The sequence below is a fragment of the Pseudarthrobacter leeuwenhoeki genome (genome assembly GCF_055412885.1).
The window spans coordinates 13,369-68,757 of the sequence record NZ_JBVAYY010000003.1 but is presented as its reverse complement, the minus strand read 5'-3'; the positions used below and the strand labels follow the sequence as shown (position 1 = coordinate 68,757).

The window sequence follows — 55,389 nt, the reverse complement described above, 5'->3', positions numbered from 1 at the left end:
CTTCGGACGGCGCGCCGAGTTCGGGCAGCGGCTTGGCGAGGGGCGGCGGTACGGGGCGTCCAGGAGTCATGCCTCGACGCTACCCCCGGGTTACCGGACTTATCCAATCAGGACGGCAAGGGCCTGGGGCAGGCTCGACGCCGGGCATGCCCACTGCCTGATCATCAGCAAAAAAGGACAACGCGGGGTCACCTCCGGCCCATCGGGCGTGGGATTATGGGCGCTAGGTGACCCCGCGTTGCAGTGGTGGGGGCAGCGGGGCAGTGCTTCACCTCCGCGTCCCCGCGTTGCTTCAAGGGGCGTCCCTGCGGTGGCAACCGGACGGGCAACTTGTGCAGGTGCCTGCGGCGGATCGATCGGGTTCTTCTGTCGTAGGTGCTCGATAGTGTGTTTTCATGGACGGCAATCAGAGGCCCGACGTGGCTCAGCCAGAATAAATGAAGGTCACCGATGTGGCCCGGTCCCTGGCTGCTGTCCGGCCGTCCGGTGGGAGTGCCGGGCTGATCGGCCAGCTCCGTGACCTCGAGGACCTGAAATCCGCTGCGGCCGCACTGCAGGCCCGGATCACGGTCGCCTTCGATGTCCTCCAGCGCCGCGAACAGCGGGATCTTGGGGTGCCGACGGCGGAACTCGGGACCGGGGTCGCCGCGCAGATCGCCCTGGCCCGGCGCGAATCCCCGGCCAAAGGCAATCGGCTCCTGGGCCTCGCGAAGGCCCTGTCCACCGAAATGCCCCACACCCTCGCCGCCCTGGAATCCGGCCAGCTCAACGAATGGCGCGCGACCTTGCTCGTGAAGGAAACCGCCTGCCTCTCCGCGGAGGAACGGGCGGCCGTGGACGAGGAGCTCGCCCCCGACACCGGAGCCTTCGACGGCGCCGGGGACCGATCCATCATCGCCGCCGCCCGGGCCGCCGCGTACCGGCGGGATCCCCGTTCGGTCACCCAGCGCGCCTGCCACGCCGCAGCCGAACGGCACGTCAGCTTCCGCCCGGCCCCGGACACCATGTGCTACCTCACCGCCCTGCTCCCCGTCGCTGCCGGTGTTTCCGTGTACGCCGGCCTGACCCGGCACGCCGACACCCTCCGCGGGTCCGGGGATCCCCGGACCCGCGGGCAGCTCATGGCCGACGCCCTGGTCGAACGCACCACGGGAAAGGCCGGCGGGATCACCGGGATCGAGATCCAGCTCGTGATGACCGACCGCACCCTCTTTCAGGGCGACAGCGAACCGGCCCGCCTCCCCGGCTACGGCATCGTCCCCGCCGGCTGGGCCCGCGAGATGCTCACCAACGCCGGCGGCACCGGCGCGGGATCAGAGGCAGGTACGGAGGGAACGGTCACGGGAGCCGCCAGCACTGCTGGCGGCTCTGCCGGTGACACCGCCGTGAATGTCTGGCTGCGCCGGCTCTACACCGCCCCCGGCGCCGGTGACCTGACGGCGATGGACTCCCGCGCCCGGCTCTTCCCGCCAGGTCTCCGGCGCTTCCTCACCGCCCGCGACGACACCTGCCGCACCCCGTACTGCGACGCCCCCATCAGACACTTTGACCACATCATCCCCTGGCATCACAACGGCACCACGACCCACAGCAACGGCGCCGGGCTCTGCGAGGCCTGCAACCACACCAAAGAAACCCCCGGCTGGTCCTCCCGACCCCGCCCCGGACCCAGGCACACCCTCGACGTCACCACCCCCACCAGCCACACCTACCACTCCACCGCACCGCCTCTTCCGGGGACCCTCGTCCCTCAAGCGGAACCGGAACTGGCCGCGGCACAGAGCCCAAGCCACCGCCACAAACGCCGCCGCAGAGCCAACGACCTCCACCGCGCCCGAAGGCAAAGCCAGCCGTCGGCCTGAACGAACACCCGCACCCCGGACACGCAACCGTGGAACACCCCCGCCCCTTCGGGATGGTGCCGCCGCCGGGCTCCGCCTAGTCCGCGGCGGTGCCGTCGGCGTAGGGCGCATCGCCGGTCACAACCGGGTGCGCGGCGTTGCTGGACCATTCCGAGAATGACCCGGGATAGAGCGCCGCCGGAAATCCGGCGATTTCGAGGGCCACAATTTCGTGGGCCGCCGTGACGCCGGAGCCGCAATAGACAGCGGTGGGGACGTCGGCGCGCACTCCCAGACCGGTGAAGCGCTCCCGCAAAGCCGCCGGGGACAGGAACCTGCCGTCTGCACCGAGGTTGCCGGCCGTGGGGGCGCTCACGGCTCCCGGGATGTGGCCGGCGCGCGGGTCCACCGGCTCGAAGTCCCCCCGGTACCGCTCCCCTGCCCGGGCGTCCAGCAGAAGGCCCCGCCGGCCCCAGGAGGCCACCTCCCCGGCGTCGATCACGGGCATGGCACCGCCCGGCAGCACGACGTCCCCCGGCACCGGCTGCCGTTCGCCACTTTCGACGTCGAAGCCCGCGCCGCGCCAGGCGGCCAGGCCGCCGTCGAGCAGGTAAACGTCGCGAAGGCCGGCGTTGCGCATCAGCCACCAGAGCCGGGCCGCAGCCAGGTTGCCGCTGTCGTCATAGGCCACCACGACGTCACCCCTGCGGACACCCCAGGAGCGGACGGATGCCTGGAACTGCGCCAGGGGCGGCAGCGGGTGCCGGCCGCGGCTCGGATCCGCGGGTCCGGCCAGTTCAGTGGCAAGGTCCACAAAAACGGCGCCGGGGAGGTGTCCGGCGAGGTAGTGTCCCCGGCCGTGCGGGTCACCGAGCGCCCAGCGCACATCCAGCACGACAGTCCGCCGGCCGGTGTGGGCGTCGCCGTCCAGCCGGTCCTTAAGGGTGGCTACATCCATGAGGGTCTCCATCCGCCAACTCTATCCGTGGGAATCTGCCCCCGCGGGTAGGCTGGTGCGGTGATCAGTGCGCGACAGCAGGACAGGGCGTGGGCCGCCGAGGCCACCCGCAGAATCAACGCAGAGAACAACCGGTCCGCCGACACCCACTTGTACTCCGTGCCGCTTCCCGGGCAATGGGGCGTCCAGCTGTACCTCAAGGACGAGTCGACGCACCGGACCGGCAGCCTCAAGCACCGTCTGGCCCGCTCGCTGTTCCTGTTCGGCCTGGTCAACGGCTGGATCTCGGAAGGCACCACCATCGTTGAGGCCTCCAGCGGGAGCACGGCGGTGTCGGAAGCCTATTTCGCCCAGTTGCTGGGGCTGCCGTTCATTGCGGTGATGGCCCGGACCACCAGCCGGGAAAAAATCGCACTGATCGAGCAGTTCGGCGGCTCCTGCCTGCTCGTGGACCACGCGTCGGAAGTCTATGACGCCGCAGCGGAACTCGCCCGGCGCACCAATGGCCACTATATGGACCAGTTCACCTACGCGGAGCGTGCCACGGACTGGCGGGGCAACAACAACATCGCCGAGTCCATCTTCGACCAGCTTGCCCTCGAGGAGCACCCCATCCCCCGCTGGATCGTGGTGGGCGCCGGCACCGGCGGCACCAGCGCCACCATCGGCCGTTACCTCCGGTACCACCGCCACGACACGGAACTCGCCGTCGTCGATCCGGAGAACTCCGCGTTCTACCCCGGCTGGCTGGCATGCCGCCAAGCCGCCGGCGGCGGACTCCCCGCCGATACGCCGGGGCCCGCCGGCACGGCCCCGGCAGGCCAGCCCTCGCGGATCGAGGGGATCGGCCGGGCACGGCTGGAGCCGAGCTTTGTTCCGGCGGTCATCGACCAGATGATCCAGGTCCCGGACGCGGCCTCGGTGGCCGCGATGCGCCACCTGCTCGACCATGCCGGCCTGCACGCCGGACCGTCCACCGGCACCAACCTGTGGGGCGTCTGGCAGCTCATCGCGGAGATGGTCGCCCAGGGCTGCCGCGGCAGTGTCGTATCGCTGATGTGCGACGGCGGAGACCGCTACGCCGGAAACTACTACAACCCGGAGTGGCTGCAGTCCCAGGGCCTGGACCCCGAACCGCACGAAGCGACGATCCGGGAATTCTTCGCCACCGGGGCCTGGCCGCAGTAGGGATCCTGGCTTCCTAGACCTCGACGCTGTCCCCGCTGGAGAGGTGCCGGTATTCGGTGCCGTACTTGGCGCCGAACCGGGTCACGTGCCCTTCCACGATTCCGCGCCCGTTGTCGTTGAGCAGGGCGTCGTGGATCGGGAAGGCTGTCGGGGCGCGGACTCCGATCACGAAGTCGACCACCTCCCCCACCTTGCTCCAGGGTGCGTGGATCGGTACGAGCAGCGTCCGGACGTCCACGCCGTCGGGCACGATGAACGAATCGCCGGGGTGATAGACGTTGGAGTCCACGACATAGCCGATATTGGCCACCACCGGAATCTGCGGATGGATCAGCGCATGCTGCCCGCCAAAACACCGGACAGAGAACCCTGCCGTCTCGAAATCCTCGCCCGCAACCACCGAATGGATCCGCGGCCCGGCGCCGGGCGCCTTGTCGCGCAGCTGTGCCGCGACCCCGGCCGGTGCATACAGCTGCAGGGAAGCGCCGGCCACCAGGGCGGCAGCGACGGCGTCCATGTCGAGGTGGTCGGCATGTTCATGGGTGACCAGCACGGCATCAGCGCCGGCGAGGGCCTGGTCCGCTTCGGAGAAGTTCCCCGGATCGAATACCAGCACCTTGCCATGCTTCTCGAGCCGGACACAGGCATGCGTGAACTTCGTCAGCAACATCCGGCCAGCCTAGGGTCCCGCCCCGGCGGTGTCCACGCCCGGCTGGTAATCTGGGACCTTGCCACCACCCCGTATCGAGACCACCAGCGAAGCGAGTCCCACGATGTCCCACGGCGCCACAACCGACGGCAGCCGGGCCGCGGCACCGGCCCCTGCCGCGGCGAAGGAGCAGCGTGTCACCAAGCAGCGCCTCGCGGTCAGCGCCGTCCTCGACGAGCTGACGGACTTCGTCAGCACCCAGGAGCTGCACCGCATTCTGCAGGACCGCGGCACCTCGGTGTCCCTCGCCACCTCCTACCGGATTCTGCAGTCCCTCGCGGACGAGGGCCTGGTGGACGTCCTCCGCAACGCCGACGGCGAGGCCGTGTACCGGCGTTGCGCCGTCACCGGCCACCACCACCATCTGCTGTGCCGCAGTTGCGGCAAGGCCGTCGAGGTCGAGGCGCCCGCAGTCGAGGCCTGGGCCGCGCGGACGGCCATTGAGCACGGCTTCACTTCGGTGGAGCACACGGTCGAGATCTTCGGGCTGTGCCCGGACTGCACGGCCCGGGCTGCCGGCTAGCTCCTGGCCCTGCCAGCCGGAACAGCGCTGCCGCGGAGCCCGTCAGGCGGCCGGCTCCGCGACGCTGTGCAGCACCCGGCCGTTCAGGCCGCGCTTGGCCCGGATTCCGCCGATCACCCGGCAGAGAACATAGATCAGGAAGGACAGCGTGGTCACGTACGGGCTGATGGGGATCCGGCCGCCGAGGGCCAGCAGGATGCCGCCGACGGTTGCCGTCATAGCGAACACCACGCTGAGGATCACCACCATCCGGGGTGAAGATGTCACCCGCATGGCCGCCGCCGCGGGAGTGATCAGCAGCGCCAGCACCAGCAGGGCGCCCACAATCTGAATGGAGAGCGCCACGCTGACGCCGAGCAGCAGCATGAACCCGATGGCAAGGGCCCGCACGGGCACACCGCGGGCCGAGGCGACGTCGGGGTCCACGCTGGCGAAGGTCAGCGGACGCCAGATCGCCACCAGGGCAATCATCACGACGACGGCGGCGATGGCCAGGACCTGAAGCTGGACGGTTCCGACGGAAACAATCTGGCCGGTGAGCAGGCCGAACTTGTTGGCGGCGCGCCCCTCGTACAGGGAGAGGAAGAGGATCCCCAGGCCCAACCCGAACGGCATGATGACGCCGATGATCGAGTTCTTGTCCCGGGCGCGGACGCCCAGCAGGCCCAGCAGCAGCGCCGCCACGACGGATCCCACCAGGGAGCCCAGGACGATGTCCACCCCGATGAGCAGGGCAAAGGCCGCACCGGCAAAGGATAGTTCGGAGATCCCATGGACGGCGAAGGCCAGGTCACGCTTCATCACGAAGGTTCCGATCAGCCCGCCGAGCAGTCCCAGCACCGCGCCCGCCCAGAGGGAGTTCTGCACCAGCGCGACCAGTTCGCCGTAGTTTTCGAAGTTGAAGATTGAATTGAGCAGGCTGTCCAGGTCCATCTAGCTCACATCCCCCGCCACCGTATGGGCGTCCTCGTGGTGGTGCGTCGTGGCATCCGGCAGCCCGACGACGACCAGCCGTCCGTTGGCGTTGATCACTTCGACGTGGCTGCCATACAGATCGGACAGCACTTCCGTGGTCATGACCTCCTCCGGCGGACCCACCCGGAACCGTCCGTGGGCCAGGTACAGCACCCGGTCCACATAGTCCATGATCGGGTTAATCTCGTGCGTTACGAACACCACGGCGCTGTTCTGGTCGTGGCATTGTTTGTTGATCAGGGCGCTCACGGCCTGCTGGTGCTGCAGGTCCAGGGACAGCAGCGGTTCGTCGCACAGCAGTACCTTGGGATCTGCGGCAAGAGCCTGCGCCACCCGCAACCGCTGCTGCTCGCCGCCGGAGAGCTGACCGACGGGGACCTTGGCGTAATCGGCGGCTCCGACCAGATCGAGCAGCTCGTCGATTCTGCGGTTCGCCTTCGCTATGCCGAGCCGGAGACCCCAGCGGTGACCGTCGACGCCGAGCCCCACGAGGTCGCGGGCGCGCAGCGGCGTGTCAGGGTCGAAGGACTTCTGCTGCGGAACGTAGCCGATCCCCCGGCTTCCCCGCTCCACGGGCCGGCCCGCGAGCATGGCCGAGCCGGCGCTCAGCTCCTGCAGTCCGAGCAGCACCTTGAGGAAGGACGTTTTGCCGCTGCCGTTAGGGCCGAGGACAGCGAAGAATTCACCCGGGTTGATGTCCAGATCCAGGCCCTCCCACAACGTGCGTTTACCGAACGCAAGGGAGGCTCCACGGAGGCTCACTACGGGTGTCAACTTGGCTTTCCTCGAATTCTGCACAAGCCTCCGGCTCACGCTCTGCACCACGGGTGGCTGCCTGGACTTGCTGGACTTGCTGGCTGGGCTGTCTGGCTACGCAGTCAGGTCACTCTTTCCAGCTAATCTTAGGCCAGCGCCTTGCCGATGTTCTCGACGTTGTCCGTCATCCACTGCAGGTAGGGTTTGCCCTCCGGCAGGGTCTCGCTGAAGTCCACCACCGGGACACCGGCAGCTGCTGCCGCGTCCTTGACGGCAACCGTTTGCGGGCCTTCGGTCTGCTGGTTGTAGGCCAGCAGCCTGATGTTGCCCGCGCCCATAAGGTCAGTGGTCGCCTTGAGCACGGCGGGCGGCACATCGGTGTCTTCTTCGATCGCGGCGGTGTACTCATCCGGGGTCTGGTTTTCCAGGCCCGCGGCTTCGAGCAGGTAGAGCGGCACCGGTTCCGTCACGGCGACGGGCGCCGCACCGGCGGACGCCTTGATTCCCGCCAGCCTGGCGTCGAGGCCCCCGAGCGACTCCTTGAAGGCTGCGGCGTTGCTGCGGAAAGTCTCTGCGGAGGACGGTTCAAGCTCGCCGAGCTTGGCCGCGACGGCGTCCGCGAGCCGCGCCATGGCCGGCGGGCTGTACCAGACATGCTCGTTGAAGCCGGCAGGTGTACTGCCGTGGCCGTCGGCGGCGGCGGTGGCGGCGTTGGCGGCGTTGGCGGTGGCGGACGGGCCGGCAGTCTCTTCCGGAGCCAGCCCGGACAGCTCTACGGCGTTCAGGACGTTGCCGCGGTCGAGTCCCGTGTCGCCCGCGAGTTTGTGGATGAAGTCGTCATAGCCGCCGCCGTTTTCGATAACCAGCTCGGCTTTGGACACCGCCAGCTTGTCCTGCGTGGTGGCCTCGTAGGAGTGCGGGTCCTGGCTGGTGCGCGTGATGATCGAGGTGACCCGCACCTTGTCTGCGCCGATGCTGCTGACGATGTCCCCGTACACGCTGGTGGAGGCAACCACCTCGACGATCCCGTCGCCGGCACCGGCGGAGTTCCCCGATCCGGAATTTCCCGACGTCGGGGCGCAGGCCGTCAGCAGCAGGGTGGCGCCGGCCAAGGCGGCAACGATGGCACGGGCAGCGGGACGGTGCACGGGAAACCTCGGATCTGTTATTGAGAATCAGGAGCAATAGCAACTGCTCCGAGTCTATCCCTAAATAGGAATGATTCCTATTTAGGGATGAACCGGCCGCTACTGGTCCTCGCCGAGCCTGCGGTAGCCGGTGGCCTGGGTGGCATCCCGGATCTCGCCGACGAGCTGCTCGATCACGTCCTCCAGGAACAGGATGCCCTGGGTGAGGCCGTCCGGGCCGATCACGCGGGCCAGGTGCGAGCCGGTCCGCTGCATGACGGACATGGCCGTCTCGATTTCGTCGTCCATCGCCAGGTTCGCCAGGGACCGGATGTGGCTCTCCGCGATCGGCTGGTGGTACGCCGTGTCGGGGATGGAGAGCACGTCCTTGATGTGCAGGTAGCCGGAGAGCATCCCGTCGTCGTCGAGCATCGGGAAACGGGAGAACCCGGTGCGGCTCACGGCCTTCTCGAACTCCACCGGGGTGGTGTTCGATTTCATCATGACCAGCTTGTCGAGCGGGACCATCACGTCGGACGCGGTGTGTTCCGAGAACTCCAACACACCGGTGATGAGTCCGGCGTCGTCGTCCACGAGCCCGTGACGGGTGGATTCCTGCACGATCGACTGGACTTCCTCGAGCGTGAAGGAGGAGGTGACTTCATCCTTCGGCTCTATCCGCATCAGTTTCAGGATGTGGTTAGCGGCCCAGTTGAGCGCCACGATCACCGGCTTCACCAGCCGGGCGATGAACATCAGCGGCGGTGCCAGCATCAGGGCTGCCTTGTCCGCCACGGACACGGAAATGTTCTTCGGGACCATCTCGCCGATGGTGACGTGCAGGAAGGTGACCAGCAGCAGGGCAACGGCGAAGGCCACAATGTCGGCGATTTCCACCGGGATGCCGACAGCTTCCAGGGGCACGGCCATCAGGTGGTGGATCGCCGGTTCGGCCACCTGCAGGATCAGCAGCGAGCAGACGGTGATCCCGAGCTGCGCGCAGGCGAGCATCAACGAGACGTTTTCCATCGCCCGCAGAGTGGTCTGCGCCCGCTTGGATCCCGCCTCGGCGAGCGGTTCGATCTGACTTCGGCGGGCGGACATGACCGCGAATTCGGCACCAACAAAGAAGGCGTTGCCGAGCAGCAGCACAACAAGCCAGAGGATTCCTGCCCAGTCGCTCATGCGGCACCGACCTGGCCATTGGAGTGCTCCCCGTGGTGCACCCGGACCGGTTTGAAGCAGATCCGGTCAATCCTGCGCCCGTCCATGCGGGTGACGGCCAGAGTGCCGCCGTCGACGTCGACCGTGTCTCCCACCGCTGCGATCCGGCCCAACTTGCTCATGACGTAGCCTCCCACCGTTTCGTAGGCAGACTCGTCGGGCACGGTCAGGCCCGGAATCTGTTCGGAAAGTTCATCGGGGCGAAGCAGACCCGGGAAGTACCAGTCCCCCGAAGCGCTCTGCAGCAGTCCCGGACGCACCTTGTCGTGTTCGTCGGCCACTTCCCCGACGATTTCCTCGACAAGATCCTCCAGGGTGGCGATGCCGGCGGTGCCGCCGTACTCGTCCAGGACCACGGCCAGCTGCAGATTGCCTTCGCGCAGTTCGGCCAGCAGGGCGTCGAGGTGAATGGTTTCCGGGACCCGGAGCACATCGGTCATGATGGCACCGGCCTCCAGCCTGGCGCGCCGGCCCGAGGGTACGGCGATGGCTTTCTTGATGTGCACCACGCCGCGGATGTCGTCCGAGGATTCCCCGATGACCGGGAAGCGCGAATAACCGGTGCGGCGTGCGGCCTCCACAATGTCCGAGACCGGCTGGTCGCCGTCGATGGTCTCGACCCGGATGCGGGGCGTCATGACGTCCGCCGCCGTCCGGCCCGAGAATTTAAGGGTCCGGGCGATGAAGTTGGCGGTCCCGGCGTCGAGGGTTCCCATCGCCGCCGAGCGGCGCACGAGGGAGGCCAGCTCGGCCGGAGTCCGCGCGCCCGAAATCTCTTCCTTGGCCTCAAGGCCAAAGATGTTGAGCACCTTGTTGGAGAAGCCGTTGAGCACCACAATGGCGGGTCTGAAGATGGCCGTGAAGATCAGTTGCGGACGGGCCAGGGCTTTGCCGACCTGGAACGAGAGCGCAATGGCCATGTTCTTGGGGACCAGCTCACCGATCAGCATGGACAGGAGGGTCGCGAAGGCCAGCGCCATGATCAGGGACGCGGAGGAAACTGCGGCTTCCGGCAGGCCCAGGGCAGCCAGCGGGCCTTGGAGGAGTTTGCCCACGGATGGCTCCATGACGTAGCCGGTGAGCAGGGTGGTGATGGTGATGCCCAGCTGGCAGCTGGAGAGTTGCGTGGACAGGGACTTGAGGCATTTGAGCAGGGGCGCGGCAGCAGTGTCGCCGTTGTCCACGGCCCGCTGGACGGTGGCCTGGTCCAGGGCAACGAGGGAAAACTCAACGGCTACGAAGAAGCCGGTTCCGAGGACGAGCAGCAGGCCTGCTCCGAGAAGAAGCCACTCCATTTAACGGCCTGCTTCCGGGGCGGCGCGGCGTGGCGCCCGGCTGCCCGGGTGTCGGGTAGCTGGGTGCCGGGACGGGGTGCCCGGCAGAGGATGGTCGGCCGCGGCCGGCCCTGTTTCCTGGCGGGTCCCTGTTGTCTGAAAGGTACTTGGCTGGCGTGGCGCCGGAGATTGGTGGGCGCGTGAACGGGGTTTGCCGGCTCTTCGGGTGGACTGCGCGGGAACGGTTTCCATTCCCCGCCGACAGCCCCCAGGCCGGCACCTGGATTTACTGTCCATAAGAGTTGCAGTCTACAGGAGCAGCAGGCGCCGGCCGCCGTCGTGACACCGTGGGTGATGCCCGACGGCGGCCGCTGCCGCCAGCGCTGCAGCTCACCAGCTCTGCGGGACCGGACGGCCTTCCTCATACCCGGCCGCGGACTGGATCCCCGCCACGGCGCGTTCCCGGAACTGCGCCAGGTCCGCAGCGCCGGCGTAGCTCATCGAACTGCGGAGCCCGGCCGTGATCAGGTCCAGCAGGTCCTCCACGCCGGGCCGCGCCGGATCGATGAACATCCGGGAGGTGGAGATGCCTTCCTCGAAGAGGGCTTTGCGGTCCTTTTCGAAGGCGTCCTCGCGCTGGTTGCGGTTCTGCACGGCGCGTGCGGACGCCATGCCGAAGCTTTCCTTGAACTGCCGCCCGGCGGCATCCTGCTGCAGGTCCCCGGGGCTTTCATGCGTGCCGGCAAACCAGGACCCGATCATCACCTGGCTGGCGCCGGCCGCCAGGGCCAGCGCCACATCGCGCGGGTGGCGGACTCCGCCGTCGGCCCAGACGCGCCCGCCGGCGGCCCGGGCGGCCGCCGAGCATTCGAGCACGGCGGAGAACTGCGGCCGGCCCACGGCCGTCATCATCCGTGTCGTGCACATCGCCCCGGGGCCAACGCCGACCTTGACGATGTCCGCGCCGGCCTGGATGAGTTCGCGGGTTGCCTCCGCTGTGACCACGTTCCCGGCCACCACGGGCACCCCGGGGTTGAGGCCCTTCACCGCGGCCAGGGCATCAAACATCTTCTGCTGGTGGCCGTGTGCGGTGTCGAGGACCAGCACGTTGACCCCGGCGGCCAGGAGTTCCGCGGCACGCCCGGCGACATCGCCGTTGATCCCGACGGCGGCGGCCACCTTGAGCCGGCCGGCAGGGTCCAGCGAGGGCCGGTACAGCGTGGAGCGCAGGGCGCCCTTCCGGGTGAGAACGCCGGCCAGGACGCCGTCCCGCTGCACGGGCACAAAGTCGGTCCCGGCGGCGTCCATCGCGTCGAAGGCACGGCGCAGGCCGGCGCTTGATCCCCCGGCGCCCCCGGCACCTGAGCCGCCGCCGGGGCCGTCTTCCAGCAGTGCCGCGTCCAGTACCAGCGGCTGGTGGCGCATCACCGAGGCGAGCGAGGCGAACCGGTCCTGGCCCTCGCAGTCGGCGGCCCGGACGATGCCGGTGACGGCACCGGAGTTCTCCACGACCATGACCGCCCCGTGCGGACGCTTGCCCATCAGGTGCAGGGCATCAATGACGGTGTCGGACGGCGACAGCGTGACCGGGGTTTCCAGGACGGGGTGGCGGGTCTTGATCCAGGCCGTGACGTCGCTGATCACGTCGAGCGGCACGTCCTGCGGCAGGACCGCCAGCCCGCCGCGCCGGGCCATGGTCTCGGCCATGCGCTTGCCCGTCACCGCCGTCATGTTGGCCGCGACGAGGGGAATCGCGGAGCCGGTCCCGTCGTCCGCGGCCAGGTCCACGTCCAGCCGGGAGGTGACGTCCGAACGGGACGGTACAAGGAAGAGGTCTGAATAGGTCAGGTCGGTGGCGGGCTCGGTCAAAAAACGCACGGCTGCTCCTTAAATAGGCATTCCGGTGCTCAACGGGTTCTCCGTGTGATTCTAGCGAGGCTTTCCCCGGGCCCCGGCACCTGCGCGGGCAGCCGCTCCGGGCGGCTCCGGACGGCAGGAGGGGATGCTGTGACGGCTCGTTGAGGCGACTTGATGATTTGGGTCACCCTTATTGGCGGTTTGGCAAGAATCGTCACTAGACTGGCAGGGGTCTGGGTTCACTGGACGCGGAGACTGGTTCAATTTTCGTGCTGAGGCACCGTGAAACCAGTGGGAATCGAACTCATGGAAGAGGCGTTATTCAAGTGCCAGAGCAGCCTAGCCACCGTCTACCAGAGGAATTTGGCGGAAACGAGTGGCTCGTTGACGAACTGTACGAGCGGTATCAGCAGGACAAGAACACGGTGGACGCCAAGTGGTGGCCCTTGTTCGAATCCTTCGACGCCGGAGACAGCTCGTCCACCAACGGAGCCTCAGGCGCAGCGACAGTTGCGCACCCCGCCACCCGCGAACTTCCCGTAGTAGCCCCGGCTGCCGCGACGGCAACGAAGCCGCCCGCGTCCGTCCCTGCCCCCGCCGCACCGGCCCCCGTCCCGGCGAAGAAGGCCCCGGCCACCGTTGCCCGCGACGGCTCCAAGACCTCGGACGCCGGCCCCGGCACACAGCCGATCCCGGCCCAGCTGCCCAAGAACATCAAGGCCCCGACCGCCCCTGAGGAAGACGTTGTTTCCGTCCTCCGCGGACCGGCCAAGGCCATCGCCACCAACATGATGACCAGCCTGGAGGTTCCGACCGCGACCAGCGTGCGGGCGATCCCGGCGAAGCTGCTGATCGACAACCGCGTGGTCATCAACTCCAACCTGGCCCGTGCCCGCGGCGGCAAGGTTTCCTTCACGCACCTGATCGGCTACGCCGTCATCCGTGCCCTGGCCCAGTTCCCGTCGATGAATGTCTACTACGACGAGGTCGACGGCAAGCCTGTCGCGGTCCAGCCGGCGCACGTGAACTTCGGCATCGCCATCGACATGCCGAAGCCCGACGGCTCCCGCCTGCTGATGGTGCCCAACATCAAGAAGGCGGAGACCCTTGACTTCTCCGAGTTCTGGCACACCTACGAGGACCTGATCAAGCGGGCCCGCGCCGGCAAGCTGACCGCCGACGACCACTCCGGCACCACTGTCTCGCTGACCAACCCCGGCGGCATCGGAACCGTGCACTCGGTGCCGCGCCTGTCCAAGGGCCAGGCCGCCATCATCGGCGTCGGCGCATTGGACTACCCGGCAGAGTTCCAGGGTGCCAGCGCGAAGATCATCGCGCACAACGCCATCAGCAAGGTCCTCACGCTGACCTCCACCTATGACCACCGCGTCATCCAGGGTGCCGGCAGTGGAGAGTTCCTGAAGCTCGTGCACCAGCTCCTGCTGGGCGCGCAGAACTTCTACGATGAGATCTTCGAGTCCCTGCGCATCCCTTACGAGCCCGTGCGCTGGAGCCCGGACCTGCAGGTGGACCCGGCCGACGAAATCAACAAGGTCGCACGGATCCAGCAGCTCATCCACGCCTACCGCGTGCGCGGCCACCTTATGGCGGACACCGATCCGCTCGAATACGTGCAGCGCAAGCACCCGGACCTGGACGTCCTCACCTACGGCCTTACGCTGTGGGACCTGGACCGCGAGTGGCCCACCGGCGGCTTCGGCGGCAAGCCGATGCTCAACTTCCGCGACATCCTTGGCGTGCTCCGCGACGCCTACTGCCGCACCACGGGCATCGAATACATGCATATCCAGGACCCGGGCGAACGCAAGTGGTTCCAGGACCAGATCGAGCACCCGTACTCCAAGCCGAGCCGGGACGAGCAGCTGCGCATCGTCTCCAGGCTTAACGCGGCCGAGGCCTTCGAGACCTTCCTGCAGACGAAGTTCGTCGGCCAGAAGCGCTTCTCTCTTGAGGGCGGCGAGTCCCTGATCCCGCTGCTGGACGCCATCATCTCCAATGCGGCCGACGACGAACTCGACGAAGTGGCGATCGGCATGGCCCACCGCGGCCGGCTCAACGTGCTCACGAACATTGCCGGCAAGACCTACGCCCAGGTCTTCCGCGAATTTGAAGGCACCCAGGACCCGCGCTCCGTGCAGGGCTCCGGCGACGTCAAGTACCACCTCGGCACCGAGGGCACCTTCACCTCGGACAACGGCAAGAAGACCAAGGTCTACCTCGCTGCCAACCCGTCCCACCTCGAGGCCGTGGACTCCGTCCTCGAAGGCATCGTCCGCGCCAAGCAGGACCGCCTCGACCAGGGCGAAACCTTCCCGGTGCTGCCGATCATGGTGCACGGCGACGCGGCCTTCGCAGGCCAGGGCGTCGTGGCGGAAACGCTCAACCTCTCCCAGCTGCGCGGCTACCGCACCGGCGGCACCATCCACATCGTGGTCAACAACCAGGTCGGTTTCACCACCGCCCCGTCCTCGTCGCGTTCCTCCACCTACTCCACGGACGTCGCCAAGATGATCCAGGCACCGGTGTTCCACGTGAACGGCGATGACCCGGAGGCCGTGGTCCGCATCGGGCAGCTCGCCTACGAGTTCCGCCAGCGGTTCCACAAGGACGTTGTCATCGACATGGTCTGCTACCGCCGCCGCGGCCACAACGAGGGCGATGACCCCTCGATGACCCAGCCGCTGATGTACAACCTGATCGAAGCCAAGCGGTCGGTCCGCAAGCTGTACACCGAATCCCTGATCGGCCGCGGCGACATCACCGAGGCAGAAGCCGAACAGCTGCTGCGCGACTACCAGGAACGGCTGGAGCGTGTCTTCGCCGAAACCCACGCTGCGCAGACCTCCCCGATGCCGATCATCAAGGCGGATTCCGCCGCGGTGTCCGATCTGGAGCGCCCGATGTCCCAGCAGTCCGATTCCGGCATCAGCGCCCCGGCGTCGACGGCGATTTCCGCCGAGACCCTGGCGCGCATCGGCAAGGCCCACGTCGAAATCCCCGCAGGCTTCACGGTCCACACCAAGCTCAAGCAGCTGCTGGACAAACGTGAAGTGATGTCCCGTGAAGGCGGCATCGACTGGGGCTTCGGCGAGCTGGCCGCCTTCGGGTCGCTCATCATGGAAGGGGTCCCCGTCCGGCTCGCCGGCCAGGACTCGCGCCGCGGCACTTTCGTGCAGCGTCACGCCGTCTTCCACGACCGCGCCAACGGCGACGAGTGGCTGCCCCTGGCCCACCTCTCCGACGACCAGGCGAAGCTGGGGATCTACGATTCACTCCTGTCGGAGTACGCGGCGATGGGCTTCGAGTACGGCTACTCGGTGGAACGCCCGGATGCCCTGGTGCTCTGGGAAGCGCAGTTCGGTGACTTCGTCAACGGCGCGCAGACCATCATCGACGAGTTCATCTCCTCGGCTGAGCAGAAGTGGGGCCAGCGGTCCTCGCTCGTGCTGATGCTCCCGCACGGCTACGAGGGCCAGGGACCGGACCACTCGTCCGCCCGGATCGAGCGCTTCCTGCTGATGTGCGCCGAAGAGAACATGGTCGTGGCCAACCCCACGACCTCGGCGTCGCACTTCCACCTGCTGCGCCGCCAGGCGTACAGCCGGCCGCGCAAGCCGCTGATCATCTTCACGCCGAAGCAGCTGCTCCGTCTCAAGGCCGCTGCGTCGTCGGTGGAAGACTTCACCACCGGCACCTTCCAGACGGTCATCCCCGAGCACGAGCCGCTCCAGGGTGACGCCGTCGAGCGTGTCCTGCTGGTGTCCGGCCGGCTGTACTACGATCTTCTGTCCACCCGGCAGAAGACCGGTGACAAGACGACGGCGATCGTCCGGGTCGAGCAGCTTTACCCGCTGCCGGCCGCCGAGATTGCCGCCGAGCTTGCCAAGTACCCGAACGCCGAGGTTGTCTGGGCACAGGACGAGCCCGCAAACCAGGGTCCGTGGCCGTTCATCGGCCTGAACCTTCCGGACGCCCTGGACCGCCGGGTCCGCCTCGTTTCCCGCCCCGCCTCGGCTTCCACCGCGGCAGGATCGATGAAACGCCACGCGGCCGAGCAGGACGCGCTGCTCAAGCAGGCTTTCGCACGTAAGTAAGGTCAGCGCTGCCCGGCCGGAGATGGAAACACGCAACTCCGGCCGGGCACCGTTGTTTAACCGGCTTTGTCCCCTCCATCGTGGATGGTGGGGACGGCTTAATGGACGCTTTGGAGTGAAGAGGTAGTCGTGGAAGATCGAAAGCTGCGGATCGCAGCCGTGGGCGATGAAATGCTGGCCGGGGTTGGTGATCCCCGTGCGCTGGGCTGGCTGGGGCGGGTGCTGGCGCGCACCCCGCAGGACCGGCTATCCCTGGAGTGCTATTCGCTCCCCTGCCCGCAGGAAGGCACGGAAGGCCTGGCCGCCCGCTGGCTCCCGGAAGCCGGCCGGCGCTTCAACAACCACCACGAGAACCGTCTGGTCATCGGGCTCTCCGGACGCGACGTCGAATTCGGGCTCTCCACGGCCCGCAGCCGGCTCAACCTCGCCAACATCCTCGACACCGCGTCGCAGAACAAAATTGAGGTCTTCGTCGTCGGCCCGCCGCCGACCCTGGACCCGACCCAGAACCGCAGGCTCGGCGAGCTCAACACAGCCTTCGCCGACGTCACCACGCGGCGCAAACACCTCTACGTCGACACCTTCTCCCCCCTGCTGAACCACGAGCAGTGGCGCCAGGACCTCGCTGCCAACGGAGGTACCCCCGGGCAGGCCGGCTACGGGCTGATGGCCTGGCTCGTGCTGCACCGCGGCTGGTTCCAGTGGCTGCGCATCGACGCCCCGGAGTAGCCTTCCCGGCTCCCCGGCTCCGGGAGTTTCGCGATATATCTTGACCGTGCCGATCATGCGATATATCGTGACTTTATTGTCACGATATATCGCAACGATTGGCATGAAATGTCGCACGCCGGAGGAACCATGACAGAGAACAACTGGACCATCACCGGTCCGCAGACCATCGACGTCGACGGCGTCAGCTCGCTCAAGCTTGGCATCGTCCGGGGCCGCTTCGACATCGTCGCCCATGACGGGCCGGTCACCCGGATCGAGGTGTCCGACGTCCACGGGGACCCGCTGGCGGTCAGCCTTGTCAACGGCCGCCTCGAGGTCCGGCATCAGCTGGACGGGCCGCAGGGGTGGTTCAAGAACCTCATGGGAACCGTCAATAACAGCAGCAGCAACTCGGTGGTCATCAGCATCGCCCTGCCCGCCGGCGTCGAGGTTGAAGCCGGCACCGTCAGTGGCGACGGCATGGTCTCCGGGACCAGCGGGCGCACCCGGCTGAACACTGTTTCCGGTTCCGTCCTGGCCGACGGAACCTCCGGGAACCTGGCCGTCAACACCGTCAGCGGCGACGTGATCGCCCGCAACCACCACGGTGTACTGACGGCCAAAAGCGTCTCCGGCGAGGTCACGGCCTCCGGCGATTTCAGCCACATCCGCGCCAACACCGTCAGCGGTGACCTGAGCTTCGACCTGCTCGGCTTCACCGAGGACTTCGGCTCCAATGCCGTGTCCGGTGATGTCACCATCCGCCTCCCGCACGACGTCGGCGTGGACATTATCGCCAAGTCCGCCAGCGGCGCCATCGTGATTGATGACCTGAAATACAGCCAGCCCAGCGGAACCGTGCAGACCATTGCCGGGCCCGACGCCCAGCTCATGCTGGTCCGCACCAACTCCGTCTCGGGCAGGACGTCGATCTTCCACGGCCAGCCGACTGCGGATCCCACAAAGGGACCCTGATGCCTCCGGTCTTCGCCCACGGGGCGCTGCGCCTGTACCTGCTCGCTCTGCTGGAGCCGGGTCCGAGGCACGGCTACGAACTCATCAAGGCGCTCAGCGAACGCTTCGGCGGCACCTACTCCCCCAGCGCCGGAACCATCTACCCGCGGCTCGGCAAGCTCGAGGAGGAGGGTCTCGTGGCGACCCACACCGAGGGACGCCGGACCTACTACAGCATCACACCGGACGGGCTGGTGGAGCTGAACAGCCGCCGGGACGAACTCGCCGTCGTGGAAAACGACATCTCCGCATCGGTCCGGCGGCTCGCGGACAACCTCCGGCAGGACATCAAAGCCAACATGCGGGGGCTCCGGGCCGATCTGGCCGCCACGGCCGAGGCAGCGCGTTCGTCGGCCCGTGCGGCCGGATCCACGGTCGCCTCGCTGGCGGGCCAGCGCTTCTCGCCGGAGGGTGACAGCCGGCTGCGTGAAGCGGAGATGCTGGTGCAGGCCTTCCGCGATGACATCCGCGTGGAACTGCGCCGGCACGGCGGCCGGCATCCGATCACTCCCGTGACGCTGGAGACGGTCAGGACTGTGCTGGACCAGGCACGGATCTCCATCCGCAATTCCCTGGACTGATTACTCCGCTGTGATTGACCCCTGTGCTTGTCGCAGCGATTGTCCCTGTGATTGACCCCTGTGCTTGTCGCAGCGATTGTCCCTGTGATTGTCGCAGCAATTGTCCCTGTCGTTGTCCCTATGGGATGCTTCCCGCCCCCGCCGGTTCGCGGCGGGTGCCCTGATGTGGGAGACTTGAGGGCAGCTCTTTTGAGTACCAAAAATTAAGGAGGCCAGCTATGAGCAAGCGTGCACGTAAACGTCGTGACCGTAAGCGTGGCGGCGCGAACCACGGCAAGCGCCCCAACGCCTAAGCAAAAGCTTGGAATGACAGCTTTGAACAAATGACCCCGGAAACCTCACGGTTTCCGGGGTCATTCGTTTTCGCTGGCGGTACGTCGGGATGTCCCCGCTGGGTCAGGCCTCGACCGGGTTGCTGGAGTGAATCCGGTCCAGGATCGAGTTCTTGAGGTTCTCCGGGGCAGCCTCAGTGCAGGAACGCTTCACCATGACGCGGATGACACATTCGAGGTCGTACTGCTCAAAGCACTCCGGGCACCCGTCCAGGTGGTCCTTGATCTCGGCGATGTCATCGTGAGTGAGGGCACCATCCAGATACTCGTAGATGCGTTGCATCCGGGCGTCGTCGCAATCGCCCAGTCCCTGGCAGTCGCTCATTTCCTGTTCTCCTGTTTGTTGCTTCCGGCCGCCACAGTGGCATCGCCAGCCTTGAATCCCCGCTCGGCGGCGTAGTCGGCGAGCATGTCCCGCAACATCTTCCTGCCCCGGTGCAGGCGGGACATCACGGTCCCAATCGGGGTGTTCATGATCTCTGAAATTTCCTTGTACGCGAATCCCTCGACGTCGGCGAAATAGACCGCCAGCCGGAATTCCTCCGGGATGGCCTGCAGGGCGCGCTTCACGTCCGAGTCCGGCAGGTGGTCCAGCGCCTCCGCTTCCGCCGACCGGAGTCCGGAGGAGGTGTGGGACTCGGCACGGGCGAGCTGCCAGTCCTCGATGGTGTCCGAGTTCGACTGCAGCGGCTCGCGTTGGCGCTTGCGGTAGAGGTTGATGTACGTGTTCGTCAGGATGCGATACAGCCAGGCCTTCAGGTTGGTGCCCGGCTTGTACTGGTGGAACGCGGAAAACGCCTTCGTGTACGCCTCCTGGACCAGGTCCTCGGCATCAGCGGGATTCCTGGCCATCCGCATGGCCGCGGAATACAGCTGGTCCACGTACTGCATGGCGTCGCGCTCGAACCGTACCCGGCGTTCTTCCGTGGTCTCGGTCGCCACGTCCAGGGCCTGCCCGTCCACGATCGTCTCCCGGGCGGCAGCATCCTGCACGGCGTCAGGGGCAGGTTCAGGGAGTGCGACGGCGGGGCCGGCAGCAGGTGACTTCACGGGCGTGGCGCCGCTTGCGGCGCCCTCGTGCATGGCCGCAACGGCCGGATCCATGGTGCTCATTGCGTCCCAGTCTACTGTCACCTTGCGGCGGGCGCCCGGAACTGCCGAACGTGGTCGAACCTGCAGGGCCATGGTCCACAACTCCGCAGGATCCGCCGCCAGTTGCGCGTCCTTCACCATCATCAAATCTCTGCCTCCCTGCTCATCATCAGCTCGTTGTCAGCTCGTCGCCCAGCCGCAAACCGGCGGCCGGGACCTGTCATTCACAACCCCGCCCGACGGGCAAATATTCCGCAAAAGTGCAAGACTAGAACCGGTTATCCCGCATCGATTCCGCGGTTCGTCCATCCAGGAGGAAATTCATGTCGTTTGTCCGCTTTCTCGCCCGGCCCATGCTCGCCTCCAGTTTCGTCCTTGCAGGCATGGACAAGCTTAAGAACGCGGATGACACGGCCACGCAGCTGTCACCCCTGCTGCGCCGCGCGGCCGAATCCCTGCCCTTCCAGACCAACGAAAAGGTCCTGGCCCGCGTTATCGGCGGCACCCAGGTCGGAGCGGGCGTGCTCTTTGCGCTCGGCAAGTCGGCACGCCTCGCAGCCACCCTCCTGGCCGTCATCTCCGCGCTCAACGGCTACGTTGAATGGCGCAGCGCCGACATCACCTCCAAAGAGGGCCGCGACGCCCGCCGCAAGCAGCTGCTCAAGAACGTCTCACTGACCGGCGGGGTGCTGCTGGCCGCCGTCGACACAAACGGCCGGCCCAGCCTCGCCTGGCGCGCCGAGCACCTCGCTTCGGACGTGAAGAAGTCCACCGGCCACCTCGCCGCGGACGTCAAGAAGACCACCGGCCACCTCACCGCGGACGTCAAGAAGACCACCGGCAGGCAGCTGAAGAAAGCCGACAAAGCCGTACGCAAAGCTGTAGACCACACCGTCGGAGCCTAAAACAGCAATGACAGGCACCACCCCCACCGCAGCTGCCCGCTCCCTGACGGCCGCAGGCGCGCCGCACTGGCGGGCGCCGTTCGCCGGACAGCCGCTCGACGCAACGGTCACCGTTCCGGGATCCAAGTCCCTGACGAACCGGTACCTGGTGCTGGCCGCCCTCGCCGACGGACCCTCGCGGTTGCGTGCCCCGCTGCATTCCCGTGACTCCGTGCTCATGATCGAGGCGCTGCGGCAGCTCGGGGCCACCATCACGGAAGTTCCGGGGGACGGCGATTTCGGTCCCGACCTGGCCATCACGCCCATCAGCCCGGACGCCGCCGGGGCCCGGACCGGCATCGACTGCGGACTGGCCGGGACGGTCATGCGGTTCGTTCCGCCCGTGGCGGCCCTGCGCCGGGGAGTGACACTGTTCGACGGCGACCCGCACGCGCGCAATCGCCCCATGGGGCCGATCATCGAGGCGCTCACCGGGCTGGGCGTCGCCGTCACCGCACCCGACGGCGGCCCCGCCTCCGCGCTGCCGTTCGCCGTCGACGGCACCGGCGAAGTGCGGGGCGGCCACCTCGTCATCGACGCCAGCGCTTCCTCGCAGTTCGTGTCCGCGCTGCTCCTGACCGGAGCCCGCTTCACGGAGGGACTGCACCTCGAGCACCGGAGCAGGGACCTCGCCGGGAAGCCCGTCCCCAGTCTGGACCACATCAACATGACCGTCGCCGTGCTCCGCGGAGCCGGGGTGTCCGTGGACGATTCCCGACCGAACCACTGGATCGTCTCCCCCGGGCCGATCCGCGCCTTTGACCTCAGGATCGAACAGGACCTCTCCAATGCGGGCCCCTTCCTTGCGGCGGCCCTGGCCACCCGCGGGACCATCCGCATCCCCAACTGGCCGGCCCGGACGACGCAGGTCGGCGATCTGTGGCGCAGCATCCTCACCACGATGGGGGCATCGGTGACGCTCACAGACGGCACCCTGACCGTCACCGGCGGCCCGGAAATCAAGGGCGCGGACTTCGACAAGACCAGCGAACTCGCCCCCACGGTGGCCGCGCTCTGCGCCCTGGCCAGCGGCCCCTCGCAGCTGAGCGGCATCGCCCACCTCCGCGGTCACGAAACAGACCGGCTGGCCGCTCTCGTCGCCGAGATCAACCGACTGGGCGGCGACGCCGAGGAAACCTCCGACGGCCTCATCATCCGGCCCGCACCGCTGCACGGCGGTGTTGTCCACAGCTACGCCGACCACCGCATGGCCACGGCCGGCGCCGTTCTGGGCCTGGCCGTTCCCGGCATCGAGGTCGAGGACATTGCGACCACCGCCAAGACCATGCCCGGCTTCCCGCAGCTGTGGGAGTCCATGCTCGCCCAGGGCACCGCCGGCAGCGCAGCCCCCGCAGAGGTCTCCGCCGCAGGCCCGGCCCCGGCAGAGAAGGACACCGCCCGTGGCACGCAGCACTGACTCCTGGGACGAATCCGACGTCCGGATCCGCCCCAACAAGAAGGGCACGCGCCCCCGCACCAAGGACCGGCCCGCCTACGACGACGCCGTCACGGGGCGGATCATCACCGTTGACCGCGGACGCTACACCGCCGTCGTCGCCGAGGGCACCCCGGAAGAACGCAAGATCATCGCCGCCCGGGCCCGGGAACTGCGCCGCAACCCCGTCGTCGCCGGCGACTTCGTCTCCCTCGTCGGGGACGTCAGCGGCGAACCGGACACCCTGGCACGGCTGGTCAAGATCCAGGACCGCAGGACGCTGCTGCGGCGCAGCGCCGACGACACCGACCCGATCGAGCGCGCCGTCGTCGCCAATGCCGACACGCTGGTGATCGTGGTGGCGGCCGCCAATCCGGAGCCCCGGACCGGGTTCATCGACCGCGCCCTCGTGGCCGCGTACGACGCCGGAATCGAACCGTTGCTGCTCGTCACCAAGGCCGACGTCAAGGATCCCGCGGAACTCCTCTCCAACTACCAGCACCTTGCCTTCCCGGTGATCATCTCCAGGACGGCGGACTCCGCCGCGTCCGGCATCGATGCCCGCTCGGATGACGGGCTCTCGGCCCGTCTGGACAAGGACGCAGTCTCCCAGCTGCGCGCCCACCTCGACGGGAAGGTCACCGTCATGCTGGGCCACTCCGGCGTCGGCAAGTCCACCATGGTCAACGCCCTGACCGGCGCCGAGCGCGCCACCGGCGGCGTCAACGCCGTGACCGGGCGCGGCCGCCACACCTCCTCCTCCGCGCTGGCCCTCAAGGTCAATGATGCGCCGCCGGGAAGCTGGATCATCGACACCCCCGGCATCCGATCCTTCGGCCTGGCCCATGTGGACCCCGACCGGATCCTGCGGTCCTTCCCCGATCTTGAGCCCGGCACCGACGGCTGCGAGCGGGGCTGCAAGCACGATTCCAGCGCCGTGAACTGCGGCGTGGACGCCTGGGTGGCCGCCGGCCATGCGGGTGAGTCCGGCCCCGCCCGGCTCACCTCACTCCGCCGCCTGCTGGGGACCGACCCGCGGATGGAAGCCCAGGACGTCAAGGAACTGGGCACCGTCTCCTAGTCCGGGAGGGGGGCTGTCCGGCCCTCAGCCGGCCCGCGCCGGGCCCGCTCCTGCGGCGCAGCCACGTGGCCTCCCGCCCCGCAGCCCGCTTTGGCGGTAGTTTGGAACCATGAGTCAACCCGCTTCGAGCTACAACGATGACCTGCGCCTTGCCCATGTACTGGCAGATTCCGTAGATTCCCAGACCATGAGCCGCTTCAAGGCACTCGACCTTCGGATTGAGACGAAGCCGGACCTGACGCCGGTGACCGACGCCGACAAATCGGTCGAGGAGGCCATCCGCGGCCAGCTGTCCCGCTCCCGTCCGCGCGACGCCGTCCTCGGCGAGGAGTTCGGCAGTTCCGGCCATGGCTCCCGCCGCTGGATCATCGACCCGATCGACGGGACCAAGAATTTCGTCCGCGGCGTCCCGGTCTGGGCCACGCTGATTGCCCTCGTCGACGAGGGTGAGCCGGTTGTCGGCGTCGTGAGCGCGCCGGCGCTGGGCAAGCGCTGGTGGGCCGCCAAGGGCGCCGGGGCATACATGGGCCGTTCGCTGGCGGCCGCCACCCGGCTGAAAGTCTCCAACGTCTCCAAGCTCTCGGACGCCTCCCTGTCGTATTCCAGCCTGGGCGGCTGGAAGCAGCGCGGCAACCTCGACGAGTTCCTGGACCTCACCGAGAAGGTCTGGCGCACCCGCGCGTACGGCGATTTCTGGTCCTACTGCCTCGTGGCCGAAGGTGCTGTCGACATCGCCTGCGAGCCCGAACTGAACCTCTACGACATGGCCGCGCTGGTCCCGATCATCACCGAGGCCGGGGGACGCTTCACCTCCCTCGAAGGCGAAGACGGCCCGTTCGGCGGCAACGCCCTGGCCACCAACTCCATCCTGCATTCGGAGGTCCTCAAGCGCCTCAACCCGGACCTGGACGACCTGCTCTAGGCACCTCCGGGGCGTTCCGCAGTCCCCGGACCGTGTCCCGTAACAAAGCACTTCACATTCCTGCCCCGCCTTTTGGGCGGCAGCAGGCATGACCTACGCTCGAAGCAGGTCACGAGTGCCAGCGCGAAACCCCGGTTTGCTGGCCGGCAACCCTCCATTCGCGGCGGGGTGCCCCGGGTGACGACCTGGCCGGTCCGGAACGGACCCGGCAAGCGCGGATCCCCGGCGTGTGGGGTCCTATTCGAGCGAGGTCCCATGACGACTGCCACCATTCCCGCCAGCCCTGAAATCCGGACCGGCTCCAGCCAGGCCCGTCCCGACCCGCGGTTCACCGTGGCCCGCCGGCCGCTGGCCGCAGTGACCGGCGCCGAGATCCAGGCACCACTGATCCAGGGCGGACACGTCCGCTACGCCAACCTGGACTACGGCGCCTCGGCCCCTGCCCTGTCCGTGGTCTCGGCCTACCTCAATGAGATCCTGCCGTTCTACGCCAGCGTCCACCGCGGCGCCGGCTACGCCTCGCAGATCAGCACCTCGGTCTATGAGAACGCCCGCACCATCGTCCGGGAGTTCGTGGGCGGCCGGCCAGACGATGCGGTGATCTTCACCCGGAACACCACCGATTCGCTGAACCTGCTGGCCGGCTGCCTGCCCGCCGCCGGCGGCGGGCACACCGGCGAGGTGCTGTACCTCGACATCGAGCACCATGCCAACCTGCTGCCGTGGCAGCGCGTCCCGCACCGCAGCGTCATCGCCGCCGCCACGCTCGCGGCCACCCTGGAACTGCTCCGCGCGGAGCTCGCGCCCGGCGGCGTCAGCCTGCTCGCCGTGACCGGCGCCTCCAACGTCACCGGTGAGATCCTGCCGATCCGGGCCCTGGCTGCCCTGGCCCACGACTACGGCGCCAGGATCGTCGTCGACGCCGCCCAGCTGGCGCCGCACCGGCGGATCGACATCGCCGCGGACGACGTCGACTACCTCGCCTTCTCCGGGCACAAGCTCTACGCACCGTTCGGCGCCGGGGTCCTGATCGGCCGTCCCGACTGGCTCGACGCCGGTACCCCGCACCTGGCCGGCGGCGGAGCCGTGCAGGACGCCCGGATTGACAGTGTCAGCTGGACCACCGGCCCCGCCCGGCATGAAGGCGGTTCCCCCAACGTCCTCGGCGCCGCCACCCTGGCCCGGGCCACCCAGGTGATCGCCGGCCTGGACGTGGACCAGTGGCACGCGCACGAGAACGCGATCCGCTCCTTCCTCATCGAGGGCCTCGCCCGGATCGACGGCGTGACGGTGCACCAGATCTTCTCGGACAGTGCGTCCTTCGACTCTCCGGCAGGCACCGGGCCCGGCACCACCGCGGGTACCGGCACGATCGGCGTCGTCAATTTCTCGGTGGAAGGCTACGACGCGGGCCTCGTGGCGGCCTACCTGTCAGCCGAACACGGCATCGGGCTGCGGGACGGCCGCTTCTGCGCGCACCCCCTGCTGCGGCGGCTCGGGCTTCCCTCGGGCTCGCTGCGTGCCAGTTTCGGCGTGGGTTCCCGGCTGGAGGACGCCCAGCGGCTGCTCGCCGCCCTCCAGGAGCTGCGCCGGGCCGGCCTCGGCTGGGACTACGTCGTTGATGCCGGGCGCTGGGTGCCGTCCAACGACACCCGCAGCTACCCGCACTGGGCCCCCAACACGCCCGGCACCGCCGGCGCGGCCCCCTGCAGCCAGGACTGAGAGCACCACGGGGGTCCCGGCGGGGAATCCCCGGCGCTGCCGGGTGCGGTAAATTCGAAAGGTACCCATCCGGACCTGCCCAAGGAGATCGCACGTGGCACGCGGTGGACCCAAACTGCATGAGGAACGCCGCCAGGAGCTGGGCCAGAGTTTCCAGGACGGCGGGGAACACTACGAGCGCGTCCGCCCCGGGTACCCCGCCGATTCGGCGCACTGGCTGATCCCGCCGGGCGCGAAGGACGCCGCGGACCTCGGCGCCGGCACCGGGAAGTTCACGGCACTGCTTCTCGCGCGCGGTCTGCACACGGTGGCGGTGGACCCTTCCGCCGACATGCTGGACCAGTTGCGCCGGACGCTCCCGGCCGTCACCGCCGTCGAGGGTACCGCCGAGCACACCGGCCTGCCCGCCGGGGCGTTCGACGTCGTGACCGTCGCCCAGGCCTGGCACTGGTGCGATCCGCTCCTGGCAAGCACGGAGACCGCCCGGATCCTCCGCCCCCACGGCGTGCTGGGGCTGATCTGGAACCAGCTGGACACGTCCGTTCCGTGGGTCCACCGGCTCTCGCGCATCATGCATGCCGGCGATGTCCACAAGCCGGATTTCACACCGCCGCTTGGGCCGGAATTCACGGGGCTTCAGAGCCACCTCACCCGCTGGGAGGATCCTGTGCGCACCGCTGACATTCTGGAGCTGACGAAGTCCCGCAGCTACTACCTGGCGGCCAGCGGGACGATCCGGGCCAAGGTCCTGGGCAACCTCGGCTGGTACCTGCACGAGCACCTCGGCCACCACCCCGAAGACGTCATCCCGCTCCCCTATCTGACACAGAGCTGGCGGGCCGTCCTGGCCTGACTCCGGCGGGGCGGCACTTCATGACTGTCGGCATTGCCCCGGGCAGGCACCCTGCCCTATAGTAATTTCGGTCTGCCTAATAATTATTTGTAGGCGTTTGCAAACTCCGGTGCCGGCGCCAACTGCCGCGTCGCCGTCGACGCACCTACCCAGGGAGCCCGCCGTGCTGGAAGTAACAGGACACGACTCTACGGCGCCGGAAGCACCCGCCCGGGGAAAACCGGGCGGCCGTGCCATGATTGGCCTGCTGGGCCCGGCGTTCGTCGCCGCGATCGCCTACGTGGACCCCGGCAACGTTGCGGCGAATCTCACGGCCGGCGCCCGGTACGGCTACCTTCTTGTCTGGGTCCTGGTGGCCGCCAACCTCATGGCTGTACTGGTGCAGTTCCAGTCCGCCAAGCTCGGCATCGTCACCGGGAAAAGCCTTCCCGAGATCCTCGGCGAGCGGCTCAAGCCGTTCTGGCGCCGTGCGTTCTGGGTCCAGGCCGAGTTCGTGGCCGCCGCCACCGACCTTGCCGAGGTGGTGGGTGGTGCGATCGCGCTCTACCTGCTCTTTGGGCTGCCCCTGCCCCTCGGCGCCCTGATCGTCGGCGGCGTCTCCATGGCCCTGCTCGCCGTGCAGGCCCGGAACAACCAGCGGCCCTTCGAGTTCATCATCATGTTCCTGCTCGGCATCATCACGATCGGATTCCTGGCCGGCCTCTTCATCAGTCCGCCCGACCCTGCGGGCGTCGCCGCAGGACTGATTCCGGGGTTCCAGGGTCCGGACACCGTGCTGCTGGCCGCCAGCATGCTCGGCGCCACGGTGATGCCGCACGCCATCTACGTCCACTCGGCCCTGTCCAGGGACAGGCACCGTCCGGACCCAAATCTTTACATCTCCCCGAAGGCCCTCGCCCGCCTCGTCAAGGCAACCCGCTGGGACGTCGTGGCGGCCCTTGCGGTCGCCGGCATCGTGAACATCGGCATGCTGCTGCTGGCCGCATCGACCCTGGGCGGCGCCGGGGGAACGGACACCATCGAAGGCGCCCATGCCGCGATCACCGCCAATCTGGGCCCGGTCATCGGCGTCATCTTCGCCATCGGACTGCTCGCCTCCGGCCTGGCCTCAACGTCCGTGGGCTGCTATGCCGGCGGATCCATCATGCAGGGGCTGCTCAAGATCCGGATCCCGCTGATGATCCGCCGTGCGGTCACCCTGATCCCGGCCGTGGTGCTGTTGAGCATCGGCTTCGATCCCACCTGGGGCCTTGTCCTCAGCCAGGTCGTCCTGAGCTTCGGCATCCCCTTCGTGCTGGTCCCGCTGGTTCTCCTGACCAGCAACAAGGCCCTGATGGGCCGCTTCGCCGACGGGATGGCACTGCGGGTTGCGGCGGTCATCAGCGTGATCCTGGTCGTGGCGCTCAACCTCGTCCTGCTGTGGCTGACGTTCTCCGGCACCGCCTGACGGTAGGCTGGAAACCGTGAAAACCAGCCTGCCCTCCTCCTCGATCGAGGACTACGTCAAGGTCATCTACTCCTTTACGGAGTGGCAGGACAAACCCATCACCTCCACGCAGCTGGCCCAACGGCTCGGCGTGGCCAACTCCTCGGTCTCAGAAATGGTCCGTAAGCTCAAGGACCAGGGCCTCGTGGACCACCAGCCCTACAGTGCCGTCACGCTGACGGCCGACGGCGTCCGGCTGGCGTTGTCCATGGTCCGGCGGCACCGGCTCATTGAAACGTTCCTGGTCCGGGAGCTCGGCTACCGCTGGGACGAGGTCCATGACGAGGCCGAGCTCCTGGAACACGCCGTCTCCGAGACGTTCATCGGACGGATGGCAGCCAAGCTCGGGGACCCGGTGCGGGACCCGCATGGCGATCCGATCCCGGCCGCGGACGGTTCCGTAGTGGTGCCCCCGGCCCACCGGATGAGCGAACTCGACGACGGGCACACGGGCCGGATCACGCGGATCAGCGACGAGAACCCCGAGTTGCTGCGGTACCTTTCCGCGGAGGAGATCGACCTGGACGCAGAGGTCGAGGTCCTGGGCCGTAAGCCGTTCGGTGGCGCCCTGGTTGTGCGCATTGGATCCGGTGCCGCCCGGCACGAGTTCGACCTCGCCGAGGAAGTCGCCTCCGCCCTCTGGGTCCACAGCGAGTCCGGCCATCCCGGTTGCAGCCTCAAGCGGCCCTGAATGCGGGTGGCACTGACCGGGGCGGCGGCATGAGGCGTGCAGCGAAGTTTCCTGCCGCGGCGGTTGCCGCGGCGCGGCCTGGACTGCCGGGCTGGCGTGCGTGGGCGGCCGTCGCCATCGGCGGCCTGATCGGAACGGAACTGCGCTACGGTGCCGGGCTGGTGTTCCCCGAGGCCGCCGGCGCGATCCCCTGGACCACCCTGGTGATCAACGTCGTCGGCAGCTTTGTCCTGGCGGCCCTCACCACGGTCTGGATCGCGCGGCCGAAGACCGCCTTCTGGCTGCGGGCCGGGCTTGGCCCCGGACTGCTGGGTTCCTTCACCACCTTTTCGGCCGTGGTGTTCGCCATCGACCAGCAGTTCCGTGGCGGCTTCCATGCCAGCTGGCTGGCTTACCTGGGCCTCTCGCTCGTCCTGGGCCTCGGTGCCGCGGCCGCCGGCTGGAAAACCGGTAAGTCCCTGGCCGATCTGAGCGGCGGAGCCGCATGATCGCCGCTGTGCTGGTGGGAGTCTTCGGCGTCGCGGGCGCCTTGCTGCGTTTCGCCGTCGACTCCTGGTTTGCGCACCACCCGGGCCGCCATCCGCACTGGCCCTGGGCGACCCTCACCGTCAACGCGGCGGGCTCGTTCATTCTCGGCGCCGCCCTGGGGATCACGGGCCAGCTGGGGCTGGGGGCCGAGTGGCAGTCCGCCCTCTCGGCCGGGCTCGCCGGCGCTCTCACCACCTTCAGTTCCTGGACCACGGCCACGGTGCGGCTGGTGGGCGAGACGCGCTACCGCGCCGCCGCGCTCAACGTTGCCGCGAACCTGGTCGCCGGGCTGGGGGCGGCGGCGCTTGGCCTGGCCGTCACGGGTCTGTGACGAGCCTTACTCCGGTGCCCTGACGGCGGTTCCGGGGCCGTCCGATCCCGTATCGTTGAAGGATGGTTACCCGTCGTGTTGCAGCCCAGATCCTCGATATTCCGCTGGAAATGGCCCACCGTCACGGTATCCCTTCCCGGTTGAGCGACGCCGAGCTCAGCGACCTCCTGGACAACCCGCCGGCCTGGCTGGTGCAGTCCAAGGCCAACCGCACCGGCAAGCGCCCCATCTGGGTCCAGCTGACGTGCGCGGTCTGTGGGTTCTCCGAAGCGGCCCGGCCGAAGAAGTGGTGGCCGGAGTTCACGTACGTGTGCTGCGCCGACCACGCGCCGTACGAAATCCCCGGAGTGGCCGCCGGGCTGGTCCGCAGCGAGTACGAGGGCGTGGGGAGCCGCTTCGTCGGCATCGTGGACGTTGCGGTACCCGAGGCGTAACGTAATATCACGGGGCCATCCCGGCCCCATGCTGTGAGGGAGCGCCCACATGCCTGACAAAACGCCGCACCGGAGCATGGCCAAGAAACCGGTGAAAACCATCAAGGAAAAACGGGCCGAGAAGAAGTCAAAGAACGTCGCGGAAACGCACGCGGACCCGGTCGCCCATATCAAGAAGCGCTGAGCGGGCCCGCCAGCCGGGCGGTTGCTTGCGCCAACAAACGGGCACAACAAAAGGCCGGAAGCTGACGCTTCCGGCCTTTTATGTGGAACTTTACGGGGTGGAGCGCCGTCTCCGGGGCTCCGATGGTGGAGATGGGGGGAATTGAACCCCCGTCCGATGTCGTGTTGTCAGGGCTTCTCCGGGCGCAGTTTGCGTCGGATTTTCTCGGCCCCAGCCATGCTGCAAACAGCTGGCTGATCCGGGCCCAGTCATCAAAGAGTCCCGTTCACCCCGATGACGGGGGTAAACAGCAGTGGCTATCTAAATGACGCCAGGATCCGGGGCAATAGCAACCTCGGGCTGACGGACTGTCTTACTGCTTAGGCAGCGAGAGCGAAGTCAGTGCGTTTTGATTCGGCACTTATTGGTTTGCAGACAGCGTTTACGAGATAATTCTGCATCCTCGGCCCGCTTCACCTGTCGCGACTAACATCGTCGAAACCGATCATCCCCGTATTTTGTTATCAAACCGTTCGGGTCCGGCACTCCACCGCTGCTGCGGTTTCCGCGCCGTTCCTTCCCGGACTATCCAGCATAACGCACGTTCCCGCAAAATCATTCCCGCGGGTTTCGGGCGCCGGTCCCTACCGCCGGTTCCGCTCGCGCATGACGCGCAGCGCCTCCCGCTTGTCCTGCTGCTCGCGCAGGGTCTGGCGCTTGTCGTACTCCTTCTTGCCGCGGGCGACGCCGATCTCCACCTTGGCCCGGCCGTCCACAAAGTACAGCTGGAGGGGGACGATCGTGAAGCCTGATTCGCGGATCTTGTGCGAGATCTTGGTGAGCTCGTCGCGGTGCAGCAGCAGCTTCCGACGGCGGCGGGCGGCGTGGTTGGTCCAGCTACCCTGGTGGTACTCGGGGATGTGGATGCCCTCCATCCACAGCTCGTCGTTGTAGAAGGTGCAGAACCCGTCGACCATGGATGCATGGCCCTCACGGAGGGACTTCACCTCGGTGCCCATGAGCGCGATCCCGGCCTCGTAGGTATCGAGGATGGTGTAGTCGTGCCGGGCCTTGCGGTTGGTGGCCACTACCTTGCGGCCACTTTCTTTCGGCACGGTAGAACTCCTTGGATCGATGGGTGGGCCCGCTGCCGGTGCGGCGCGGGCTTTTTCCAGTTTACGGCAGAGCTGTGTCCTGGCCGCGGGCTTCCGCTCCGGGCGGATCAGAGCAGTCTCATGGGGTCCACGGCCGAGCCGTTGAGCCAGGTTTCGAAGTGTGAGTGGCAACCGGTGGAGTTGCCGGTGGTTCCCGAATAGGCGATCAGCTGCCCCTGGCTGACCTGCTGTCCAGGGGAAACCGTGACGCTGACGTTGTGGTAGTAGATGGTGGTCAGCGAGTTTCCCTGGACGACGCCGTGGGAGATTTTTACGTTGTTGCCGCCGCCGTCGTTGGCCCATCCGGCTGAGAACACGCTGCCTGCCGCCGCGGCGTAGACCGGTGTGCCGCAGGCCGCGGCAAAGTCGATGCCGGTGTGCATGTAACCGCCCTGGCCGTAGAAGTCGGTGGTGCCCGGCGGAGTGGCGCGCCAGCCGAAGCCGGAACTGATCCGTACGCCGTTGAAGGGGTGCCTCAATCCGAACGCTGACGGGTTTCCGGCCGGGGCGGGGACGTACGGCGCCGGGGCCTTGGTCTGGCCCTGGGCCCGGGCGGCCGCCGCGGCAGCTGCCGAGGCGGCCTCGGCGATGCGGCGCTGTTCGGCTTCCCAGGCCTCGCGCAGCTTGCGGTCTCGTTCAGCGATGTCGGCCGCGACGGCGTCCTGCTGGGACTTGACCTGGGCGAGTTGGGTCTGGATGCCGGGCTTGGCGGCCTGGAGTTCTGCATCGAGCCGGGCGGTGTCTGCGATGAGCTTGTCCACCTGGGCCTTTTTGGCCTCGGCTTCATCACGGGCGGCCTGTTCCCGGGCCAGTGCGGCGTCGGCCTTGGCCTTGAGGTCCGTGATTTCGGCTTCCACCGCTTCGAGCCTGGCCTGGGAGTTGACGTTGGTGGCGTTCTGCTGGGAGAGCTTGTCCATTGCGGAGTTCTGGCTGCGCATGGCCTGGTCGGCCAGGTCCATGGTGTCCGTGAGGCTGCCGCTGTTGTTCGAGCCGAAGAACAGTGAAAGGTTCGAAGGCACACCGCCGGACTTGTAGGCCTGGGTGGCGATCTGCCCGATCAACTTCTTGGTGTCGGCGATTTTCTGTTTGTCCGCCTCGAGCTGCTGGGTGATCTTGGCCTTGTTCTGCTGCGCCAGGTCCACGCGCGCGGCGAGGGCCTCGGCCTCCTTGACGGCACTGGCCACGCGGCCCTGGGCCTCCAGCAGAGCCTGCTGCGCGCCGGGCAGCTGGCCCTGGTACAGAACGAGGTCCCCGGCGGCCTGCGCGATCTTGGAATCCACGAATTCGAGGGAGTGCTGGACCCGGGCCGCTTCCTCGCGGAGAGCGGCCTGCTGGTCCTCGAGGGTGCCGGCGAACGCCACCGGGGTCGGTGCGCCCAGGCTTGCTGCCAGGACGAGCGCCAGCGCGGCGCCGACGACGCGGTTGCGGCGGCCGGCCGCCGGGAGCCGGGCCGGAACCGGCTGCGGGGCGGGGCGGTGCATCCGTGTCATGGGTTTTCCCTTTTCGTTTTGCACGCTAAACCCTCAGGTATCGCCGGAGGGTCAGGAGCGATGATACTCCTGCCAGCAGGACGCCGAGGCCAATCAGCGCCGGCGCCAGGATCAGAGTCTGCGCTGCGGAGATGAAGGCGGTGTCCGGATACTGCCGGGACAGGTAGCCGCCCAGGAAGAAGTGCGCCACGGCCCACAGCGTTGCTGAGGCCAGCGCCGCGCCGATCACGGCGGCAATCACGCCTTCAAGGATGAACGGCAGCTGAATCACCATCTTCGACGCCCCGACCAGGCGCATGATCCCGGTCTCCCGCCGCCGGCTGAAGGCCGAAAGCCGGATCGTGGTGGCGATCAGCAGGATGGCACAGACGATCATCACGCCGGCGACACTGACGGCCACGAGCGACGCGGCGTTCATGACCGAGAAGAGCCGTTCCAGGAGCTGGCGCTGGTCGATCACGGTTTCGACGCCGGCCTGGGAGGAGAACGTCTCGCTGATGATCTGGTACTTCTCCGGGTCCTTCATGTTTATCCGGAAGGAGGCCGGAAGCTGGTCGGGCGTCACCGAGTCGACAATCGGGGAATTGGAGAACTGTTCCTTGAAGTGCTTGTACGCGTCATCCTTGGACTCGAACTGGAAGTCGTTGACGTACTGGGCCACCGCAGGTGATTCCAGCAGCTTGCCCAGGTTCTCCTGCTGTTCCGCAGTGGCGGGGCCGGTGGCGCAGCCGGCCGCCGTCGAACCGTCACTGCAGAGGAAGATGGCGACCTGGACTTTGTCGTACCAGTAGCCCTTCATCTGGTTGATCTGCAGCTGCAGCATGCCGGCGGCGCCGACAAAGGTCAGGGACACGAATGTCACCAGGATGACCGAGACCACCATGGAGACGTTGCGGCGCAGACCGCTGCCGATCTCGGCGAGGACGAACTGGAGCCTCACAGCCGGGCCTCCCCTGCGATGCGGACGTCTGCGCCGGTGGCGCTGGCGGCAGCGGGCTCGGGCTCGGGTTCGGGCCCGGGTTCGGGTTCGGGCCCGGGTTCCCGCCCGCTGGCATCCCGGAGGCGGCGTGACTGTCCCACGACCGGAATCATGGCGGTGTAGAGGGCCTTGGCCTCGTCCCGGATGATGACGCCGTGGCGGAGTTCGACGACGCGTTTGCGCATCTCGTTGACGATGTCGTCGTCGTGCGTGGCCATGACGACGGTGGTGCCGTTCTGGTTGATCTTGTCCAGCACCCCCATGATGCCCATGGACGTGGTGGGGTCCAGGTTGCCGGTGGGCTCATCGGCCAGCAGGATGCCCGGCCGGTTGACGACGGCGCGGGCGATCGCCACGCGCTGCTGCTCGCCGCCGGAGAGTTCGTGCGGAAGGCGGTTTTCCTTGCCCTCAAGGCCGACGGTCTTGAGGACCTCGGGAACGGTGTCGCGGATGACACTGCGGCTCTTGCCAATGACCTGCATGGCGAAGGCGACGTTGGCGAACACGGTCTTCTGCGGCAGCAGGCGGAAATCCTGGAACACGACGCCGATCCCGCGGCGGAGCCGGGGCACGCGCCAGCTGGAGATGTTCGCGACGTTCTGGCCGGCCACGTAGACGGCGCCGGAGGAGGCGCGGTCCTCTTTGAGGACAAGGCGCAGGAAGGTGGACTTGCCGGAACCGGAGGCCCCGACCAGGAAGGCGAATTCGCCGCGGTCGATCTCAAGGTTGATCGAATCCAGCGCAGGTCGCGCGGTCTGGTCATAGACCTTGGTGACATTTTCGAAACGGATCATGGCCCTAAGTACCCTGCAGGACGTGGGCGGGGACTGCCCTGTTCTGCTGCCGGCGCGCGGGCTTTCTAGTGGGGGAAGTAGAGCTCCGGCTTCTCGACTATACGCACGCGCCCCGGCGGAACGGCCTGAGTGCGCAGGCGTGTCGCAGGAATAGACGCGAGGGGCCGGTGTGACGCAGGAGACAGTAGGGGCACGCCCCAGGCGCCGGGGCAGCTCTGCCGCCGGCGGGTACCGGCCCGCGGGCTACGTGACGGTTACGTCACTGCAGGTCACTTGTCCGCGTTGCGGTTGTCGGTCCGCCAGCGGATGCCGGCGTCGATGAAGTCGTCGATCTCGCCGTCGAACACGGCCGAAGTGTTGCCGACCTCATGCTCGGTGCGGAGGTCCTTGACCATCTGGTACGGGTTCAGGACGTAGGAGCGCATCTGGTCGCCCCAGGAGGCCTTCACGTCACCGGCGAACGCCTTCTTCTCGGCGTCCTCCTGTTCCTTCTTGAGCAGCAGCAGCCGGGACTGCAGCACCCGCAGGGCCGCCGCGCGGTTCTGCAGCTGGGACTTCTCGTTCTGCATGGACACCACGGTGCCGGTGGGGATGTGCGTCAGGCGCACGGCGGAGTCCGTCGTGTTGACGGACTGGCCGCCCGGGCCGGAGGAGCGGAACACGTCGACGCGGATCTCGTTGTCCGGGATATCGATGGAGTCCGTCGATTCGATCAGCGGGATGACCTCGACGGCGGCGAACGAGGTCTGGCGGCGGCCCTGGTTGTCGAAAGGGCTGATCCGGACCAGACGGTGGGTGCCGGCCTCGACGCTGAGGGTGCCGTAGGCGTAAGGCGCCTTGACCTCGAAGGTGGCGGACTTCAGCCCGGCCTCTTCGGCGTAGGAGGTGTCCATGATGGTGGTCGGGTAGCCGTGGCGTTCGGCCCAGCGCAGGTACATCCGGAGCAGCATTTCAGCGAAGTCCGCCGCGTCCACACCGCCGGCGCCGGCGCGGATGCTGACGACGGCTTCCCGCTCGTCGAACTCGCCGGACAGCAGGGTGACCACCTCGAGGTCCTTCAGCGCCTTGCGGATCGATTCGAGCTCGACGGCGGCCTCGCCCATGGAGTCGGCGTCGTCCTCGTCCTCGCCTAGCTCCACGAGGACCTCAAGATCGTCGATCCGCGAGGTGAGGGAATCCAGGCGGGCCAGTTCGGACTGGCGGTGCGAGAGCCTCGAGGTGATGACCTGCGCGGCCGCGGGGTCATCCCACAGGTTGGGTTCGCCGGCACGTTCGCTGAGTTCGGCGATGTCTTCCTTCAGCGCCTCGACATTCGAAACGTTCTCGATGGAGGCGTAGGTGGCGCGCAGGGCGCGGATTTCTGCGGGAAAATCGATGTTTGCCATGGTTTTTTAAGCCTACGCTATCCGTGCAGGCCGCCCGGACTGGGGTGCGCGGCCCGGCTGGGGGCCCGCCGGGCCAGCTAGCGCGTGAGCCGGGAACGCGCCGTCGAACTCGCCTCGATCCTGATGCCGTCGGGGACCAGAAAGGTGACCACCGGCGGGTGGACGGCGGCGCTGAGGACCACGACGGCGGTGGAACCGTCCGGGCTGCCCGTTCCCGGCCCGACGGCGAGACCGCTGAACCGGCCCGAGGCGCTGCTGCGGTCCAGGAACTCGACGGCGGTGCTCCGGACGCGGGCTCCGGTCAGGCTGGCGGTCGGGCTGCCGCCGCCCGTTTCGAGCTGTCCCAGGGTGAAGCTGTCCGCGGCGGCCACCGAGGCGCCGTCGGCCAGCGACAGGAGCTTTTTGTGCTCGATGTAGACGCTGGAGGCGGCGACGACCACCGTCGTGAGAAGCAGCGCGAGCAGCACGAAGCCGATGATCAGCACCATCAGTTGCCCGGCGTCGTTGCCCTGGCTCCGGGGCGGCTGATCCGGTTCCGGTCCCTGCCGCGGGCGCCCTGCGCGCTGCCTGCGGGGACGGCTCACCGGAAGCGGCCCACCAGTTGGGTGGCGGAGGCGCTGAGCTGCCCGGCGTTCAGGTTGAGCACGCCGCTGACCGGGACGAACGGCAGCGGCACGCTCAGATGGACGGTGACCGTCACAGCCGATCCCGCTGCCAGGCAGTCCGCGGGGGCACAGCTGGTTTCGACGCGGGCATTGGCCGCGGGGTGACCATGGTCGGCGAGCGCCAGCAGGACGGCCTGCTCGGCGGCCGCCCGCCCGGCGGCGGCATCCGTCTGGGCCACGAAGACCTTCGCGGCCTGGTCCGCGGCGCCGACGACTGCGAATGAGCCGCCCTGGAGCTGGCCCATCGTGATGATGAAGTAGACCAGCGGCACCATAAGAAGCAGCGACAGGAACGTGAATTCGACGACTGCGCTTCCCCGTTGGGCATCGCCGGGGACGCGGGCATCCGCTGCCGCGGCGTCATCCCCGGACCCACGGTCCCCAGCGGCAGGGCCGGCCGGCGAGTCAGGGCTGGATGGCCGCATGCCCCTTCACCTCCAAAACTGCGCGGGGACCGATCAGTCCGACCACAGGCAGCGGCGCGCGGACCGTGACTTCCAGGGTCCGGACGCCCTGGTACGTGGCTTCGCTCGTCGTCACGTCCTCGGCGAACGCAGGGTTGAGCGCGACGCCAATCAACTGCGCTGTCCGCTCCCTGGCGTCGACGGCGCTGCGGTCCGCGAGGGTGCCGTATCTGGCGCCCGACGCCGCGGCGTCGATCAGTGTGTTCCGGACGTGCAGAACGAGGGTGAGCTGGACGATGGCAAGGAAGAACAGCGTCAGCAGCGCCCCCACGAGGACAAAGTCCACCACCGCCGAACCCCGTTCGTCAGTTTTGCCCCAGCCGGCGCCGGGCAGGTGCACGTGCTACTGCCCGACCTTGTCCATGGCCTGGTTGAACAGTCCTTCCAGGGCAGGGACGGCGATTGCGAGGAGTGCGGCGACGAGGACGGCCGACATCAAGGTGATCATCACCCAGCCGGGCACATCGCCCCGCTCGCGGGGGTCCCCAGGCCTTTCAGGCTTCCGGACAATGGCCGAATGCGTCCCGGCAAGCCCGGGCGCCAGGCTGATGGTGCAGAGCAACAGCGCCATGCGGTTAAGGATGTGTTTCACGTTCTCCCCCTCTGGTTGGTCCTTCGTTTCGTCTTCCTGCGGTTTCCCTGCTGTTCCTTTTTGCCGTTGTTACAGCCCCATGCTGAGGGCGGCCAGCCCCGGAAAAACGGCGAACACAACCGTCAGCGGCAGGACGCCGAAGACGACGGGAACAACAATCGTGCAGTACTTGCGTTATTTCTCGACACAAACAAGCCCCGGCGGACAACCGCCGGGGCTTGGGAAGAGTTGGAAAGTGGTAGGGGTACCCCGCAGTTGCTACGCCTCTACTTGCTTGGCGGCGGCCGAGCGGAGGGCAGCGGCAAACTTCTGTGCCTTCGGCTGGTCGCCGCGCTTCACCTCTGCGGTCCACGCAAAATTCGGCCCCTCAACCAGCAGATACGACTCACCGCCGGACTTCTTCTTCGCAGCCAGAGCGAACAAACCAATAGCCGCGAACCTCGTCAGCGTCACACGCTGGGACAGCGCTTCGCCGGATTCCACAGATACGGTCACTCCGGCCAATGGAAACTCGCCCTTCTGCTTAGGGTCAAGGTTCCTAACCCTGTCCGAATAGAGCGAGAGAAGTCCATACGTTGCTACGGGCGCTTTGGCGGCCCATTCCTTTAGTCCCATGGAACGGGAGTCTATATCGCTCCGACCAAAGAATTACCCTGAACCGCGATTTCAAGTGCCGAAAGGGAAACAACTCAGCACGGATGCGCTAGGTTTATCCGCGTGGAAACATATGCACAACGCCTGGAAGCCTCACTTTCGCGACAGATCCGAGTGGAGCTAACCGAGCGCGACATGGACCAGCAGGACCTAGCCGATGCCATCGGCGTAGGACGTGCAGCACTAAACCGCTACCTCAGGGACCACCGCAGCATGCCGATGCCGACATTCTTCAAGGTCGCTGAGATCCTGGCCGTCAGGCCGCACATTTTGTTGCAGCGTGCCCAGGACCGCATATCGGATTAGAGGCACCGCTGCTGCGCGGCGACTTGGTCGGGTTTAGACGCTACGCTCCGAGGCGTTATGCCTGCTCTGGTTTATCTACGGCACCTACCTACGATGATTGCTGGTCGCTTTGCATTCATGGTCGGGATGATATTTGTGCTTGTCGACGTCAGCCATGCTGCGGCCGGTATTGACCATCAGCGTCGCACGCGAGCCAGCGTCAAGGGTTCAACGTAGGTCTGGGGAAGATTTTTACAGCCAGCGGTAAGGACCCCCGTCCTGTGGATTAGCCTGTGGACAGACTCCGTCAAACGCCCGCGATTCGACCATATGGGCCACATTGTCTCTTGGGCTGGCCTGTCCGAACCACACGGATGTAACCCGGGGATGGGAGAATCACACTTCTTGGAGCTAAGGTTTGTACTGGAAGCCGGGGAATCCGTCTTTGGGGTAGATACAAATCGACCCCGCCTTATTTGGCTCTGAACGCTCATTCAGAACCAGGCGAGGTCAATTGTCCGTAAATCCATGTCCGACGCCTGCACCGTTTGCAAGGGACCGAAAGGAATCTTAGGGAGTGTTCTAACACCTAAAACATACCCGTTACGGGTGCCCGAGGCAATTTTGATGTCCAGTGGTGCGACCAGCGCCCTGTCCAGACAAAGAGTTGCCGGGTGCGCGCAGGTGGTCGGCAACCTTATTCAAAGGACGTCATCCATGACCACCGACGAAACGAACAACCCGCCCGTCCCCGTCCCGAACCAGCGGCTCGCCAATGCTTGTTTGGTCGCTCAGACGGCAGTAGACATCGCTGGGCTCATCTTGGCCTGGTGGATTTACACCAAATAAGTTCGACGGAAAAAAGTAGCGAGCCCTTCACGGTGCACCGAGCATCGGGAGGGCTCGTTGCGTTGTCGAGTCGAAGTCGCCGCCGAGTTGTCCAGCTGTTGCTCTTCCGATGAGCGGGCCACTCTGCATGGCGGCGCCAGAGGAGTTGGGTCATAGCTGCGTCGCAAGCACAGCGAATCTCCCAGGGCGAGAGTCGCCCTCTAAACACAAGGAATGCCCCGGAGACGTATACACGTCCGCCGGGGCCTCCTTGTGGCTGGGGGGAACCACCTTGCAAGTCTATCGGGCACGTCCGGAACAATCTGTGGAAAACCTAGGGCGCCGCTGGGGCGCAGGCGCAGTGTCGGTTATTTATGCACTGCTCTGGGTTACACCGCTGTAATTAGGTGCATGCTGGTAAACGTCTGTACGCGATTTCCCAGCCAAACTTTCGATATGCCACCTTGTCGCCCCTATCATTCCGAGGTCAATGTGGTTGTGGCCGACCTTATGGGTCGTCGCGACTCAAGGGCAGACAAGGCCGATTCTCGCCTTCTCTAGCTGATTCGGGCGAGCGTGCACGAGCATAACTATAGATCGGGTGTTTCGCGGCCGCTGTCGCGCCTGTAAGCGGGCCTCAGGCCGGTCGTGGCAGGTCTGTGCCGGGGAGGGCTGTTCCTGCAATGTCGGCCGGATGCGGCGCCAGTCACAGGCATAAGAGGCCCCGGCACCTGATGGAGGAAAGTGCCGGGGCCTCTCTCGGCAGTGCAGGCGTGGCGCCTGGACTGCATGGCCGGGGAGGGGAGACGAGGGAGGCAACCCCTCGACCCGGCCAGCTTTATTGGGTGGGTGGCGCTGGCAGGTGAGGGAAAACCTGCCATCGTTCCTCCGCTCGGTAAATGTCACTCAAAAACCCGGACGGAGGTGACGTTTACGCCACGCCCAAAACTAATCAGCCCAAAGGGCCAGCTTCCGGCGCATCATGGCCAACTGCTCGCGCGCCGCGGGGTTCTGTGCCGGTGCCGGCGGGTTCCGGAACAGCGCCCGCAAATCGCCTGCCTCGGCAGCCCGGCGCACCTGCTCAAGCTCAAGCCCGAAGTGCTCAGCCAAGCCGCGCAAAGGTGTTGACATGCCAACCGAGGTATCGCGGTAAGCAGGGTTCACCACTGGGCTCACGTCAACCAGGTGCACGGCCGTCAGCGTACGCAAGGGCATGCCGTCCTCGGTCTCGCCCCACGTATCCGACACGGTGCGGAACGCGAAGCTGGAGTACCGCAGGTCGCCGCGCTCGGCCAGTGCCCGTACGTCGCGCCCCGCGCCAGTGTCCGGGAGGTCCACTTCGTACTTCAGGCCGGTGCGGTCTACGTACAGCCGCAGGGTCGCGGCCTCTGTAGTGCCCAGCAGGTAATCGTCGTTGTGGTTGAACCGTGCAACGACAGGCGCCTTGTCGCCCAGGGACTTGCTAAACGCCTTGCTGTCGACAACCTCAACAAAGCCGCCCAAGTTCTGCGACCGTTTGCCGAACACGCTGGCATAACCGACGAGCAGGCCGATACCGGTCCCGCCGGAGCGCAGTTCAACTCTCCCCGGCAGGTTCCGTGTTTCAAGCTCCATGTGGTGCCTACCTTTCCTTTGGCCCTACGTGGTCAGGATGCGGCGCCCACAAGGTGCTTGACAGCGCCGGACTGGTCCACCAGCAGGCCGTCGCCACGGATGAGGCAACGGAACGAAACGACATCGGTGTCGAACTTGAAATCGTCACTGCGCTCGAACCGCACACCGGACACGATGCGGGTCCAGTACCCCGAGAGGTCGCCGAACACAACAGACTTCGCGTTCAGCCCGGTTGCAGGCATGTTGGGGTCCGCATAGAGCGGGTGCCCGAGCAACATATCCGGCTGTCCTACCTGCATGGACGGTTCCCACAGGTAGCGCCCGGTAGTGTCCTTGAGCTTCCGGATCGCGCCCAACGTGGAATCCTTGACAAGCCACGCAGCCTCAGGCGAGTTCCGGTAGCCCGGTGCAACCGCGTACAGCAGATCCATGAGGTTGTCAGCGCTCGGTACGCCCACAACGCCAGTGCCAGTGGTGACGCCCAGCGACGTCGAAGTGAGGATGCCCGTAGGCTGGCCCGTGCCCGTACCCGAGATCAGATGTGCGCCCAGAGCGTTGCCAACGGCACGCCCGGCCTGCCGTGCAAGGTAGCCGGTCAGGTCGACGCCCGTGTCCTGCAAAAGTTCGGTCGGCACGTAAACCATGAGCCCGTACTTGTACGCCCCAAGGGAACGCTTCGCAAATACCGGATCGGATGAGGCAATGGTGCCCGATTCAGCGACGAGCGCGGCCGTGGAGTGCGTAGTCGTCACAGGAACGTCGACGGTTTCGCCAGAGTTGGTAACGAAAATCGTTGCACCGGCCCGGATAAGTACCGAGGACTCGATGATGTGCTCGTAAATCTGCCCAACCATGGACGTAGGGACGGTAGCGCCGCCAGCACCGACAGTGCCCTTGGACAGTGCCCGGTGCTCAGTAAGGGCGCGGTTATCGGCTCGGGTAACAGGCAGGTCAAAGCCCTTGCGCTCACCGGCCGCGACTGCCCGGAACTGGGCAATCAGGGCGTCGCCCGACTCCTCGCGGTGCTCACCCCCGGACGGCATGGAATCGGAGAGCGAGCGCTCGTCGGCTTCCATCTTGGTAACGCGGTCAATCTGGCCTTTCAGGCCGTCCATGTCCGCCCCGAGCCGGTCGAACTGGCGCTCTTCCTCGCCGGTCAGGCTCCGGTTTTCGCGCTCGGCGGTGTCCAGCAGTGCGCGCGCCTGCTCAGCAAGGCGGCGGCGGGATTCGAGGAGCTGGGTTGCAAAAGTTGACATCAGAAATCTCTTTCCTAAACAGGGGAGCCAGACGGGACGTTTACGGGCCGTGGTGGCTAAGTGGGTTGGGATTGCCGGTAGGTGCTCAACGCTGAATGGTTTCGCCTGTTCAGCGGAGTCATGCTCCGGGAAAATCTCGGCGGCATAGGCGATGCTTATTCGGCAAGTCGGTCTCTATACGGCGCTTCTCCGATTATACCAATAGGCGACAGCCGTTTACGGGTCGCCCGCGGCGGCCGCTTCTTCCGCGACGCACTTCTGGCAACCGCAATCAGCCCTGGACCAGCCGTACTCGTGCCTCGGCGTGCCAGGGTGCCGCCCTGCGTAAACCGCCCTTGCCAGCACGGCCGCGTCGCAAGCCACACACTCGCCCGATACGACCACAGGGAACGCAAGCTGGCACAGCACAGTCGGCCGGTGCACCGCGGCAAGCCACAGCGTAAGGTCGTCCCGCGGATCGTCAACAGCCACAGGCGGAGCAGGCGGCGGCGCGGGCGGCAGGGACGCCCGCAAACCAGCCAGGGCCTCGCGTTGCAGGCGGTGCCCCGTCGACACGATGTAACGCTTGCGGTCGCCGATCATTGCTTCATCCATGATCTTCGCCCCGGCAATAGCTTGCTCGACAAGCATTTTCTGCTCCTCGGTGCCAGCCAGGCGCATTGCCTTGATCATTTTGCGGGTGCGCTTCTCAATCGCGCCTCTCGGCGGCTTCTCGCCCATTTACCCTGCTCCTCCCTAATAAATCCGTTTTTTCTACGGTCGTCGTCCCAAAAAGATTGTGGTCCACGCCGCGGTGATTGCCGCCATGCCTGCCAGAAAAACCGGCACTCCCCCGGCGGTGTGTTGCCGCTGTCTCCCTGCTGTCTGCCCATGTCCCGCGTTGCCGCGCCCCGACTCGGTGTGGTCATAGCTGGGTGCCGTGTCGTTGCCACTGTCGGGGCTGTCACCGTTGTAGTTGCTCGTAGGCGATGCTGAGCCGTGTAAGCCGTGCCAGCTCTGCCTCACGCCCGCCCATGCGCCCATCACTTAGCACCTGGAGGAGCAGGGTGGTTGCGGCGGACAGCATCTCCCTGGCTTCGTCTTCGGTGGCTGGCTGTAGCGACTGCCAAGATTGCGTCGCTTCGACCTGTTTGGTGTCGATGTCTGCGAGCGCGCGCGTCATTGCCAAGACCCTGCGTTGCGCCTCGTGTATCTCCATGCTCATGGTGTCCCCTCTGGTGTGGTGGTTGTGGTGGTGGTGGTGCTTGTTGGCACATACGTGCCGGAGTTCTGTGGTGCCTGTTGCGGCGTGCCCGTAGCTGTTGCCCAGTACAACCACAGGTACAACCAGTAGGAGCGCATTACCGGTAGTCGATTGCGGCCGCAAGCGTAACCATCTCGGCCAGAATCTCGTCCTGCTGTGGCCCGCTGATGAGCAATTCAACGAGGGCGCACGCTACCTGGACGTAGGTGAGCGCATCGGGCAGGTTCTGCGGCAGGTGCGCCGCCCAGGCCACCGGGTCAACGACTGCGTCGCCGCCTTTGGCAAGGCGGATCAGTGCCACCAGGTCCTCGATGATGTGCTGCGTTTTCATTCCGTGCCCCTATCGTTTTGTGTGGCCTCGATCAGCGCGGCCTCCGCCTTTAGTGCCCGGTTCCGCCACGCAAGTGCCAACTCGTGCTCAGCCAGTGCCTTGCCCCGGTAAACCTCGATCTGGTGCATCAGCTCAGCCTTGCTGTACTCCACCGCTAGCCGCCCTGGATCACTTTCAGCATTTCTGGGTCGTCGGCGTACCACCGCGCCTCCCACTCGCGCCGCCGCTCGGCCGACATTGGCGGGTCCGGGATTCTGTACCCCCTGCCGACGTACTCGTGCCACGACTTCTTCGCAAGCCAGTTCTCAAGGTTGAAAACCTTGGTTGTCCCGCTTGCCATGACTTCGCGCCTGTAGATCGTTGCCGCCCAAAGAATCACTCGGTGCGATGTGCCTTTCAGCGCCTCCGCGTACGCCACCTCGATAGCGGCGCCGTTCCTCAGCGAACCCGGCCAGCCCTGCTTCAGTTCCGCCAGGTCGTTTTGCTTTTGTTTGTCCACGGAAAAAATTTCAGCCTTGACCACAGCGGCCGGTGACCTTTCAGCGGCAACGGTCTCTAACGAAACGTTCTCTGACAAACGGTCTCTAACACTCCTTCTATTCGGTCCGCAAAATTCGGTATCCAAGGCACGCAAATTTCCGCCCTCAAGGTGCGCAGTATCGTGCACAACCGCATCGGGGATAGATACGTTTTTTTGCGTGTTGAGCACGACCGGAAACTCGTACACGTTGCGCCGCCGCCAGCGGCTCAGCCTGCGCTTCGTGACGACGATGAATCCGGCGGCCGTAAGTTCATTCAGTCCATAGGTCAGCGACCGCTCTGAGATCGGGTATTCCTCGGCCAGCTTCTCAATGAGCGGTACGCCCGCCTCCGGTGAGTACCTGCGGGTGATTGCGTAGACCCTGAGTGCGTTCCCCGAGATTCCTGATTCGATCACCGCGGCAGGCACCTTGACGGTCTGCCTTGCCTGCGGGAACACGTAGTTGTTACGGCGCCCGTCAACCAGGTCAGGGTTCACGCGCACCAGCCCGGCGCGCGTAACCTCCCTAAGCTGTTGCCGGTAAGCGCGCGCTGTGATCCCAAGCTCACGGCCGATTGATTCGTCAGCCTGCCAAGTAGCGCGCCCCGGCCGGTAGCGTGCCCGCAGTGCCATGTAGAGCCTCAGTGCACTAGCGCCGATGTCAGCCTGTAGCGCGGCCAGCGGGATCATGGCGAACCGTTCATTTGTCATGTCGCACCGCCATGCCGCGCTCCTCAAGCATCTGGCATCCAGCGCGCAGATCGGCCTCTGAAATGCCTGACACCAGCGCCCAGCCCTTCCAGGTTGTGATGCCAGCCGGGCGCAGTTGCAGAGCAACGAAAACGCGCCGCGCCAGCGGCCGCAGTGCGCGCGCCTGCTGGTAGTCGGTGCGGTTGCCAGGGTGCGGCGCCCACGGCGTGCCGGTATCGGCGCCAGCCACGCGCACATCCAAGCCCTCCGCGGCGAGCATGCGCGAGAAAACGTCACCGCCAGTGCAGGCCGAGCCGGGACCGTGCCCAAAAAGGGTGAGGTCGTACCGCACGGCCGCGTTCTCCTTGCCGCAGGCAGGGCAGGTCATGCGCGTGAGCACTGTGGTGGATTCCGGTGCCGCTGGCACCTTGTGTTCGTTCATTGCTTCCTCTGTAGGGTTTCGGTTTGCTTACGCCTGCGGCACGTTGGCCCGAGGCGTGCATGGACGGATGCGGCGGCGAACAACGGGCGGCCGCAGTTAGCGCAACGGGCCGTCAGAACAAGGCCGACGAACGCGGCATAGCGTTGCAGTTCGGCGGTCACGGCGGCGGCTGGCACGTTCAGCGGTTCCATCACCGGCGCTTACCCTTGCCTTTGGCTGGCATGCGGCCATAGTTCTGCTTTGAGCCGCCGACTGCGGCGAGAATCCGGTGCAGCTCACGCAGCGCCTCAGGCGACAGATCGCGCGGCGGCTGTGGCGGCGGTGTTGGTTTAGGAGCGGTCACGGCGTTACTCAGCGGGCCCCAGCAGGGCGGACAGGCGGCTGAGCTGCTCTTCACTCAGCGGAGGTGCTTCCGCCAGGGTCGCTGTGACGTACCTGGCAATCTTGACCTCGGCAAGGTTGCGGCGGGCCTGCTCAAGGTCGCCCGACTTGTTGTTCTTCCGCGACGCCCGGCTGACTGCACAGGCGGCGGCGGTGACAGAGTTGTCACGTAGCATTTGGGTGGTCCCCTTTGAAGAAACTGAATCTGTGTTTCCTGCTGGGTAGAGGCCGTTCCCTCAAATGGCTACTCCACGTATGTTTGTTGTACAACATCAATAATACGAGGCAGCACGGACTTTATCGGTTCCAAATACGCCCACTCGGGACAGTGCAATTGGACGCATAGGTGACAGAAGAATGCCCTCATTGCCACTTGGATAATGAGGGCATTCAGCTTAACTAAAACGAAATGACTAACTCTTGGTCAGAAGCTTACAGCCAGTGGATGTCCACCTGGTCAGGGTCAAAGTCCTTGCCGCGTCCCGCCGGGAGGACCGTCACGGTCATCAGCGCCCGGATGAGTTGCCGCTGGTTGCCGAGCGGGAGATCCGCCCACGCCTTGCCCACATCAGCGGAGTGGATCAGAGCGGCGGCAGGGTTGACAACCTCAGCCGATGCAATAGCCGCCTCGACCTCAGCGATCTTGCCGGTCAGCTTGCCTGCCTGCTCCCGGTAGGCGGCGGCTGACATCAGACCTTCCCCGAACAGGGACGCGAGCGTGTCCCGGCGGTCCCGGAGATCTGCGGCCCTGCTCCGGAGCTCCCCGGTGCTGTCCCCGGCGGTGAACAACTCCGCCGCGTCCGGCTGTGACAGCCTGCCGACGACAACGGCAGTGACGAGGTTGTCGATGTCGAGCAGGGATCGTTGCATGCAGTACCCGCCAAAGCACCGGTAGACCATGCGTTTCCCACCGCCCTTAGCAGGTACCGGGGCCGCGAACATCTTCGCCCCGCACTTGCCGCAGACGGCGATCCCGGACAGCAGATACTTGGAGTTCAGATCGTCGGGTGCAGTGCGGCGCCGCGGGTCCGTGAGTATTTCCTCCAGCCGCTCGGCGGTCTCGGTGTCCAGGATCGGATCCCACTGCCCTGCCGCTTCCTGCTGGGTGCCGTTGTACAGCCGGTGGCCTGCGTACCTGGGGTTCAGGAGCACGCGCCGCACCTGCGTCACGCCCCACTTGCCCTGCTGTTTCGTGGTGGTCGTCAGCCCTGCCTCATTCCACTTCCGCACCACAGCCGACAACGTCTCGCCGCCCAGGATCATCCCGGCGGCGTCCCTGATCGCGTCGGCCTCCTCCTTGACCGTGAACACCTTGCCGTCGGCCCGGTCGTATCCAAACGGTCGCCGCGTCCAGAATGCTTCACCCTTACCAGCCCTCTGTTTGTTGCTGAGCTTCTGCCGCTCGCTCTTGTGCGCGACCTCTGCGGCGGCGACTGCCGTAAGGATCTGCGCGGTCATTACGCCGGTAGCATCCCCCAGGTCCAGGGAACCGCCTTTGACTCCAACGATGTTCAGCCGGTGCGCCTTGCCCGCCTCGATGACTCGCGTGAGGTCTTTCATGGAGCGCGTGAGCCTGTCCATGTGCCACACAACGAGGGCGGTGACAGTGCCTGCCTCGATGTCCTTGAGCAAGCGCTCGAACGCTGGCCGGGTCTTGCCTGTGGTCGCACTGATCGAGTTGTCGGCGTACAGCACAGGATCGTCCCAGCCCTTGAGCTTTGCCTGTGCCCGGCAGTCGACCTCCTGCCGCTGGACGGCGGCCTCATGGCCTGACTTGTCTTCAGACTGCCTGACGTAAATAGCTGTTGTAGCGGTCATAGACCTAAGACTACAACTGAGTCACGAGTGGCACCATCATTCCGATTTCCTTCTTTCCGGCCGACTCCATCAGCTCGCGCTTGGCGGTGTCCCGGACGTCCTGGGCCTGTGCCCTCAGCACATCAGCGAGGGGAGTCCCACGCTCGACCGCCACGATCAGCCCGTCCACGAAACGGAGCAACGGGCCCAGCTCCGTCCGTGACGAGAACTCCTGCAGGGCTTCCACGAGCGGTTTCCCTGCCCTGGTCTCCGCCAGGACGCGGGCGAAGTCCTTGGACAGCTCTCCCCGGGCACTGCGGCACACCCTGTCCAGCGCACCCGTGGCGCTCTCTCCCGCGCTGACGGCGAGGGCCATGAGCTCGGCGATGCTGGGGAACTCTGCCATCATGCGCGCTTCGCGCTTCCTGACCTGGGCGCCCAGCAGATAGTCGCGCAACAGGAAACCACCAACGGCGCTGCCAAGCACCAGCACGACGGCGAGCAGGGGGCTGGAGCGTCCGGCCGCACCGAAGACCACGACCGCACCGACCGCCGCGACAAAACCGCCCGCGCCCCAGAGGAGCTGTTCGGCCCGGAAATCCGCTGGCGATTTCGCGCTCCCGGCCCTCGTCAGGCGGCGCTCCAGTGCCGCGGAACCGGGGTTCAGCCGCCCCAGCCACGAGATGGCGTCCCCAATGACCGGGCGCAGGATTTGTTCCAGCGGACCGAACAGGGTGAAGTTTCTCGGCGCAGCGCGCAGGAGTCGGGATTCCAGGTTATGGGACTTCAGCTGCGGGCCGATGCGTTCCACGAAGGTGGTCGGCCGGAGGAACGGCAGCCTGGTCAGCAACAACCAGGCTCCGCAGCCCAGGACGACTCCGCAGGCGGCGGCAGCCGCCATCAGCCCTGTCATCGGAGCACCCGTTCATCTGCCGGCAGCGCCCCAATACGCAGCATGACGGCATAGGCGACCAGGGACACCGCCAGTCCGCCCGTCAAAACGGCGGCCCCGAGGGGCGTGTTGTAGGCGGCCACAGCTTCGGGCCTGCTTGCCAGCAGCATCAGGACGATCCAGGGGGCGGCCACCGCCAGCCGCGCGGCGTTGACGGTCCAGGACTGCCGGGCCTCCAGTTCGCTCCTGGTCCGGGCACTTTCGCGCAGGAATTCCGCCAGGGTGCCCAGCAGCCGGCCGAGATCCGAGCCGCCCACTTCCCTGGTTAACCGGAGCGCCTCCACGATCCGGTCGGCCACGGGATCCGCCAGCCGGTCCTTCAGCCTGGTGAGGGCGGGATCGAACTGTCCTCCGGCGCGGTAGTCGGAGCCAAAATCGCGGAACACCTGACGGAGTTCCTCAGGACCCTTGTCGCCCAACTGGATGAGGGCTTCCGGCAGCGACAGTCCGGCGCGGATCGCCGAGCGGAGGTGGTCGACGACGTCGGGCCACAACTGACGCAGAATTGCCGCGCGCTTCCGCGCGCGCCATTTGACGATGGCCATCGGCAGCCAGCCGCCAAACAGGCCAAAACAGCCTGCGATCGGCCACGACCTGGTCACCGCAAAGATCACCAGGGTCGCAAACGCTCCGACGCCAAGGCAGCTCGCCAGCAGTCCGGGGCCGCTGACCCTCTCAATCCCCGCGGACCGCAGCAGATCCTCCAGAGTGCTCGGTCCAGGCCGGCGCCTGGCCGCCTGTGGCTGTTCCCAGGCAGACCACCAGATCAGCAGGAGCCCGGTACCGGCAAGCATGCCCACCAGCGCCGCCATCAGCGCGGCTCCAGCAGGGCCGCGACGTCGTACCCTGCCCGGGCAAACTTCTCGGCTGACGGCATCGAGTTGGCCCTGGGCTGCAGCTGGCCGTCGGCGACGGCGAACACCATGGATGACTCGATAATGCCGTTCTCGACCCTTCGGCCCAACGACAAAATCTCCGTCACTTCCCTGCGCCCGCTCGCGTGGCGGGCACAGTGGACCACGAGGTCGAGGCAGGAAGCAACCGTCGGAACCACAAAGGCGCTGGAGATGTTCTCGCCGGCCAGCAGCGGGAGCGTGCAGATCTTGGTGACCGCGTCGTGGGCCGAATTCGCATGGACGGTGCACATCCCGGGAAGGCCGGAATTCAGGGCGATCAGCATGTCCAGGCTCTCGGCCTCCCGGACCTCGCCCACCACCAGCCGGTCGGGGCGCATGCGCAGGGCCTCCTTGACCAGCCTGCGCATGGGAATTTCGCCTTCGCCCTCCAGATTTGGCTGCCGGCACTGCAGTCCCACAACGTCCCGCAGCGGAAACTGCAGCTCGAAGATTTCCTCGACGGTGATGACGCGCTCGCGGGTCCCGATGCTCGCCGCCAAACAATTGAGCAGGGTGGTCTTGCCGGCCTGGGTCGCGCCGGAGACCAGGATGTTCAGGCCGCTGGCCACGGCGGCTCCGAGGAACCGGGCTGCCTGCGGCGTCAGCGTGCCGAGTTCCACGAGGTGTTCGAGCCTGCTGGCCTTCACCACAAACTTGCGGATGTTGACGGCCCAGTGCCGCCGGGTCACGTCCGGGATGACGACATGCAGGCGGGAACCGTCGGGCAGCGCTGCATCTACGAACGGAGAGGACATATCGAGGCGGCGCCCCGAACTCTTGAGCATCCGTTCCACAAGGTCCCGGACCTGCTGGTCCGTGAGCGAGACAGAGGTCAGCTCGGACTCGCCGTTCCGTGCCACATAAATTTCATTGGGGGCATTGAGCCATATTTCCTCAATGGCCGGATCGTCCAGCAGGGGCTGAAGCGCACCGAACCCCGCCACGGCGTCGAAAACGAACCTCTGGGCGGGCTCGAGCGGACCGATTGGAGGGAGGGGCGCCAGCAGGGCCCGCTCGTCGTAATCCAGCACCGCCGCCTCAACGAGGCGGCGGACTTCACCAGCCTGCCTCAGGGGGTCCAGGCCGCGCCGGCGGATCAACTCGCGGACTTCGTCCTCGACAATGCGTACAGCCTCCACAATGGCCCCCATATGACTGCCGCCCTGTCTCCGGGGCACTGCAATTGGGTTAAAGCTAGAGGAGCAGGGTCGTCCGGGCAAGGGTGCCCAGGACGTTTGTGGATAAGCGGCCGTCAGCGGCAACCCGCCGCAGCCGGCCGCCGCCCGGGAACCCTATGCGACTGTGAGCCCGAAAGTCTCGTGAACCGTGGGGTAGCCCTGCGGGTTGCTAATCTGCCAGCGCCAGTGGTCCTCGCACATCTGCGCAAGGTTCCGACGCGCGGACCAGCCAAGATCTGCGAGTGCTGCCGAGGAATCGGCGTAGCTGACGGCAGCGTCCCCCGGCCGCCGGGGAGCGAAATCGTAGGGCACGTCGTGTCCGGCCGCTTTGCCGAACGCCTCAATGACCTCCAGCACGGAGGACCCCCTGCCGGTGCCGAGATTCCAGCGAAACACACCCGACTTATCGGATAGATAGCTCAGTGCGGCGAGGTGGCCGGCGGCAAGGTCCATCACGTGGATGTAGTCGCGCACGCCGGTGCCGTCCGCCGTCGGGTAGTCGTTACCGAACACCATCACCTTTTCGCGGCGGCCCACGGCAACCTGCGCAACGAACGGCAGCAGGTTATTGGGAATGCCGCTCGGGTCCTCGCCGATCTGTCCGGACTCGTGGGCGCCCACCGGGTTGAAATAGCGCAGCAGTGCGATGCTCCAGCGCGGATCAGCGGCACCCACGTCGGTGAGGATGTCCTCGATCTGTTCCTTAGTGCGGCCGTAAGGGTTGGTGGCGTCCAGCGGGGCTTTCTCGATGAGCGGGACTTCCTCCGAGGCGCCGTAGACGGTGGCAGAGGAGCTGAAGACCAGCCGGCGCACACCGGCGGCGTCCATGCTGTGCAACAAGTTCAGGGTGCCCACCACGTTGTTCTGGTAGTACCAGAGGGGCTTCTGCACCGATTCACCCACAGCCTTCAGGCCGGCGAAGTGGATGACGGCCTCGAAGCCGCCCTCGGCGAAAACGGCGTCGACGGCGGCCGCGTCAAGCAGGTCGACCTCGCGGAAGTCCACGTTCTTGCCGGTGAGCCGCTCCACCCGGCGCAGGGATTCAGGGTTCGAATTCATCAAGTTGTCGAGTACGACGACCTCGTGTCCCTCGTCGAGCAGACACAAGGTCGTGTGCGATCCGATGTAGCCGGCGCCGCCGGTAACCAATACCTTCATGGGCTCCAGCTTAGAAGAATCCTCGGGCCCCGACGAACAAAGTCGAATGTTTGGCGCGACTCCGCAACCAATGGACGCAAAAGAAGCGCCCCCCAATGATTCACACTTGTAACTTCAGTAACATCAGAATCACTGGTCACGTCGACACTACGGTGTTATCGTGTGAGCCCATCGAGTCGGACAATCCGTTGTGCGGCGGCTCCCGGACGGGATCGACAAGAAATAGAGATTCATAAATCGCGCTCACGAAGCGCACCATCGTTTCGGAGCAAAAAATGAAGCGGAAACAACTTCCCCTGGGGCAGTACACCGGCCTCCGCATTGGCTACACGTTTTTGCTGGTGGCCCTGCTGGCGGGCCCGATCCTCGCACCGCCGTCAACGGCAGCCGCGCCGCCGGTCACAGCGATTGCGATGCCGACGCCGGTCACGACACCGGCGCCGATAGCGGATGCAACCTCTGCACCGGCGCCGGTAGCGTCTGTCAAAGCCGGTGCACCCGACAACGCGGCGATGGCGGCTGCCATCGGTCCTGGTGGTGCAGAGATGGGGCAGCGATCGGCCCGTACTGTGGGTGCGACCCCGTCCGGTCCCCGCGATATTGGCCAAGCTCTGACCACCGAGGCGCTGGCAACGGAAGGCACATGGCGGCCGACGTTTGGGATCCAAGGTCTTGATGTCAGCGGCCATCAGCCCTCGGTCAACTGGCAGGAGCAGTGGAACATGGGTTCACGCTTCGCCTACGTGAAGGCAACCGAAGGCAACTATTTCAAGAGCGATGCCTTTGGTTCCCAATATCAAGGATCCCGCAGCGTCGGCATGGTCCGCGGTGCGTACCACTTCGCCATCCCTAACTGGTCCTCCGGGGCAGACCAAGCACGCTATTTCGTTCAGAACGGTGGCGGTTGGAGTGCCGACGGGTACACGCTGCCTCCGGTGCTCGATTTTGAATTCAACCCCTACGCTGGCCGGACCATTAGCGGCTTCTATTTTGGAAACACCTGCTATGACATGTCACCGTCACAACTAACGTCCTGGGTCCGCGACTTTGGGAACACGGTACGTTCCATGACAGGCCGCTTACCCGTTATCTACACCAACACATCCTGGTGGAAACAGTGCACGGCCGATGCGCCAGGGTTCGGCGACTATCCACTGTGGGTGGCCGCTTACCCGTCCGCCCCAACAAACGACGCCGGCGCTCTCCCCTCCAGTTGGAGCGACTACAGCATCTGGCAATACAGCAGTACCGGGCCTTTTGCAGGCGACTCGAATGTTTGGAACGGGAGCCTCGCTAACCTGAAAGGCTTCGCGGCAGGATATGCCGTCAATTTGTTGGGCACAATCGGTGCCGCGTGGACCGCAGCTGGAGGCGGTGATGGAAAACTAGGCCACCCGACTAGCAACGAGATCTGCGGGCTGGCCGGCGGGGGCTGCTACCAGTCCTTCCAGGGTGGCGACATCCATTACTCCCCTGGCACTGGCGCCCACGCCACATGGGGCGGAATCCNTCGACGCTTGGTTCGTTCCTGCGGTCCTTCACGTTCGGGCATGTCCGCCAACTCGACGCGGTCGCGTCCCGCTTCCTGGGAAACCTGGCCGGCCGGACACCGATGCTGGGTTCACCCACCGGCAGTGACTTCGTGTTCGTGGATGTCGATGACACGATCATCGAGGTCCATGGCTATGCCAAGCAGGGCTCCGGCTACGGATACTCCGGGGTCCGCGGACTGAACGCGCTGCTGGCTACCGCCTCGACCAAGGACAGTGCCCCGGTAATCCTGGCCTAGCGGCTGCGCAAGGGGGCGGCGAACTCCGCCCGCGGCGCCAAACGCCTGATCACCGACGCCCTCTCCACCCTCAAACGCGTCCACGCAGGCGGGAGGGTGCTCTGCCGCCTCGACTCGGCCTACTATGGCCATGATTCGGTGGCCGCGGCGCTGGCCGCCGGGGCGGCCGTCTCGGTGACAGTCCGCATGGACCCGGCCGTGAAACGCGCCATCGCCGGGATCCCTGAAACGGCGTGGAAAACCATCGAATACACCGATGCGGTCTTCGACGAGGAAAACAACACCTGGGTCTCGCGGGCCGAAGTCGCAGAAACCGTGTTCACCGCGTTCACGTCCCGCAAGAAAACCGAGCAGATCGCCGGCCGCATGATCGTGCGACGTATCCCCGAACTCAACAAGAAAGCCAGCGACGGGCAACCCACCCTGTTTGAAACCCACCGGCACCACGCGTTCTTCACCACCGTGGACGCAGCGGTCCTGGACACCGTCGCCGCTGACAAGATCCACCGGAAACACGCCATCATCGAGCAGGTGAATGCCGATCTGAAGGACAGCGCGCTGGCCCACATGCCCTCCGGCGTTTTCGCCGCGAACTCGGCCTGGCTGGTCGCCGCGGTCATGGCCTACAACCTCACCCGAGCCGCCGGCCGCCTTGCCGCCGGGCCGTTCGGCAAAGCCCGGACCGGCACGATCCGCCGCAAACTCATCCACGTCCCGGCCCGGATCGCCTCCAGCGCCCGACGCATCCTTCTTCACCTGCCCAAAAAGTGGCCCTGGCAAACCTACTGGGACGAGCTCTTCACCAGCGTCCACGCCCCACCGCAAGCGCCATAGAACCCCGCCCACCGCCGGACAACGGCCCGACCAGAAACACACAGTGGAACCCTACCGGCAGCGAGGCCGACAACCCGCCATGCCCGCAACCAAAACCACGGCCACCCCCGACAATCAGTCAGGACCAACCGCGGATCGGTGGATCAAGGCT

The 55,389-nt window shown here is 66.3% G+C and carries 59 protein-coding genes, 1 other RNA gene, 2 pseudogenes and 1 riboswitch (1 of these 63 only partly in view); of the genes and pseudogenes, 24 read left to right on the top strand and 38 right to left on the bottom strand.

Going from position 1 to position 55,389, the window contains the following annotated elements; translation table 11 throughout:
• A protein-coding gene (locus ACZYX4_RS03395) for an NAD(P)-dependent alcohol dehydrogenase (protein ID WP_463873667.1) crosses the window boundary here: on the bottom strand, nt 1-70 show its 5' end (the start). The gene continues 1,088 nt to the left of window position 1, outside the view; only the first 70 of its 1,158 coding nucleotides appear in the window; it begins with the start codon at nt 68-70; its stop codon lies off the left edge, out of view.
• A 367-nt stretch (nt 71-437) separates the two neighbouring features.
• On the opposite strand from ACZYX4_RS03395, the gene ACZYX4_RS03390 reads away from it, so the two are divergent.
• The gene (locus ACZYX4_RS03390) at nt 438-1,862 is read left to right on the top strand and encodes an HNH endonuclease (RefSeq protein ID WP_463873665.1); all 1,425 of its coding nucleotides are present in this window, start codon (nt 438-440) and stop codon (nt 1,860-1,862) included.
• A gap of 76 nt (nt 1,863-1,938) precedes the next feature.
• On the opposite strand, the gene ACZYX4_RS03385 is transcribed toward ACZYX4_RS03390, so the two are convergent.
• Complete coding sequence (locus tag ACZYX4_RS03385; RefSeq protein WP_463873664.1) at nt 1,939-2,811, bottom strand: sulfurtransferase; 873 nt, start codon at nt 2,809-2,811, stop codon at nt 1,939-1,941.
• Between the two features lie 48 nt (nt 2,812-2,859).
• Here ACZYX4_RS03385 and ACZYX4_RS03380 point away from each other — a divergent pair, with 48 nt between their 5' ends.
• A complete protein-coding gene (locus ACZYX4_RS03380; protein WP_463873662.1) occupies nt 2,860-3,987 on the top strand; it encodes a PLP-dependent cysteine synthase family protein in 1,128 nt (375 codons plus the stop codon).
• 13 nt (nt 3,988-4,000) lie between these two features.
• Here ACZYX4_RS03380 and ACZYX4_RS03375 read toward each other — a convergent pair whose 3' ends face one another.
• Nucleotides 4,001-4,657: an MBL fold metallo-hydrolase gene (locus ACZYX4_RS03375; protein ID WP_463873659.1), complete on the bottom strand. Its 657-nt coding sequence runs from the start codon at nt 4,655-4,657 to the stop codon at nt 4,001-4,003.
• A gap of 103 nt (nt 4,658-4,760) precedes the next feature.
• On the opposite strand from ACZYX4_RS03375, the gene ACZYX4_RS03370 reads away from it, so the two are divergent.
• Nucleotides 4,761-5,219 carry a Fur family transcriptional regulator gene (locus tag ACZYX4_RS03370; RefSeq protein WP_463873947.1) on the top strand — a complete coding sequence of 153 codons (459 nt, stop codon included), beginning with the start codon at nt 4,761-4,763 and terminating at the stop codon, nt 5,217-5,219.
• Between the two features lie 42 nt (nt 5,220-5,261).
• On the opposite strand, the gene ACZYX4_RS03365 is transcribed toward ACZYX4_RS03370, so the two are convergent.
• From ACZYX4_RS03365 to ACZYX4_RS03340, 6 genes are all read right to left on the bottom strand, one after another.
• Nucleotides 5,262-6,152, bottom strand: coding sequence for a metal ABC transporter permease (locus ACZYX4_RS03365; protein ID WP_463873658.1), 891 nt, complete (start codon nt 6,150-6,152; stop codon nt 5,262-5,264).
• Nucleotides 6,153-6,968, bottom strand: coding sequence for a metal ABC transporter ATP-binding protein (locus ACZYX4_RS03360; RefSeq protein ID WP_463873656.1), 816 nt, complete (start codon nt 6,966-6,968; stop codon nt 6,153-6,155).
• Between the two features lie 128 nt (nt 6,969-7,096).
• On the bottom strand, nt 7,097-8,098 hold the full coding sequence (locus ACZYX4_RS03355) for a metal ABC transporter solute-binding protein, Zn/Mn family (RefSeq protein ID WP_463873655.1): 1,002 nt from the start codon (nt 8,096-8,098) through the stop codon (nt 7,097-7,099).
• A 99-nt stretch (nt 8,099-8,197) separates the two neighbouring features.
• Nucleotides 8,198-9,262 carry a hemolysin family protein gene (locus tag ACZYX4_RS03350; protein WP_463873654.1) on the bottom strand — a complete coding sequence of 355 codons (1,065 nt, stop codon included), beginning with the start codon at nt 9,260-9,262 and terminating at the stop codon, nt 8,198-8,200.
• Nucleotides 9,259-10,596: a hemolysin family protein gene (locus ACZYX4_RS03345; RefSeq protein WP_463873652.1), complete on the bottom strand. Its 1,338-nt coding sequence runs from the start codon at nt 10,594-10,596 to the stop codon at nt 9,259-9,261. The genes ACZYX4_RS03350 and ACZYX4_RS03345 overlap by 4 nt, the downstream gene beginning before the upstream one ends.
• A 369-nt stretch (nt 10,597-10,965) precedes the next feature.
• The gene (locus ACZYX4_RS03340; protein ID WP_463873650.1) at nt 10,966-12,453 is read right to left on the bottom strand and encodes a GuaB1 family IMP dehydrogenase-related protein; all 1,488 of its coding nucleotides are present in this window, start codon (nt 12,451-12,453) and stop codon (nt 10,966-10,968) included.
• A gap of 305 nt (nt 12,454-12,758) precedes the next feature.
• Between ACZYX4_RS03340 and ACZYX4_RS03335 the strand changes: the two genes are divergently transcribed.
• The 5 genes from ACZYX4_RS03335 (at nt 12,759) to ACZYX4_RS03315 (ending at nt 19,146) form a co-directional block, all read left to right on the top strand.
• Entirely contained in the window at nt 12,759-16,547 is a 3,789-nt protein-coding gene (locus ACZYX4_RS03335) for a multifunctional oxoglutarate decarboxylase/oxoglutarate dehydrogenase thiamine pyrophosphate-binding subunit/dihydrolipoyllysine-residue succinyltransferase subunit (RefSeq protein ID WP_463873648.1), read from the top strand.
• Between the two features lie 129 nt (nt 16,548-16,676).
• Nucleotides 16,677-17,276: a GDSL-type esterase/lipase family protein gene (locus tag ACZYX4_RS03330; protein ID WP_463873646.1), complete on the top strand. Its 600-nt coding sequence runs from the start codon at nt 16,677-16,679 to the stop codon at nt 17,274-17,276.
• A gap of 129 nt (nt 17,277-17,405) precedes the next feature.
• The gene (locus ACZYX4_RS03325) at nt 17,406-18,233 is read left to right on the top strand and encodes a DUF4097 family beta strand repeat-containing protein (protein ID WP_463873645.1); all 828 of its coding nucleotides are present in this window, start codon (nt 17,406-17,408) and stop codon (nt 18,231-18,233) included.
• Nucleotides 18,233-18,853 carry a PadR family transcriptional regulator gene (locus ACZYX4_RS03320; protein ID WP_463873644.1) on the top strand — a complete coding sequence of 207 codons (621 nt, stop codon included), beginning with the start codon at nt 18,233-18,235 and terminating at the stop codon, nt 18,851-18,853. The genes ACZYX4_RS03325 and ACZYX4_RS03320 overlap by 1 nt, the downstream gene beginning before the upstream one ends.
• A gap of 218 nt (nt 18,854-19,071) precedes the next feature.
• Complete coding sequence (locus ACZYX4_RS03315) at nt 19,072-19,146, top strand: 50S ribosomal protein bL37 (RefSeq protein WP_104061284.1); 75 nt, start codon at nt 19,072-19,074, stop codon at nt 19,144-19,146.
• Nucleotides 19,147-19,249: 103 nt separating this feature from the next.
• Here the strand turns inward: ACZYX4_RS03315 and rsrA are convergent, their stop codons facing one another.
• Complete coding sequence (rsrA, locus tag ACZYX4_RS03310; protein ID WP_346927964.1) at nt 19,250-19,510, bottom strand: mycothiol system anti-sigma-R factor; 261 nt, start codon at nt 19,508-19,510, stop codon at nt 19,250-19,252.
• A complete protein-coding gene (locus ACZYX4_RS03305; protein ID WP_463873946.1) occupies nt 19,507-20,370 on the bottom strand; it encodes a sigma-70 family RNA polymerase sigma factor in 864 nt (287 codons plus the stop codon). The genes rsrA and ACZYX4_RS03305 overlap by 4 nt, the downstream gene beginning before the upstream one ends.
• Before the next feature lie 230 nt (nt 20,371-20,600).
• Between ACZYX4_RS03305 and ACZYX4_RS03300 the strand changes: the two genes are divergently transcribed.
• The 12 genes from ACZYX4_RS03300 (at nt 20,601) to ACZYX4_RS03245 (ending at nt 30,888) form a co-directional block, all read left to right on the top strand.
• The gene (locus ACZYX4_RS03300; protein WP_463873642.1) at nt 20,601-21,182 is read left to right on the top strand and encodes a DoxX family protein; all 582 of its coding nucleotides are present in this window, start codon (nt 20,601-20,603) and stop codon (nt 21,180-21,182) included.
• Between the two features lie 7 nt (nt 21,183-21,189).
• Nucleotides 21,190-22,638 (top strand): 3-phosphoshikimate 1-carboxyvinyltransferase, encoded by a 1,449-nt coding sequence (aroA, locus tag ACZYX4_RS03295; RefSeq protein WP_463873640.1) that lies wholly within the window; start codon nt 21,190-21,192, stop codon nt 22,636-22,638.
• The gene (gene rsgA / locus ACZYX4_RS03290; protein ID WP_463873639.1) at nt 22,622-23,737 is read left to right on the top strand and encodes a ribosome small subunit-dependent GTPase A; all 1,116 of its coding nucleotides are present in this window, start codon (nt 22,622-22,624) and stop codon (nt 23,735-23,737) included. The genes aroA and rsgA overlap by 17 nt, the downstream gene beginning before the upstream one ends.
• 109 nt (nt 23,738-23,846) lie before the next feature.
• Nucleotides 23,847-24,659, top strand: coding sequence for a histidinol-phosphatase (hisN, locus tag ACZYX4_RS03285; RefSeq protein WP_463873638.1), 813 nt, complete (start codon nt 23,847-23,849; stop codon nt 24,657-24,659).
• Between the two features lie 107 nt (nt 24,660-24,766).
• Nucleotides 24,767-24,880, top strand: a riboswitch (SAM riboswitch).
• Between the two features lie 34 nt (nt 24,881-24,914).
• Complete coding sequence (locus tag ACZYX4_RS03280) at nt 24,915-26,381, top strand: aminotransferase class V-fold PLP-dependent enzyme (protein WP_463873637.1); 1,467 nt, start codon at nt 24,915-24,917, stop codon at nt 26,379-26,381.
• 94 nt (nt 26,382-26,475) lie between these two features.
• Entirely contained in the window at nt 26,476-27,234 is a 759-nt protein-coding gene (locus ACZYX4_RS03275) for a class I SAM-dependent methyltransferase (RefSeq protein ID WP_463873636.1), read from the top strand.
• A gap of 235 nt (nt 27,235-27,469) precedes the next feature.
• Complete coding sequence (locus ACZYX4_RS03270; RefSeq protein ID WP_463873945.1) at nt 27,470-28,681, top strand: Nramp family divalent metal transporter; 1,212 nt, start codon at nt 27,470-27,472, stop codon at nt 28,679-28,681.
• A 16-nt stretch (nt 28,682-28,697) separates the two neighbouring features.
• Complete coding sequence (locus ACZYX4_RS03265; protein WP_463873635.1) at nt 28,698-29,411, top strand: metal-dependent transcriptional regulator; 714 nt, start codon at nt 28,698-28,700, stop codon at nt 29,409-29,411.
• A gap of 29 nt (nt 29,412-29,440) precedes the next feature.
• Nucleotides 29,441-29,899, top strand: a complete 459-nt coding sequence (locus ACZYX4_RS03260; protein WP_463873633.1) for a fluoride efflux transporter FluC — start codon at nt 29,441-29,443, stop codon at nt 29,897-29,899.
• Nucleotides 29,896-30,270, top strand: coding sequence for a fluoride efflux transporter FluC (locus ACZYX4_RS03255; RefSeq protein ID WP_463873631.1), 375 nt, complete (start codon nt 29,896-29,898; stop codon nt 30,268-30,270). The genes ACZYX4_RS03260 and ACZYX4_RS03255 overlap by 4 nt, the downstream gene beginning before the upstream one ends.
• Before the next feature lie 62 nt (nt 30,271-30,332).
• Nucleotides 30,333-30,704, top strand: coding sequence for a hypothetical protein (locus ACZYX4_RS03250; protein WP_463873630.1), 372 nt, complete (start codon nt 30,333-30,335; stop codon nt 30,702-30,704).
• A 49-nt stretch (nt 30,705-30,753) separates the two neighbouring features.
• Nucleotides 30,754-30,888, top strand: a complete 135-nt coding sequence (locus tag ACZYX4_RS03245) for a hypothetical protein (protein ID WP_272943978.1) — start codon at nt 30,754-30,756, stop codon at nt 30,886-30,888.
• Between the two features lie 123 nt (nt 30,889-31,011).
• On the opposite strand, the gene ssrA is transcribed toward ACZYX4_RS03245, so the two are convergent.
• The 11 genes from ssrA to ACZYX4_RS03190 all read right to left on the bottom strand — a co-directional run bounded on the left by ssrA (nt 31,012) and on the right by ACZYX4_RS03190 (nt 39,005).
• Nucleotides 31,012-31,380: a transfer-messenger RNA gene (ssrA, locus tag ACZYX4_RS03240) on the bottom strand.
• 131 nt (nt 31,381-31,511) lie between these two features.
• Nucleotides 31,512-31,982: an SsrA-binding protein SmpB gene (smpB, locus tag ACZYX4_RS03235; protein WP_463873629.1), complete on the bottom strand. Its 471-nt coding sequence runs from the start codon at nt 31,980-31,982 to the stop codon at nt 31,512-31,514.
• Between the two features lie 107 nt (nt 31,983-32,089).
• A complete protein-coding gene (locus ACZYX4_RS03230; RefSeq protein WP_463873944.1) occupies nt 32,090-33,502 on the bottom strand; it encodes a peptidoglycan DD-metalloendopeptidase family protein in 1,413 nt (470 codons plus the stop codon).
• A 34-nt stretch (nt 33,503-33,536) separates the two neighbouring features.
• Nucleotides 33,537-34,451, bottom strand: a complete 915-nt coding sequence (gene ftsX, locus ACZYX4_RS03225) for a permease-like cell division protein FtsX (RefSeq protein ID WP_463873628.1) — start codon at nt 34,449-34,451, stop codon at nt 33,537-33,539.
• Nucleotides 34,448-35,284, bottom strand: a complete 837-nt coding sequence (gene ftsE, locus ACZYX4_RS03220; RefSeq protein WP_463873627.1) for a cell division ATP-binding protein FtsE — start codon at nt 35,282-35,284, stop codon at nt 34,448-34,450. Before ftsE ends, ftsX begins: the two co-directional genes overlap by 4 nt.
• 269 nt (nt 35,285-35,553) lie before the next feature.
• Complete coding sequence (gene prfB, locus ACZYX4_RS03215) at nt 35,554-36,669, bottom strand: peptide chain release factor 2 (protein ID WP_463873626.1); 1,116 nt, start codon at nt 36,667-36,669, stop codon at nt 35,554-35,556.
• A gap of 77 nt (nt 36,670-36,746) precedes the next feature.
• A complete protein-coding gene (locus ACZYX4_RS03210) occupies nt 36,747-37,157 on the bottom strand; it encodes a pilus assembly protein TadG-related protein (RefSeq protein WP_463873943.1) in 411 nt (136 codons plus the stop codon).
• Between the two features lie 92 nt (nt 37,158-37,249).
• On the bottom strand, nt 37,250-37,759 hold the full coding sequence (locus tag ACZYX4_RS03205) for a hypothetical protein (RefSeq protein ID WP_463873625.1): 510 nt from the start codon (nt 37,757-37,759) through the stop codon (nt 37,250-37,252).
• Entirely contained in the window at nt 37,740-38,138 is a 399-nt protein-coding gene (locus ACZYX4_RS03200; RefSeq protein WP_463873624.1) for a TadE/TadG family type IV pilus assembly protein, read from the bottom strand. The genes ACZYX4_RS03205 and ACZYX4_RS03200 overlap by 20 nt, the downstream gene beginning before the upstream one ends.
• Nucleotides 38,139-38,141: 3 nt before the next feature.
• The gene (locus ACZYX4_RS03195) at nt 38,142-38,390 is read right to left on the bottom strand and encodes a hypothetical protein (protein ID WP_463873623.1); all 249 of its coding nucleotides are present in this window, start codon (nt 38,388-38,390) and stop codon (nt 38,142-38,144) included.
• Between the two features lie 258 nt (nt 38,391-38,648).
• The gene (locus tag ACZYX4_RS03190) at nt 38,649-39,005 is read right to left on the bottom strand and encodes a hypothetical protein (protein WP_463873622.1); all 357 of its coding nucleotides are present in this window, start codon (nt 39,003-39,005) and stop codon (nt 38,649-38,651) included.
• A gap of 102 nt (nt 39,006-39,107) precedes the next feature.
• Here ACZYX4_RS03190 and ACZYX4_RS03185 point away from each other — a divergent pair, with 102 nt between their 5' ends.
• Nucleotides 39,108-39,350, top strand: coding sequence for a helix-turn-helix domain-containing protein (locus tag ACZYX4_RS03185; protein WP_463873621.1), 243 nt, complete (start codon nt 39,108-39,110; stop codon nt 39,348-39,350).
• A gap of 696 nt (nt 39,351-40,046) precedes the next feature.
• Nucleotides 40,047-40,178, top strand: coding sequence for a hypothetical protein (locus ACZYX4_RS03180; RefSeq protein WP_463873620.1), 132 nt, complete (start codon nt 40,047-40,049; stop codon nt 40,176-40,178).
• Between the two features lie 927 nt (nt 40,179-41,105).
• On the opposite strand, the gene ACZYX4_RS03175 is transcribed toward ACZYX4_RS03180, so the two are convergent.
• From ACZYX4_RS03175 to ACZYX4_RS03100, 16 genes are all read right to left on the bottom strand, one after another.
• On the bottom strand, nt 41,106-41,771 hold the full coding sequence (locus tag ACZYX4_RS03175; RefSeq protein WP_463873619.1) for an HK97 family phage prohead protease: 666 nt from the start codon (nt 41,769-41,771) through the stop codon (nt 41,106-41,108).
• Nucleotides 41,772-41,803: 32 nt separating this feature from the next.
• Nucleotides 41,804-43,027 (bottom strand): phage major capsid protein, encoded by a 1,224-nt coding sequence (locus ACZYX4_RS03170; protein WP_463873618.1) that lies wholly within the window; start codon nt 43,025-43,027, stop codon nt 41,804-41,806.
• Nucleotides 43,028-43,243: 216 nt separating this feature from the next.
• Nucleotides 43,244-43,747 carry a hypothetical protein gene (locus ACZYX4_RS03165; protein WP_463873617.1) on the bottom strand — a complete coding sequence of 168 codons (504 nt, stop codon included), beginning with the start codon at nt 43,745-43,747 and terminating at the stop codon, nt 43,244-43,246.
• Between the two features lie 223 nt (nt 43,748-43,970).
• Nucleotides 43,971-44,231 (bottom strand): hypothetical protein, encoded by a 261-nt coding sequence (locus ACZYX4_RS03160; protein ID WP_463873615.1) that lies wholly within the window; start codon nt 44,229-44,231, stop codon nt 43,971-43,973.
• 136 nt (nt 44,232-44,367) lie between these two features.
• A complete protein-coding gene (locus ACZYX4_RS03155) occupies nt 44,368-44,601 on the bottom strand; it encodes a hypothetical protein (RefSeq protein ID WP_463873614.1) in 234 nt (77 codons plus the stop codon).
• Nucleotides 44,598-44,753: a hypothetical protein gene (locus ACZYX4_RS03150; RefSeq protein ID WP_463873613.1), complete on the bottom strand. Its 156-nt coding sequence runs from the start codon at nt 44,751-44,753 to the stop codon at nt 44,598-44,600. Before ACZYX4_RS03150 ends, ACZYX4_RS03155 begins: the two co-directional genes overlap by 4 nt.
• Nucleotides 44,754-44,755: 2 nt before the next feature.
• The gene (locus ACZYX4_RS03145; RefSeq protein WP_463873612.1) at nt 44,756-45,832 is read right to left on the bottom strand and encodes a hypothetical protein; all 1,077 of its coding nucleotides are present in this window, start codon (nt 45,830-45,832) and stop codon (nt 44,756-44,758) included.
• Nucleotides 45,822-46,253, bottom strand: a complete 432-nt coding sequence (locus ACZYX4_RS03140) for a hypothetical protein (protein ID WP_463873611.1) — start codon at nt 46,251-46,253, stop codon at nt 45,822-45,824. The genes ACZYX4_RS03145 and ACZYX4_RS03140 overlap by 11 nt, the downstream gene beginning before the upstream one ends.
• Entirely contained in the window at nt 46,250-46,444 is a 195-nt protein-coding gene (locus tag ACZYX4_RS03135) for a DUF6011 domain-containing protein (protein ID WP_463873610.1), read from the bottom strand. The genes ACZYX4_RS03140 and ACZYX4_RS03135 overlap by 4 nt, the downstream gene beginning before the upstream one ends.
• A gap of 156 nt (nt 46,445-46,600) precedes the next feature.
• A complete protein-coding gene (locus ACZYX4_RS03130) occupies nt 46,601-46,810 on the bottom strand; it encodes a hypothetical protein (RefSeq protein WP_463873609.1) in 210 nt (69 codons plus the stop codon).
• A 256-nt stretch (nt 46,811-47,066) separates the two neighbouring features.
• Nucleotides 47,067-48,452 carry a recombinase family protein gene (locus ACZYX4_RS03125; protein ID WP_463873608.1) on the bottom strand — a complete coding sequence of 462 codons (1,386 nt, stop codon included), beginning with the start codon at nt 48,450-48,452 and terminating at the stop codon, nt 47,067-47,069.
• A 10-nt stretch (nt 48,453-48,462) separates the two neighbouring features.
• A complete protein-coding gene (locus ACZYX4_RS03120; protein ID WP_463873607.1) occupies nt 48,463-49,344 on the bottom strand; it encodes a type II secretion system F family protein in 882 nt (293 codons plus the stop codon).
• Nucleotides 49,341-50,195 carry a type II secretion system F family protein gene (locus ACZYX4_RS03115; protein WP_463873606.1) on the bottom strand — a complete coding sequence of 285 codons (855 nt, stop codon included), beginning with the start codon at nt 50,193-50,195 and terminating at the stop codon, nt 49,341-49,343. Before ACZYX4_RS03115 ends, ACZYX4_RS03120 begins: the two co-directional genes overlap by 4 nt.
• Complete coding sequence (locus ACZYX4_RS03110; protein WP_463873605.1) at nt 50,195-51,418, bottom strand: CpaF family protein; 1,224 nt, start codon at nt 51,416-51,418, stop codon at nt 50,195-50,197. Before ACZYX4_RS03110 ends, ACZYX4_RS03115 begins: the two co-directional genes overlap by 1 nt.
• Nucleotides 51,419-51,571: 153 nt before the next feature.
• Entirely contained in the window at nt 51,572-52,615 is a 1,044-nt protein-coding gene (galE, locus tag ACZYX4_RS03105; protein ID WP_463873604.1) for a UDP-glucose 4-epimerase GalE, read from the bottom strand.
• A gap of 325 nt (nt 52,616-52,940) precedes the next feature.
• Nucleotides 52,941-53,141 (bottom strand): hypothetical protein, encoded by a 201-nt coding sequence (locus tag ACZYX4_RS03100; protein WP_463873963.1) that lies wholly within the window; start codon nt 53,139-53,141, stop codon nt 52,941-52,943.
• Here ACZYX4_RS03100 and ACZYX4_RS03095 point away from each other — a divergent pair.
• Together ACZYX4_RS03095 and ACZYX4_RS03090 are read left to right on the top strand one after the other, a co-directional pair.
• Nucleotides 53,128-54,144: pseudogene (locus tag ACZYX4_RS03095) on the top strand (GH25 family lysozyme); the annotation flags it as partial. The gene ACZYX4_RS03100 and the pseudogene ACZYX4_RS03095 overlap by 14 nt on opposite strands.
• Nucleotides 54,105-55,238, top strand: a pseudogene (locus ACZYX4_RS03090) (IS1380 family transposase); the annotation flags it as partial. The pseudogenes ACZYX4_RS03095 and ACZYX4_RS03090, both read left to right, overlap by 40 nt.
• Nucleotides 55,239-55,389 lie beyond the last annotated feature (151 nt).

Bases quoted from the DNA above. Each gene is read 5' to 3' on its own strand.
- ACZYX4_RS03390 (WP_463873665.1), top strand. From the start codon at position 438: ATGAAGGTCACCGATGTGGCCCGGTCCCTGGCTGCTGTCCGGCCGTCC.
- ACZYX4_RS03385 (WP_463873664.1), bottom strand. From the start codon at position 2,811: ATGGAGACCCTCATGGATGTAGCCACCCTTAAGGACCGGCTGGACGGC.
- ACZYX4_RS03375 (WP_463873659.1), bottom strand. From the start codon at position 4,657: ATGTTGCTGACGAAGTTCACGCATGCCTGTGTCCGGCTCGAGAAGCAT.
- ACZYX4_RS03370 (WP_463873947.1), top strand. From the start codon at position 4,761: ATGTCCCACGGCGCCACAACCGACGGCAGCCGGGCCGCGGCACCGGCC.
- ACZYX4_RS03365 (WP_463873658.1), bottom strand. From the start codon at position 6,152: ATGGACCTGGACAGCCTGCTCAATTCAATCTTCAACTTCGAAAACTAC.
- ACZYX4_RS03350 (WP_463873654.1), bottom strand. From the start codon at position 9,262: ATGAGCGACTGGGCAGGAATCCTCTGGCTTGTTGTGCTGCTGCTCGGC.
- ACZYX4_RS03345 (WP_463873652.1), bottom strand. From the start codon at position 10,596: ATGGAGTGGCTTCTTCTCGGAGCAGGCCTGCTGCTCGTCCTCGGAACC.
- ACZYX4_RS03325 (WP_463873645.1), top strand. From the start codon at position 17,406: ATGACAGAGAACAACTGGACCATCACCGGTCCGCAGACCATCGACGTC.
- ACZYX4_RS03320 (WP_463873644.1), top strand. From the start codon at position 18,233: ATGCCTCCGGTCTTCGCCCACGGGGCGCTGCGCCTGTACCTGCTCGCT.
- rsrA (WP_346927964.1), bottom strand. From the start codon at position 19,510: ATGAGCGACTGCCAGGGACTGGGCGATTGCGACGACGCCCGGATGCAA.
- ACZYX4_RS03305 (WP_463873946.1), bottom strand. From the start codon at position 20,370: ATGGCCCTGCAGGTTCGACCACGTTCGGCAGTTCCGGGCGCCCGCCGC.
- ACZYX4_RS03300 (WP_463873642.1), top strand. From the start codon at position 20,601: ATGTCGTTTGTCCGCTTTCTCGCCCGGCCCATGCTCGCCTCCAGTTTC.
- aroA (WP_463873640.1), top strand. From the start codon at position 21,190: ATGACAGGCACCACCCCCACCGCAGCTGCCCGCTCCCTGACGGCCGCA.
- hisN (WP_463873638.1), top strand. From the start codon at position 23,847: ATGAGTCAACCCGCTTCGAGCTACAACGATGACCTGCGCCTTGCCCAT.
- ACZYX4_RS03280 (WP_463873637.1), top strand. From the start codon at position 24,915: ATGACGACTGCCACCATTCCCGCCAGCCCTGAAATCCGGACCGGCTCC.
- ACZYX4_RS03270 (WP_463873945.1), top strand. From the start codon at position 27,470: ATGATTGGCCTGCTGGGCCCGGCGTTCGTCGCCGCGATCGCCTACGTG.
- ACZYX4_RS03260 (WP_463873633.1), top strand. From the start codon at position 29,441: ATGAGGCGTGCAGCGAAGTTTCCTGCCGCGGCGGTTGCCGCGGCGCGG.
- ACZYX4_RS03255 (WP_463873631.1), top strand. From the start codon at position 29,896: ATGATCGCCGCTGTGCTGGTGGGAGTCTTCGGCGTCGCGGGCGCCTTG.
- ACZYX4_RS03250 (WP_463873630.1), top strand. From the start codon at position 30,333: ATGGTTACCCGTCGTGTTGCAGCCCAGATCCTCGATATTCCGCTGGAA.
- ACZYX4_RS03245 (WP_272943978.1), top strand. From the start codon at position 30,754: ATGCCTGACAAAACGCCGCACCGGAGCATGGCCAAGAAACCGGTGAAA.
- ACZYX4_RS03230 (WP_463873944.1), bottom strand. From the start codon at position 33,502: ATGCACCGCCCCGCCCCGCAGCCGGTTCCGGCCCGGCTCCCGGCGGCC.
- ftsE (WP_463873627.1), bottom strand. From the start codon at position 35,284: ATGATCCGTTTCGAAAATGTCACCAAGGTCTATGACCAGACCGCGCGA.
- prfB (WP_463873626.1), bottom strand. From the start codon at position 36,669: ATGGCAAACATCGATTTTCCCGCAGAAATCCGCGCCCTGCGCGCCACC.
- ACZYX4_RS03210 (WP_463873943.1), bottom strand. From the start codon at position 37,157: ATGGTGCTGATCATCGGCTTCGTGCTGCTCGCGCTGCTTCTCACGACG.
- ACZYX4_RS03205 (WP_463873625.1), bottom strand. From the start codon at position 37,759: ATGCGGCCATCCAGCCCTGACTCGCCGGCCGGCCCTGCCGCTGGGGAC.
- ACZYX4_RS03190 (WP_463873622.1), bottom strand. From the start codon at position 39,005: ATGGGACTAAAGGAATGGGCCGCCAAAGCGCCCGTAGCAACGTATGGA.
- ACZYX4_RS03180 (WP_463873620.1), top strand. From the start codon at position 40,047: ATGACCACCGACGAAACGAACAACCCGCCCGTCCCCGTCCCGAACCAG.
- ACZYX4_RS03175 (WP_463873619.1), bottom strand. From the start codon at position 41,771: ATGGAGCTTGAAACACGGAACCTGCCGGGGAGAGTTGAACTGCGCTCC.
- ACZYX4_RS03170 (WP_463873618.1), bottom strand. From the start codon at position 43,027: ATGTCAACTTTTGCAACCCAGCTCCTCGAATCCCGCCGCCGCCTTGCT.
- ACZYX4_RS03165 (WP_463873617.1), bottom strand. From the start codon at position 43,747: ATGGGCGAGAAGCCGCCGAGAGGCGCGATTGAGAAGCGCACCCGCAAA.
- ACZYX4_RS03160 (WP_463873615.1), bottom strand. From the start codon at position 44,231: ATGAGCATGGAGATACACGAGGCGCAACGCAGGGTCTTGGCAATGACG.
- ACZYX4_RS03155 (WP_463873614.1), bottom strand. From the start codon at position 44,601: ATGAAAACGCAGCACATCATCGAGGACCTGGTGGCACTGATCCGCCTT.
- ACZYX4_RS03145 (WP_463873612.1), bottom strand. From the start codon at position 45,832: ATGACAAATGAACGGTTCGCCATGATCCCGCTGGCCGCGCTACAGGCT.
- ACZYX4_RS03140 (WP_463873611.1), bottom strand. From the start codon at position 46,253: ATGAACGAACACAAGGTGCCAGCGGCACCGGAATCCACCACAGTGCTC.
- ACZYX4_RS03135 (WP_463873610.1), bottom strand. From the start codon at position 46,444: ATGGAACCGCTGAACGTGCCAGCCGCCGCCGTGACCGCCGAACTGCAA.
- ACZYX4_RS03130 (WP_463873609.1), bottom strand. From the start codon at position 46,810: ATGCTACGTGACAACTCTGTCACCGCCGCCGCCTGTGCAGTCAGCCGG.
- ACZYX4_RS03125 (WP_463873608.1), bottom strand. From the start codon at position 48,452: ATGACCGCTACAACAGCTATTTACGTCAGGCAGTCTGAAGACAAGTCA.
- ACZYX4_RS03120 (WP_463873607.1), bottom strand. From the start codon at position 49,344: ATGACAGGGCTGATGGCGGCTGCCGCCGCCTGCGGAGTCGTCCTGGGC.
- ACZYX4_RS03115 (WP_463873606.1), bottom strand. From the start codon at position 50,195: ATGGCGGCGCTGGTGGGCATGCTTGCCGGTACCGGGCTCCTGCTGATC.
- galE (WP_463873604.1), bottom strand. From the start codon at position 52,615: ATGAAGGTATTGGTTACCGGCGGCGCCGGCTACATCGGATCGCACACG.
- ACZYX4_RS03100 (WP_463873963.1), bottom strand. From the start codon at position 53,141: ATGGCAGCCGCCATCGCCGCGTTGTCGGGTGCACCGGCTTTGACAGAC.